We start from the raw sequence: 56,357 nt of genomic DNA on the forward strand, positions 1-56,357 counted from the left end.
TGTCGGCCTGTCGCTGGTGGGTCTGAACTTCGGCCTGTTGATCGGTCTGTTCGCCGGCATGATCAGCTTCATCCCCTATGTCGGTTCGCTCGTCGGTCTCTTCCTGGCGCTGAGCGTCGCCCTGGTGCAGTTCTGGCCGGATTATCTCTGGGTCGGCCTCACGCTGGCCGTCTTTTTCACTGGCCAGTTCCTGGAAGGCAACGTGCTGCAGCCGAAGCTGGTCGGCGAAAGCGTCGGCCTGCATCCGGTCTGGCTGATGTTCGCCCTTTTTGCCTTCGGCGCGCTCTTTGGTTTCGTCGGTCTGCTGGTCGCCGTTCCGGCCGCGGCCGCGTGTGGCGTCCTTGTCCGTTTCGCCCTTTCGCGCTACCTTCAAAGCGACCTCTATTATGGACGCTCGGAAGCCGGCAAGACGCGCAAAACCAAGGCCGGCAGTTCTGAGAACAAATAGCATGACCGACGCGAAGAACGCTGATTTGAGGCGCAAGCCCGCCGAACAGCTACCCCTGGCTTTTACGCACGACGCAGCGACCGGCCGCGATGATCTGCTGGTCGCCGATCCCTTGAGCGCGGCAGTAAAGATAGTCGATTCATGGCCGCACTGGCCGTCGCCGGTCGTCATTCTCGCCGGGCCGGTCGGTTCGGGAAAATCGCATCTTGCCAGTATCTGGCGCGAGAGGAGTGGCGCAATCGCCATTCATCCGAAAGCCGGCTCCGGAGCGGCAGTAGCGGCCGCGAACAGTCCGGTCATCTTCGAGGACGTCGATCGCCTGGGCTTCGACGACACCGAGCTTTTCCACGTCATCAACAGCGTTAGGGAAAACGGCACGGGCTTACTGATGACCAGCAGGCTCTGGCCGATGTCCTGGCCGGTAACGCTGCCCGATCTGCGCTCGCGACTGAAGGCGGCAACGGTGGTCGAGATCGGCGAACCGGATGAGGAATTGTTGTCGCAGGTGATCGTAAAGCTCTTCGCCGACCGCCAGCTTTATATCGATGACAAACTTGTGCTCTATATCGTCAATCGCATGGAGCGTTCGCTGAATGCCGCCCAGTTGATCGTCGACCGGCTGGACCGCCTCGCGCTCGGCCGTGGCACCAGGATAACACGCATTTTGGCCGCTGAAGTATTGAACGAATTGGGTAATTCCGCCCCGGCCGATTGACCGATCGGGAAACTGTCACAGTTCCGTCGTCAAACTGCTATACGTGGCGCAAGGTTCTAAGATAGGGCAGGTGGAACATGGACTCGGCATTAACGGAACATCAGGACGCCAATCAGCAAGCCCCGGAGGCCGCGCCGCCGATCAACGAGTTGCTGACCAGCCCCGAGCGCTTCATCAATCGCGAATTCTCCTGGCTGCAGTTCAATCGCCGCGTTCTTGAGGAAACCCTGAACACGGCGCATCCGCTTCTGGAGCGCATCCGTTTCCTTTCCATTTCCGCCGCCAACCTCGATGAGTTCTTCATGGTGCGCGTCGCCGGCCTCGAAGGCCAGGTCCGCCAGAAGATTCTGATGCGCACTCCGGACGGTAAGACACCGGCCGAACAGCTCGACGACATCCTGCGCGAAATCGACAATTTGCAGATGGAGCAGCAGGCGTCGCTTGCCGTGCTGCAGCAGTATCTTGCCAAGGAAGACATTCTGATCGTCCGCCCGCCGGCGCTTTCCGAGGTCGACAAGCAGTGGCTTGCCAACGAATTCGATCAGGCGATCTTTCCGGTTCTGACGCCGCTATCCATCGACCCGGCGCATCCGTTCCCGTTCATTCCGAACCTCGGCTTCTCGATCGCGCTGCAACTGAACAGCATGAACGGCCGCGAGCCGATGACGGCGCTGCTGCGTCTGCCGCCGGCGCTCGACCGCTTCGTCCGTTTGCCGGACGCCAGCAACGTTATTCGCTACATCACGCTTGAAGATGTCGTGAATATCTTCATTCACCGGCTCTATCCAGGCTATGAGGTGAAGGGTTCGGGTACCTTCCGCATCATCCGAGACAGCGATATCGAAGTCGAAGAAGAAGCCGAAGATCTGGTGCGTTTCTTCGAAACAGCGCTGAAGCGCCGCCGCCGCGGCTCGGTGATCCGCATCGAGACCGACTCGGAAATGCCGCTGGAGCTGCGCCAGTTCGTCGTGGAATCGCTGAACGTACCGGAAAACCGCATCGCCGTTCTGCCGGGCCTGCTGGCTCTCAACACATTGTCCGAAATCGCCAAGGCGCCGCGCGACGATCTACGCTTCGAGCCTTACAATGCCCGATTTCCTGAGCGCGTCCGCGAACATGCCGGCGATTGTTTCGCCGCGATCCGCGAAAAGGACATGGTGGTCCACCATCCTTATGAATCCTTCGACGTTGTGGTCCAGTTCCTTCTCCAGGCTGCGCGCGATCCTGACGTTCTGGCGATAAAGCAGACGCTTTATCGCACCTCCAACGACAGCCCGATCGTGCGGGCGCTGATCGATGCTGCCGATATGGGCAAATCGGTCACGGCGCTGGTCGAGCTCAAGGCTCGCTTTGATGAAGAGGCGAACATTCGCTGGGCACGCGATTTGGAACGCGCCGGCGTGCAGGTCGTCTTCGGCTTCATCGAGCTCAAGACGCATGCGAAGATGTCGATGGTCGTGCGTCGTGAAGACGGCAAGCTGCGCACCTATTGCCACCTCGGCACCGGCAACTACCACCCGATCACCGCCAAGATCTACACGGACCTTTCCTATTTCACCTGCGATCCAAAGATCGCCCACGACATGGCGAACATCTTCAACTTCATCACCGGTTACGGTGAGCCGGAAGAGGGCATGAAGATCGCAGTTTCGCCCTATACGCTCCGCTCGCGCATCCTCCAGCACATCGAGGAGGAGATCGAGCACGCCAGAAACGGCCAGCCGGCGGCGATCTGGATGAAGATGAATTCGCTGGTGGATCCCGATATCATCGATGCGCTCTATCGCGCCAGCAACGCCGGCGTCGAGATTGATCTCGTCATTCGCGGCATCTGCTGCCTGCGTCCGCAGGTGCCGGGGCTTTCGGAGAATATCCGCGTCAAGTCCATCGTCGGCCGCTTCCTCGAACACAGCCGCATCTTCTGCTTCGGCAATGGCCAAGGCCTGCCGTCGGAGAAGGCGCTGGTCTATATCGGCTCGGCCGACATGATGCCGAGAAACCTTGACCGCCGCGTCGAAACCCTCGTTCCGCTGACCAATAAGACCGTGCATGAGCAAGTGCTTTCGCAGATCATGCTGGGCAATATCATTGACAATCAGCAGAGCTACGAGATATTGCCGGACGGTACTTCGCGGCGCATGGAGGTGCGCAAGGGTGAGGAGCCATTCAACGCGCAGCAGTATTTCATGACCAATCCCAGCCTGTCGGGCCGTGGTGAAGCTCTGAAATCCAGTGCGCCGAAACTGATCGCCGGGCTGTTGTCGGGCCGCAAAATATAACTGGACCTGCATGGTTGAATCAGAAGCCCAGGGGCGCCTTCCCGGTATAGCCCCTGTCTCCGTTGTCGATATCGGATCGAACTCGGTCCGTCTTGTCGTCTATGAAGGCCACTCGCGGTCGCCGACCATTCTTTTCAACGAGAAAGTGCTTTGCGGCCTTGGCAAAGGCATAGCACTGACCGGTAGGATGGACGAGGAGAGCGTCGCGCGCGCGCTTTCAGCCCTGCATCGCTTCAAGGCGCTGTCCGATCAGGCGCGCGCATCGACCATCTATGTTCTGGCGACGGCCGCTGCCCGTGAGGCAAGCAACGGTCCGGAATTCATCCATCAGGCGGAATCGATCCTGCAGCGCAAGGTGCGGGTGCTTTCGGGCGAGGAAGAAGCGCGTTTTTCTGCGCTTGGCATCATCAGCGGCTTTTTCAGCCCGGACGGCATTGCCGGCGACCTTGGTGGCGGTTCGCTCGAACTCATCGACATCAAGGGCAAGGAGATCGGCAAGGGCATCACCCTGCCGCTCGGCGGCCTCAGGCTTTCGGAATATGCCAACGGCTCACTCGCCAGGGCGCGCAGCTTTGCCCGCAAGCATGTCAAAACGGCGAAATTGCTGAGCAATGGCGAGGGACGCACCTTTTACGCAGTCGGCGGCACGTGGCGAAACATCGCCAAGCTGCACATGGAAATGCGTAAATATGCACTGCACATGATGCAGGGCTACGAGGTGCCGCTGGACGAGATGATGCGTTTCCTCGATCAGATCAGCGAAGCCAAGGAATCGAAAGAGCCCGCATTGCTGGCCATCTCCAAGCATCGCCGCTTGCTGCTGCCCTTCGGCGCCGTGGCCATGCGTGAGGTGCTGGCGGAAATGAGGCCCTCCATCATCTCCTTCTCGGCCCAGGGCGTGCGAGAGGGCTACCTCTATTCGCTGCTGACCGAGGCCGAGCGCCATAGTGACCCGTTGCTGGTCGCCGCCGGCGAACTTGCCATCCTGCGTGCCCGCTCGCCGGAGCATGCTCGCGAGCTTGCCGAGTGGACCGGTCGCATGATGCCGTTCTTCGGCGTGACCGAGACGGAGGAGGAGAGCCGCTATCGCCAGGCCGCTTGCTTGCTTGCCGATATCAGTTGGCGTGCCCACCCCGATTATCGCGGCCTGCAGGCATTGAACATCATTGCCCACACGTCCTTCGTCGGCATCACCCATGCCGGCCGCGCCTTTATCGCGCTCGCCAACTACTATCGTTTCGAGGGCCTTCACGATGACGGCGCCACAGAACCGCTGGCGGCAATCGCCACACCGCAACTCGTCGAGCGCGCCAAACTGCTCGGGGGCCTGCTGCGCGTCGTCTATCTCTTCTCGGCTTCCATGCCGGGCGTCGTTCGCGCCCTGACATTTCGACGTTCGCCGAGCCCGGACCTGGATCTCGAATTTGTCGTCCCCGCCGAATACCACGACTTCGCCGGCGAACGGCTGGAAGGCCGGCTGCAGCAACTGGGCCGGCTGACGAATAGACGGCTAGCTTTCCGGTTCGAGTAGGAAAACCTTCTCCCCGTGGGGAGAAGGTCCAACATTTCTGTTATTTCGCGTTCAGGAAATCACCGACTTCAAGAATGCTGAACTCGTTGTCGTCTGCCTTGTCGACAGCGCGGCCGGCCGAGAAGGGCAGGTTATTGTCGTTGCCGATGATGATATGGGTGGCATCGACTCGGTCGACGTTTTCGATGGTAACGAAGGGCATGTCGTAAAAGCCTTCACCGCCGCCCTGGCGACGCTTGTGGTCCGGATCTTCGATGTGCAGTAGATCGATATAGCCGATCTTGCGGACAGCCTTGCCGGCATTGGCGTCGTTGAATTCGATCTTGTAGACGCGCTTCAGCTCGGCCGGAGCCTCGAAGCAATCCGGCTTCGGCTGCTTCGGATCGGCGCAGGCCTTGTCCTTCGTGCCGGCGCCGTTGTCGCGCTCGATCACCAGGGCCGTGGTTTCGTCGAGCATGTTGAAATCGCCGATCGAGGTGCCCTTGTCGGCAAACGGATAAAGCCAGCTATGGCCGGTCCAGCTCTTCGAGGCGACGTCGAATTCGATAACGCGGATTGCCGTATGACCGTCGACGCTCTCCATCTGACCGTCATCCTGATAGATCGCGCCTTCCAGCAGGCCGTAAAGCTTGGTGCCATCCTTGGACATGGCAAGACCTTCGAAGCCACCGGAGCGCCTCAAGTTGAAGGCCGGCATTTTCTGCGTCGGATTGCCGGGCAGTTGCAGCAGGGCATTGTCGGGAGACATGACCGGCTTGCCATTGAGTGTGGTCGGGAAAACGTCGGTCAGGTGGCCATTCGTGTCGAATTTCAGGAGGTAGGGACCGAATTCATCACCGATCCAGAAGCCCTCGGCGACCGGTTGGATCGACTCGATGTCGAAGTCGGCGCCGGTAAGATAGCGGGTATCCGTGCCTTCGAGGACGATCGGGAAGGGGGCCTTCTTGTTCGGGTCGGACAGGAACAGGTTCTTGACGACGTCGACTTTGCCATTGTTCCAGTCGAATTTGAGCTGGTGCAGGAAGAGCATGGCGTCGCTCGAATTCTGCTTGGAGCCGAAGCCGTTGTCGGTCAGCGTCCAGAAGCTACCGTCCGGCATCGCCTTGATCCCGGAAAAGCCCTGGATCGCCTGGCCGTTGAAAGGCAGCTTCAGATCGGTCACGCGGGCGCCGTCCTTGCCCGGAACCGTGCCGAGCGCCTCGGTGCGCTTGCGATCCGGCGTCGTGAACTTGCCGGAGGTCTTCAGGAAATCCGGTGCATCGGCCGGCGCAGCGATAATGGTGTTGGCCGGCAGAATGGCCTGCGAGGTCAGCTTGGCGGGAAACTGTGTTTCATCGGCATGGGCCGCGGCGGCAATCAGAACAAAAAGTGCCGTGGAAGCGAAAAGAATTCGGGTCATCGTGTCACGTTGTTGGCGGGGATTGGCAAACAACCCTCGCTTAACAGGCGAGCTATGGCGGTGAATTAACGTCCACGTGAAGCTTTGGTGACTGTGGACAACCGATAGAATGTAGGTTTTGGGCAATAGGCAACGGACGATGATGACTCCGTGCCTTACTGCCCGTTGGCTATCGCCTTCCGCGTCTGCTGTCTCGCCATATGCAGGGCAATCACCCCAAGCGTCTGGTCGCGGCCGCGAACGGCATGGTCGCCGAGGTCTTCCTTTGCGATGTCGTCGGGAAGCTCGATCCGTCTTGCAAGGTCGGCCGAGATCAGCACCTGGCGATCCAGCGTCTTGCATAGAGATTCCAGCCTCGCGGTGGTGTTCACCGTGTCGCCGAAATAGGCGATCTTGTGGTGGTCGATGCCGATTTCGGCAGTGACGATGCCGCCGCCATGCAAGGCTGCCCTCAGACGCGGCACCCTGCCATAGGATTTCAACCATGTTTCCGCATTCGCCTCGATATCGGCGAGGATTTCGAAAACGCAGCGAATGCAGCGCGCATTCTTCACGCCGCGTTGGAGCGGCCAGGTGATGATGGCGGCGTCGCCGATATAGTCATCGATCGCGCCCTTGTGTCGCCGCACCGGCTCAGCGAGCGCACTGAATACCGAGCCCAGGAATTGCTGCGTCCTGAGGTCGCCATGCTCTTCAGCAAAAGCCGTCGAACCGACGAGGTCAATGAAGAGAAATACACGCTCTTCCTGCACCGGATTACGATAGCGGCCGGTCAACAGGCTGAGGAAGACGTCGCGGCCAAGCAGTTCCCGCACGCGCCCGACGAAAATAATGATCGCGGTCACCATGACGGCATAGATGTAGACATTTATCTTCAGCAGCATGACGTCAGCCCAGCTATCCGTAATCAGGTGCAGGGATTTCATCAGGCCGCCGGCCATCGCAAAGCCGATGGCGATCAAGGCGAAATCGACGACCAAGGCCGAGACGATAAAGGCCGGCGTGGGCAGGCGATGCATCCAATGGTTCAAGCGTGGCAGGATCATGCGGCGTTCGAAGGCAAGCGCCGGCATGCCGCAGAACAATGCATAGATTGCACCGATATACAGCGGCGCCTCGTGGAAAAACAGCCTGCCATAGAGGATGCCGCTGACGGCGACAACGGCCGCGGTCAAAATCCAGTTAAGCGCCGAAGGGAATCTTCCCATGCTGCCGATCCGCCAAGAGCCGGCGCATGCCCCCAAACCAGGATTGGTTTGAGAAAAGACCCGTGCGCCATCGAATATGTGATTGCGCTAAGGGCCCATTCTGTCGGATGTGCGGCACAATCGCGTTCGCAACCAGCATCGCTATTTTTGGATGGCACGCAACCGCCAAATCGTCGGCATCGTCGCGTGTCCGCCAAGGTCGTTGGGGCTACAGGCTGACCGTCTCGACCCGCTTGCCGACGAAGCGCAAGGCCACCTGGCCCTGGATAAGCTGCAGCGCCGTATCGCCGAAAAGATCACGTCGCCAGCCGGTCAGGGCGGCCACTTCCGCTTTCTCACCTTCGGCGGCGATCTTGTCCAGATCTTCGCTGTTGGCGATGACCTTCGGGGCGACGCCGTGTTTCTCGGCGATCAACTTCAGCAGAACCTTCAGCAATTCGGCCGCTGCGGCCGTGCCTTCCGGCGCCTGCTGATGACGCGGCACATGCGGCATCTCGGCCTTGGGCAATGCCAGGGCCTGAGTGATTGCCTCCAATACGGCAGCGCCGGAGGCGGATCGCTCCCAACCCTTCGGGATCGTGCGCAGGCGTCCCAGCGCTTCCATGTCCTTTGGCTGCTGCTGGGCGATTTCGTAGATGCCATCGTCTTTCAGCACGCGGGCGCGCGGCACGTTGCGGGCGCGCGCCTCGCGTTCGCGCCAGGCGGCGACGTATTTCAACACGGCCAGTTCCTGCGGCTTGCGCAGCCGCATCTTCAGCCGCTGCCAGGCATCATCCGGATGCAGGTCGTAGGTTTCGCGCGCTTCGAGGATCGCCATTTCCTCAAGCAGCCAGGAAGCGCGGCCTTCGCGCTCGAGCTGCTCCTTCAGCGAAAGATAGACATCGCGCAGATGGGTGACGTCGGCAAGCGCATAATCGAGCTGTTTCTCCGACAGCGGCCGGCGGCTCCAGTCGGTAAAGCGCGAGGACTTGTCGATATGGACGTTCTTGATGCGGCTGACGAGCTGATCGTAGGAGACCGAGTCGCCGAAGCCGCAGACCATGGCGGCGACCTGCGTGTCGAAGATCGGATGCGGGATGAGGTTGCCGCGATTGAAGATGATTTCGATGTCCTGGCGTGCGGCGTGGAACACCTTCATGACGGCGGGATTGGCCATCAGCTCAAAAAAAGGCTTCAGGTCCAGGCCCTTGGCCAGCGGATCGACCAGCACTTCGGTCGTGGGGCTCGCCATCTGGATCAGGCAAAGCTCCGGCCAGAAGGTCGTCTCTCGCAGGAATTCGGTGTCGATGGTAATGAATTCTGACTTGGCCAGCTCTTGGCAGGCCGCCTCCAATTGGGCGGTAGTTTCGATCATCTCAACACATTCATGGTAAAATAGTTCGTTAACCTTCCTTCTCCTTTCAACCGGATATGTCAATACGTCGAAAGGGGAAGCTCCGGGCTGACACCGCTTTTAAGTATAATCGCTGAAAGCATATAGCTTGCATTGCGCGAGCATAGGGCACGTTTGCGACCATGGTTAAGCTACACGCACATAACTGGTCATGCCCGTCTTCTGATGTTCGATGATGTGGCAATGCAACACCCAGTCGCCGGGATTGTCGGCGACGAAGCCGAGCTGCACCTTTTCATTGGGCTGGATCAGGTAGGTGTCGGAGACGAACGGCTGCACCTGGCGCGTCGAAGAGGAGAGCACGGTGAAGCTCATGCCGTGCAGATGAATCGGATGCGTATGCGGCGTCACGTTTTCCATGTCGATGACATAGCTCTTGCCGAGCTTCAATTCGGCGAGCGGCGCAGTCGGATCGGACGAGTCGCCCGGCCATGGCACCTTGTTGATGGCCCAGAAGCTGTAGCCTAGCGAGCCGCAAATGCTGTTGTCGGCGGTGTTCTCCGCGGTAGCGCTGAGGATCAGCGGAATATGCGCCGCCGAGCCGATATCGGCCTTGGCGACTGGATTGTCTTCGAGAGGCGCCAGATCGCGAACATCGCGCTTCAGCGAGCTGCCGACCGAACGTAGCGTCGCGAGCACTTTCGGATCGGTGCCCCTGATATCCTCCAGCTTGACGATCGCGCCTTCGTCATCGGGCATGCGCACGGCCAATTCCAGACGCTGACCAGGCCCGAGCTGCAGCAAGTCGAGCGGGAAGCGCTGCGGCACCGGATTGCCGTCGATGGCGATCACCGTCGCCTCGGCTCCATCCACGCGGAAAGAATAGATGCGCGTGACGTCGGTGATGGCGAGGCGCAGGCGCACCAATCCGCCGGAGGGCGCGTCATATTGCGGCTGCTGCTGCCAGTTGGCCGTCCGCACCGTCCCATAGGTGCCCGACTTGGCGGTATCGCGCGGGCGGAATGGAGCAATGAACTGGCCGTCGCCACCCAGCCGCCAGTCGCGCAGATTGAGAACCAATTCCGAATCGAATGCCGGGTCCTTCGGATTTTCCACGACGATGATGCCCGTCATGCCGTGTCCCATCTGGATCAGTGTATTGCAATGCGGATGATACCAGAATGTACCGGCGTCCGGAGGCGTGAAGGCGTAATCGAAGTGATCGCCGGTATAGACGTAAGGCTGCGTCAGGAAGGGCACGCCATCCATCTTGTTCGGCAGGCGGATGCCGTGCCAGTGGATCGTCGTCGGATCGTCGATGCCGTTAATCAGGCGAGCGGCGAAGGGCTCGCCCTTCTTCATGCGCACGACCGGCGGCATGCCGGCGTCACCATAGGTCAGAACATCCTTGGTCGCTCCGGCATCCATCAAATTGGCTTGGATCTTCGCGGCCTTGAACACCTGCGGTTCCGGCGCCGCTACCGCTGTGCCGCCAAACCTGCTGGCGATGCCAAGCCCCACACCATAGGCACCGGCAACGGCGGAGGCTTTCAAAAGATTGCGGCGGGTAAGGATGGGCATGTGAGGCTCCGAGGGCGCGGGGGTAGGTAAGTCTGTTTAAAGTTGACTGTGGTGTTCAGCAATAGCGCTGGGGTGGCTGAATTGCCGCATCCCTACCTCCGGCTGTCGATGTTGCGAGTTCACGAAAGCAGCTTTAAACCGACTCGCAGGCGTTCGAGCCTTGACAAATCAGGCGCACCATGCGCTTTTCCGCCCGATTTTCTCGTCGGCAGGCGAGGGGCTTTCGTCCGCATTCGCCGCCGTCCGCCAAGTCCAGGATATATACTATGCATCGCTATCGCAGCCACACATGCGCCGCCCTGCGCAAGTCCGACGTCGGTTCGACCGTCCGCATCTCCGGCTGGGTTCATCGCGTCCGAGATCATGGTGGCGTGCTCTTCATCGACCTGCGCGATCACTATGGCATCACCCAGGTCGTCGCCGATCCGGATTCTCCGGCCTTCAAGCTGGCCGAGACCGTGCGCGGCGAGTGGGTCATCCGCATCGATGGCCTCGTGAAGGCCCGTACCGAAGACACGATCAACAAGAACATGCCGACGGGCGAGATCGAGCTTTACGCGCAGGAGATCGAAGTGCTCTCCGCCGCCAAGGAATTGCCGCTGCCGGTGTTCGGCGAGCCGGACTATCCGGAAGACGTGCGCCTGAAGTACCGCTTCCTCGATCTGCGTCGCGAAACGCTGCACCGGAACATCGTCAAGCGCACGCAGGTTATCTCCTCCATGCGCCGCCATATGGGCGAAGTCGGCTTCACCGAATACACCACGCCAATCTTGACGGCATCGTCGCCGGAGGGCGCGCGCGACTTCCTGGTGCCGAGCCGTATCCATCCCGGCACGTTCTATGCCCTACCGCAGGCGCCGCAGCAGTATAAGCAGCTCCTGATGGTCGCTGGCTTCGACCGTTACTTCCAGATCGCGCCGTGCTTCCGTGACGAAGACCCGCGCGCCGACCGTCTGCCGGGCGAATTCTATCAGCTCGACCTTGAAATGAGCTTCGTCACCCAGGAGGACGTCTGGAACACGATGGGCCCACTGATGACCCAGGTGTTCGAAGAGTTTGCCGAAGGCAAGCCGGTCACCAAGGAATGGCCGCGCATTCCTTATGACGAAGCCATCCGCAAGTATGGCTCCGACAAGCCGGACCTGCGCAACCCGATCGTCATGGAAGCCGTCACCGAGCATTTCGCCGGCTCCGGCTTCAAGGTCTTCGCCAACATGATCGCCTCGAACCCGAAGGTGCAGGTCTGGGCGATCCCGGCCAAGACCGGTGGCTCGAGAGCGTTCTGCGACCGCATGAACGCCTGGGCGCAGAGCCAGGGCCAGCCTGGCCTCGGCTATATCTTCTGGCGCAAGGAAGGCGAGAAGCTCGAAGGTGCCGGCCCACTTGCCAAGAACATTGGCGAGGAGCGCACCGACGCGATCCGCACCCAGCTCGGTCTCGGCGATGGCGATGCCTGCTTCTTTGTCGCCGGCGATCCGGACAAGTTCTACAAGTTTGCCGGCGAAGCCCGCACCAGGGCCGGCGAGGAACTGAACCTGGTCGACCGCGATCGTTTCGAGCTTTGCTGGATCGTCGACTTCCCGTTCTTCGAATGGAGCGAAGAAGAAAAGAAGGTCGATTTCGCACACAACCCGTTCTCGATGCCGCAGGGCGGTCTTGAGGCGCTCCAGAACCAAGATCCGCTGACGATCAAGGCCTTCCAATACGACGCCGTCTGCAACGGCTTCGAAATCGCCTCAGGTTCGATCCGTAACCAGTCGCCGGAAACCATGGTCGCCGCCTTTGAAAAGGTCGGGCTCAGCCAGGCTGATGTGGAAGAACGCTTCGGCGGCCTCTACCGCGCCTTCCAGTACGGCGCGCCTCCGCATGGTGGCGCTGCCTTCGGTATCGACCGCATCATCATGCTGCTGGTCGGCGCCAAGAACCTGCGCGAAATCTCGCTGTTCCCGATGAACCAGCAGGCGCAGGACCTCTTGATGGGCGCTCCCTCAGCGGCAACGCCGACGCAATTGCGCGAACTGGCGATCCGCCCGGTGCCGCCGGTGAAGAAGGACTGAGGTCTCTACAGGCTTCGATGGACATACAAAACCCGGCGATTTCGGTCGCTGGGTTTTTTGTTGATCATCAAGTTCAGCCAATGGCGGCCGCATGGGGCACATGAAAAACCCGGCGACCGAAATCGCCGGGTTGCTGATGATCAGGATCGAAGCTTCGATCAATCGTTGGACGAAACCTTGAGGCCGATGACCTGCGGGATCGACTGCGGAGCGCCCATGGCGGCGCCGATGATCATCGGCAGCGGCACCGGCTTGTCCGGCGAAGCCTTGACCGTCAGGCTCTTCGGGTTGTCGAGATAGGCGCTGACGGCGGCGGAAACGGCGTTCTGCAGCTCCGGAATGTTGAGCTGCGCCATCATGATCGGCGTCATTGCCTTCAGCGTGTCGGCCAACTGCTTGCCGGAAACGCCCTGTTGCTTGCCGGCAAAGTCGAGCACGCGGGACGTGATCGAGCTATCGTCGAAGCGGATTTGCGCGCTGTTGAAGGTTAGCTGCTGCATAAGACCGAGCATGGCAAGACCGGCGGATTGCTGAGCATCCTGCTGGTTTGGATTGGAGCGAACGGTCTTGAGCGCGTCCTGAAGCGACTTGGCGAAGGCAGGCGTATAGCCGGAAAGGCTGAGCGCGATGTTCAGCTTGCCCACATCCTTGAAGTCGAAGGAATATTCGGTGATGTCGATCGTACCCGGCGCGATCTCCCAGCTACCCTTCATAGCGATCTTGCCGTTGAGCTGCTGCAGGTTGAGCTGGCTGATCGCTTCTTTGGCCTGCGGATCGTTGACCTTGCTGAGGTCGGCCTTGACGCCGTTCACCTGGGCATCGAAGTCGACACCGGACTTGTCGGCGCGCTTGTTCATCGTGGCGTCGGCGTTGGCGATCGAGAAGACCTGGGTACCGTCCTGGGTGAAGGAGAGGGAGCCGGCATGCGCGCTCTTGTAGAACAGCAGCGAATCGATATCGCCCTTGTTGACGTCGGCCGGGATTTCGATCCCATTTATCTTGAGGTCGGAAGCTGCAATGGTGACGCCGTCCTTGGTCGTGGCAACGTCCGGAAAGGCGATCTGATCGACCGTGTAGCCACCACCCGCTTCTGTGACGCCGGTCATTGTGACGTCACCCAGCTTGACGCCATCGGACGCGCTGGCCGCTTTGACGCTGATGCCTTTCAGCGTCACCGTCGTACCGCTGACATCGATGCTGTCGGCCGCGATGGAACCGCCTTGCTGAGCGTAGACGTCATTGATCTTCTTTAGGAGATCGTTACCGTCGAGCGCAAAGGCGGAGCTGGCGAAAGACAGTAAGGCGGCACTGGACAGCATCAGCCGTGTTGTCCGATAAAAAGTCATGGTGGCTTTTCCTCATTGAGCTGGTGTAGGCGGGTGTACATATTTAGCGTGTACTGCCGCGAGTTATATTCACGTTCGCCTAAAATTCCAATGGCAATGGCGATGGCAAATATATGTATGAGAATTGTGTCTGACGTTACGTCAAATCATGTCTGAACTGAGACGTCATCCACAAGTGCTTTCCACTGATTTCTTGCCGGGAATCGGCTTCTCCGCTAGTCAAGGGCCATGGGACAAAATCTTTTACCGCCCGGTGGCGGCGACGATGACAGCATTCTTCCGGTCGATCTCAAGGCCGCGCTCGAAGAGCGCTACCTGGCCTATGCTTTGTCGACGATCATGCATCGCGCCCTGCCGGATGTTCGCGACGGCCTGAAGCCGGTCCATCGCCGCATTGTTTATGCGATGAGCGAGATGGGACTGCGCCCCACCGCCGCCTTCCGCAAATGCGCCAAGATCGTCGGCGAGGTGATGGGTAACTATCACCCGCATGGCGACCAGTCGATCTACGACGCGCTCGCCCGCCTTGCGCAGGATTTCTCGCAGCGCTACACGCTGGTCAACGGCCAGGGCAATTTCGGCAATATCGACGGCGATAGCCCCGCCGCCATGCGTTACACTGAATCCAAGATGACGGCGGTCTCCGAACTGCTGCTCGAAGGCATCGATCAGGATGCCGTGGATTTCCGCGATACCTACGACGAGTCGAATTCCGAGCCGGTCGTCCTGCCCGGCGCTTTCCCGAACCTGCTCGCCAACGGCTCCTCGGGCATCGCTGTCGGCATGGCGACCTCCATCCCGCCGCACAACGCCCACGAACTTTGTGATGCGGCCCTGCACCTGATCCGCGATCGCGACGCGACCGTCGAAAAGCTGGTGGAGTTCATTCCCGGCCCGGATTTCCCGACCGGCGGCATCATCATCGACGATCGCGACAGCATCATCGAAAGCTACAAGACCGGCCGCGGCGGCTTCCGCGTTCGCGCCAAATGGGAAACGGAAGATCTCGGCCGCGGCGGCTATCAGATCGTCATTACCGAAATTCCATTCCAGGTGCAGAAGTCGCGGCTGATCGAAAAGATCGCCGAGCTGCTGCTGGCGCGCAAACTGCCGCTGCTTGAAGATGTTCGCGATGAATCCGCCGAGGATATCCGCGTCGTTCTCATACCGAAGAGCCGCACCGTCGATCCGATGATCCTGATGGAATCGATGTTCAAGCTGACAGAGCTGGAAAGCCGCTTCCCGCTCAACATGAACGTTCTGTCCATGGGCCGCATCCCGAAGGTCATGGCGCTGAACGACGTGCTGAAGGAGTGGCTGGATCACCGGCGGGAAGTTTTGCTGCGCCGCTCGCGCTTCCGGCTCGCGGCAATCGAAAAACGCCTGGAAATCCTCGGCGGCTTCCTGATTGCCTACCTCAACATCGATGAGGTCATCGCCATCATCCGCGAGGAGGATGAGCCGAAGCCCGTCATGATGGAGCGGTTCGGTCTGACGGACAATCAGGTCGAAGCGATCCTCAACATGCGGCTGCGCTCTCTGCGCAAACTCGAAGAATTCGAGATCCGCAAGGAATTCGACGGCCTGACCAAGGAGAAGGCCGATATCGAGGCTTTGCTCGCTTCCGAAGAAAAGCAGTGGCAGACGGTCGCCTGGGAAATCGGCGAGGTGAAGAAGAAATTTGCCAAGGCGACCGAGATCGGCCGCCGCCGCACGCAGTTCGCCGAAGCGCCCGAAGCCGACGATGCTGCGATCCAGCAGGCGATGATCGAGAAGGAGCCGATCACCGTCGTCGTCTCGGAAAAGGGCTGGATTCGCGCGCTGAAGGGTCACATCTCCGATACGTCGACGCTCACCTTCAAGGAGGGCGACGGGCTGAAGGTGGCATTCCCGGCGCAGACGACCGACAAGATCCTGATCGTCACCACCGGCGGCAAGGCCTATACGCTCGGCGGCGACAAGCTGCCCGGCGGCCGTGGCCACGGCGAGCCGCTGCGCATCATGGTCGACATGGAAAACGATCAGGACGTGCTGACTGCCTTCGTCCACGATCCGCAGCGCAAGCAACTGGTCGTCTCAACCGCCGGCAACGGCTTTATCGTGCCGGAAGTGGAACTGGTCGCCAACACCCGCAAGGGCAAGCAGATCATGAACTTGACGACACCGGATGAGACGAAGCTGCTCGTGCCGGTCTCGGGCGATCACGTCGCCGTCGTCGGCGAGAACCGCAAGATGGTGGTGTTCTCGCTATCGCAGATCCCGGAAATGTCGCGCGGCAAGGGCGTGCGCCTGCAGCGCTACAAGGATGGCGGCGTCGGCGATATCAAGTGCTTCGCCATCGCCGACGGCCTGACATGGGAAGACAGCGCCGGCCGCACCTTCACCAAGACCAAGGACGAGCTGATAGAATGGCTCGGCGATCGCGCCTCGGCCGGCCGTACGGTGCCGAAGGGCTTCCCCAGAAGCGGCAGGTTCTCTGGCTGAGGTCAGTAGGGCAAAATCGAGCAATCGACCCGGTAGGCCGATTGCAGCGAGGAATGCTCTGAGCGAAAGCAAAAGATCTGGAATTGGCTGCCGCAATATGGAGTTCGTTACCCCGCCGCCGCCATTCTTGCCCTGACACGCACCTGCCATAACGAATGCGCTGCCAGCGCTAGAATCAGCACCAGTCCGCCGGCGAGCGTCATGTTGCTTGGCGCTTCGGCGAAGATCAGCCAGACCCAGATCGGAGCCAGGATCGTTTCCAGCAGATAGAACATCGCCACTTCCGGCGCCGAGAGAAAGCGTGTGCCGGTGGCGAGGCACCAGAAGGAGAGGGGCATCAGGATCGCCCCATCGAGCAGGATCCAGCCGGGATGATCGATCACGATGCCCGAAGGCATGACATGGTAAAGTCCCACTGCAGCCGGGATAATGGCGGACAATAGAGACGCGAAGCCCATATCCTTGCGCGAAGCTCTGGCGATCGTGATGGCGCAGGCGATGGAAAAAGAAGCAAGAACCGACAGCGCATCGCCGAGGAAATGACCGCCCTCCATGCCATCCCGCACGATCAGGCCGACGCCAAAGATCATTGCGATCATGGTGACGATGGTGGAAAGAGCGGGGCGCTCCTTCAGGAAAATCCAGGAGAGAAGTGCCGCAAACATCGGATTGAGAGCGATGATGAACACCACATTCGCCGCCGTCGTATAGTAGATGGCGAGGAGAAAGGTGATGGTCGTCAGGCCGTAAAAGAGGCCGACGGGAAGTCCGATCCAGCCCGGCAGCGTGTTGCGCAGCGATCCTGTAACCCGGCGGATGACGACCAGAGCGATAAGCGCCACGACGATCGTCGCAAGGCTGCGCGCCGACAGCACGGACCAGACATCGCCGCTCGAAAGCCGAATCAGCGGGATGTCCATCGACAGCGTGAGCCCGCCGATGGTGGCCAGCAACAAGCCTTTTCTGTGATCCGAGAGATGGGAGACCATTTAGCGAGAGGGATCTTCGCTGACATCGGCGGGATTGAAGCGTTCCCAGCCGCGCGGGGTCAGATGCTCCTGTGGCTGAAACCGTGTCTTGTAGTCCATCTTGCGAGAGCCCTTGACCCAATAGCCGAGATAGACATGCGGCAGCCCGAGCGCCTTGGTCCGCTTGATATGATCGAGGATCATGAAGGTGCCGAGCGAACGTTGGTCGAGATCGGGATTGAAATAGGAATAGACCATTGACAGCCCGTCGCTCATCACGTCGGTCAATGCCGCCGCCAGCAGCTCGCCTTTCGGCCGCTGCTCCAGCCCGGAGCCTTCTTCGCGCCGGCGATATTCGATGATGCGGGTGTTGACGTGGGTGTCCTCGACCATGATCGCATAGTCGAGCACGGTCATGTCGGACATGCCGCCCTGCTGATGGCGATAATCGAGATAGCGGCGGAAGAGGGAATATTGCTCGCTGGACGGCTGCGCCGGAAATTCGGTGGCGATAATATCGCTATTGGACGACAGGACGCGTTTCATCGACCGGCTGGGCTCGAATTCCTGAGCGAGAATGCGAACGGAAATGCAGGCGCGGCAGGATTCGCAAGCGGGGCGATAAGCGATGTTCTGCGAGCGACGAAAGCCGCCCTGGGTCAATATATCGTTCATTTCCGCTGCGCGCGGCCCGACGAGATGGGTGAAGACTTTACGCTCCATCTCACGCGGCAGGTACGGGCAGGCGGCCGGTGCCGTCAGATAAAACTGCGGGGATGGCGTCGACTGCGTGTTCATCTGCCGTTGATCAACCTTCCATTCGGCATTCGACTTCTCACAAGCATGGCCCAAGTTTAGAAAACGTCAACTATGTCCTTCGTCCAAGGTCATAGTTTCCCAGCTTCTTCAGAAACAAGCGGGCTTCGTTAGGGTGATAGGGTGGACAACCAAATCGTTGGTACGACGTTGAGCGGAATAGCCAAGGTTACGCCGTTCGGACGATGACCGTGCCGAGGAGCAGGTCATGCACCAGCCGGCTGCGTTCGATGAACAGGCCTGCAAGCAGGATGAGCGGCGTCAGGACGGAGTTCAGGATCCAGAACAGCGCCAGATGCACGATCGCGGTCAGAAAATCCATCCGCCGGCCGTCTATCCGCACCATGGCGATGCCCATGGCGCGCATGCCGAGCGAGGCCTGATGCGGTCCGCCGAGCGTCCAGCCGAAATAGAGGCCCGCAACGATGAGAAAGAGGGCAGGGTAGAGCACGAAGCCCAACCCAAGCGTCAGGATCGAGACAAAGAACAGCACAACCGCGGCCGGTATGCAGAGCAGGCCGACGATGACATAGTCAAGGATGAAGGCGAAGATGCGCCGGCTCAGCACACCGCTATAGGCGCGCCAGTCGTCCGGTGCTGCATAAAGCGGGGTTGGGTTCAGGCTCATCGTCTTTCTCCTTCGCGCATAACCCCTTCAATCGTTCCGATTTAAGGAAAGGCTGATGCGCAGTTAAAGATTCCCATTGCGACTTTTGTGCATCCAGCAGGATGCGCGGCGCAGTAGGAAACATTTGCCGAACATATGGTGTGAGGTCCGGCAAATGCAATAAGCTTTGTGGCCGGTAATTACCTCTTTGCCAGCAGTCTCGCCACTTCCGGTGCGAAATAGGTGAGAATGCCGTCGCAGCCGGCGCGCTTGAAGGCGAGCAACGTTTCCAGCATCACCCTTTCGCCATCGATCCAGCCATTGGCCGCGGCGGCTTTAATCATCGAATATTCGCCAGAGACCTGATAGGCAAAGGTCGGCAGGCCGAATGCCTCCTTCAGCCGCCAACAGATGTCGAGATAGGGCAGGCCGGGCTTGACCATCAGCATATCGGCGCCTTCTTCGACGTCGAGCGCGGCATCGCGCACCGCCTCGGTGCCGTTGGCCGGGTCGATATAATAGGTTTTCTTGTCGCCCTTCAGCAGGCCGCCGGTCGAGATCGCCTCGCGATAGGGGCCGTAGAAGGCGGAGCTGAACTTGGTGGCATAGCTCATGATGCCGACGCTCTGGTGACCGGCCGCATCGAGCGCGTGACGGATCACGCCGATGCGCCCATCCATCATTTCCGATGGCGCGATGATATCGGCACCGGCATCTGCCTGATAGATCGCAGCCTGCGCCACCTGTTCGACGGTTTCGTCATTGACGATCTCATTGCCGCGCAGAATGCCGTCATGGCCGTGGCTGGTGAAGGGATCGAGGGCGACGTCGGTGATGACGCCGATATTCGGCACGGCCTTCTTGATGGCCGCGGTAGCAAGATTGATGAGGTTGTTCTTTTCCAGGCTGTTCGAGCCGGTCTCGTCCCGCAGCTCCATTTCGATATTGGGGAAGGTGGCGAGCGCTGGAATACCGAGGTCGGCCGCTTCTTTTGCGGCTTCCACGGCCTTGTCCACGGTCATGCGATTGACGCCGGGCATGGCCGGGATCGGCTCGGCGATGCCGCTGCCGGGAATCAGGAAGATCGGCCAGATCAGGTCGTCGACGGTCAGGCGGTTTTCCTGCACCAGGCGGCGTGTCCAATCAGCCTTGCGGTTACGCCGCATGCGCCGGTGCCCGGTGATCTCGTCAACAAGATGCGTCTTGTCCTGCATGGTGCCGCCATCCTTTTTAGTCTATCTATGGCCTTAATGTATCGGCAGCGTACCTATCACGCTGTCCCCAGGAAACAAAACCCGGCGAAAGGCCGCAGCCATTATAGCGCTGGCGAGCCCTTGGCCTTCTACTTATTGTTCGCGCATGGAACCCGATTCTCCGACCATACCCAAGAGCACGCTGACGGATATCCTGTTCGTCTTGTTCCTGCGGCTGATTGCGATCGCCTGTTTCTGGCTTGGCCTGCAGTATTGGTCGATGCTGGTCGGCTATTCGCTGGCCGGCCAGGCACGTTTCGATCTCCTCAATCTGCCCTGGAAGGTGGCAGGCGCAGGCCTTGCCGTGGTCTTCCCCGTCGCGGCCCTCGGCCTGTGGCTGACGGTCTCCTGGGGGCCGGTGATCTGGGTGCTGGCGGCCGGCAGCCAAGCGCTGATGTATGGCCTCTGGCCACAGATTTTCGGCTCCAATCCATTGATCGTAATCCTGCACGCAGGCGTCGCCGTGCTCTACTGTATTTTCCGTATTTTGCTGTGGCTGGAGAAGCGCCGGCGCGAGCAACAGGTAATGGTTGATTTACCCTGAGACACCAAGAGTTCCTGGTAAGGTGCTGTTAAGCCTGCAGTTTAAGTAGAATTTTATGTGTATTCGATAGGGTCTCACTCAAGGCGGGAAGAAAACGACACCGCCAAACAAAACAGTGAGGCCAAGTCATGATGAACACGAAAATCAAGCCGCAGGCAGTTGCGAATGCTCGGGACCAGCAGATCGAAGATATCCGTGGTCTGTATATGGAATCGCTCCACCTGGTGGAGCGCCTCCACCGCCGTCTCCTCGATGTTATCAAGGACGAATTCGACCGCCAAGGCCGCGACGACGTCAACGCCGTCCAGGCACTGCTCCTCTTCAACATCGGCAATTCCGAGCTGACTGCCGGCGAACTGCGCTCTCGCGGTTTCTACCTCGGCTCCAACGTTTCCTATAACGTCAAGAAGCTGGTCGACCTCGGCTTCATCAACCATCAACGCTCGCGCATCGACCGCCGCTCGGTCCGCATCAGCTTGACGGAAACCGGCCAGGACATCGCCGAAACCGTCGCCAAACTCTACGAGCGCCACATCGCCTCCATCGACAAGGTCGGCGGCATCGGCACCGACGAGTTCACCCAGATGAACAAGCTCCTGCAGCGCCTCGACCGTTTCTGGAACGACCAGATTTTGTACCGTCTGTGAATCACCGCGGCGGAGTTGCCGCTTGACCCTCCAGTAAAAGCAAGCCGGACACGTTTCCCTGCGTGTCTGGCTTGAACTTTTTACCGGCTTACAATTGTGCGCTTTTTGCCACGCCCCCGCCGCGACGTTGCGGTGCACACTGTGGATGCTGCATCTGCGCCATTGACGCCGGATCAGCAAACGCTATGAACCACTTTCATTTAGTGGTATTTTAGCAACGCAAAATGGTACTTCTTCCGTTACGGCAGGCCAAAGCAAGTTTCATGCCGGACGACACGAATTGGCCATATTGCTATGACAGCGGAAACGAACGGCAAACGGCGCTTTTCAAGTCTTGATCTTCATGCCTTAGCGCTTTGGGCTCGCAATATTGTGATGGTCCGGAGCGAATTTTTAGTGGTGCGTTAAGGGCAACGGATCGACACAGAGCTGCGTTACTTGGCGCGAGCTGCAGTAATTTACTGCTTTCTCTCTTGGCTGCGGATGAATTTGGTCGCAGCGTCGAACGGTGGGATATGTCGAAGAAAACCGGAATTGAACCCTTCTCGCGCCGCTCCTTCCTGCGGTCTGCGGCAACTTTTGGCGTGGCCGCTTTGGCAGCCCCGGCCTTTGCACAGGACCAGACGCCTCTTGATGCGCTGATCAACAATCGCGCTCGCGGCAACTGGGACGATCAGTTCGATGCGAAGGCCGCCGCGCGTACCGCCGCTGCGGTTGTTTCCAACACGCCGATCCTTGGGCCTAATTCCGTACCGAACATCCAGCAGGCGATCGCCCAGTATCAGAGCATCGCTGCCAATGGCGGCTGGCCGCAGATCAATCCCGGTGAGCAACAGCTCCAGCTTGGCGTCACCGATCCTTCCGTGCAGGCGCTTCGCCAGCGTTTGATGGTCACCGGCGACCTGCCGAAGGAAGCCGGCATGTCCTCGGCATTCGATTCCTACGTCGACGGCGCCGTCAAGCGCTTTCAGGCCCGCCACGGCCTGCCGCCGGATGGCGTTATCGGCGAATTCACGCTGAAGGCAATGAATATCCCCGCCGAAGTCCGCCTGCAGCAATTGAACACCAATCTCGTTCGCCTGCAGACGTTCCCGGCCGATCTCGGCCGCCGTCACGTCATGGTCAATGTTCCGGCGACCTATATCGAAGCCGTTGAGGACGGTCAGGTGGCGCTGCGTCACGAGGCGATTGTCGGCCGCATCTCACGCCCGACTCACCTTATCAATTCGAAGATCTACGAGGTCATTCTCAACCCGTACTGGACGGCGCCGCGCTCGATCATCGTCAAGGACATCGTGCCGCTGATGCGCAAGGATCCGACCTACCTGACGAAGAACAATATCCGCCTGCTCGACGGCAAGGGCCAGGAAGTTGCGCCTGAGACGATCGACTGGAATTCGGACAGGGCGCCGGATTTGATGTTCCGCCAGGACCCGGGCAAGAACAACGCCATGGCGTCCACGAAGATCAACTTCCACAACCCCAACAACGAATATATGCACGACACCCCCGAACAGGGCCTGTTCAACAAGCTGATGCGCTTCGACAGCTCGGGCTGCGTGCGCGTGCAGAACGTGCGCGATCTGACGAACTGGCTGCTTGCCGAAACGCCGGGCTGGCCGCGCCAGCACATCGAGCAGGTGATTTCCACGCGCGTCAACACGCCGATCACATTGGCGACGGAAGTTCCGGTCTATTTCGTCTATATCTCCGCATGGGGCGCCGGCAACGGCATCGTTCAGTTCCGCGACGATATCTATCAGCTCGACGGCAATTCCCAGCTCGCGCTCGATACGACGCAGGGCATGGAGCAGCCGGTTCAATAACCCGGCGCCACAGCGACGATAGCCATAGAAAGCCGCGTCCTCTGATGCGGCTTTTTTCTTTGCTGGGGTCCTCATCGTAGAATGCCCAGCAAATGTCGCTGATTGTATTGCTCTTGTGCGACCCTGACGCTAATACCGTCTCCATTGCCGTTCCGGCCCGTTCAGGAGCTCCTACGATGACCAATGCTTCAACCGAACTTTTCTTCAATCGCTCGCTCGCAGATACCGATGCGGAAATCTTTGGCGCGATCGGCAAGGAATTAGGTCGTCAGCGGCATGAGATCGAACTGATTGCCTCGGAAAACATCGTTTCCCGCGCCGTATTGGAAGCGCAGGGCTCGATCATGACGAACAAATATGCTGAGGGATATCCGGGCAAGCGCTACTATGGCGGCTGCCAGTTCGTCGATATCGCCGAAGAACTCGCCATCGAGCGCGCCAAGAAGCTGTTCGGCGTTAATTTCGCCAACGTCCAGCCGAATTCCGGTTCGCAGATGAACCAGGCGGTCTTCCTGGCACTGCTGCAGCCGGGCGACACCTTCATGGGCCTCGACCTCAACTCGGGTGGTCACCTGACGCACGGCTCGCCGGTCAACATGTCCGGCAAGTGGTTCAACGTCGTTTCCTACGGCGTGCGCGAAGGCGACAACCTGCTCGACATGGACGAAGTGCAGCGCAAGGCCGAGCAGCACAAGCCGAAGCTGATCATCGCCGGCGGCACCGCCTATTCCCGCATCTGGGATTGGAAGCGCTTCCGCGAGATTGCCGACAGCGTCGGTGCTTACCTGATGGTGGACATGGCTCACATCGCTGGCCTCGTTGCCGGCGGCCAGCATCCGTCGCCGTTCCCGCATTGCCATGTTGCCACGACCACGACCCACAAGTCGCTGCGCGGCCCGCGCGGCGGCATGATCCTCACCAATGACGAGGATCTGGCGAAAAAGCTCAATTCCGCAGTCTTCCCGGGCCTGCAGGGCGGCCCGCTGATGCATGTCATCGCTGCAAAGGCCGTGGCATTCGGCGAAGCACTGAAGCCGGAGTTCAAGGACTACGCGGCGCAGATCGTCAAGAACGCCAAGGCGCTCGCCGAAACCCTGATCGCGGGTGGCGTCGACGTCGTCTCCGGCGGCACGGACAACCACCTGATGCTGGTCGACCTGCGCAAGAAGAACGCGACCGGCAAGCGCGCCGAAGCAGCTCTCGGTCGCGCCTATGTGACCTGCAACAAGAACGGCATCCCCTTCGATCCGGAAAAGCCTTTCGTCACCTCCGGCGTCCGTCTCGGCACCCCGGCCGGCACGACGCGCGGCTTTAAGGAAGCCGAATTCCGCGAGATCGGCAATCTGATCATCGAAGTGCTTGACGGTCTGAAGGTCGCCAATTCCGACGAAGGCAATGCCGCCGTCGAGGCTGCAGTGCGCGAAAAGGTGGTCAACCTCACTGGCCGCTTCCCCATGTATGGTTACATGGGCTAAGGAGAGCGCATGCGCTGCCCTTATTGCGGTTCGGAAGATACCCAGGTCAAGGATTCACGCCCGGCGGAGGACAACACGTCCATCCGCCGTCGGCGTATTTGTCCGGATTGCGGCGGCCGCTTCACGACCTTCGAGCGCGTGCAACTGCGCGAGCTGATGGTCATCAAGAAGACCGGCCGCAAAGTGCCGTTCGACCGGGACAAGTTGGTGCGCTCCTTCGAGATCGCGCTGCGCAAACGCCCCGTCGACCGTGATCGCATCGAACGTGCCGTCTCCGGCATCGTCCGCCGCCTGGAAAGCTCCGGCGAGACGGAAATCAGCTCGGAACAGATCGGCCTGCAGGTGCTCGAAGCCTTGAAGAGCCTCGATGATGTCGCCTTCGTGCGCTATGCTTCCGTCTATCGCGATTTCTCGCATGCGGAGGATTTCGAGCAGGTGATTACCGAGATCAACGCCAAGATCGCCCGCGATCCGCTGGACCCCTGACCATGGCGCTCCGGCCTGAAGACGAGCGTTTCATGGCCGCGGCGATCCGTCTGTCGCGCACGCATCTGGGGCTTACCTCAACCAACCCATCCGTCGGGTGCCTGATCGTCAAGGATGGTGCCGTCATCGGCCGCGCCGTGACCGCGCTTAGCGGCAGGCCGCATGCCGAGCCGCAGGCTTTGGCCGAGGCCGGCGAGGCGGCGAGGGGAGCCACGGCTTACGTCACGCTCGAACCCTGTTCCCACCACGGCAAGACGCCGCCCTGCGCCGAGGCGCTTATCGCCTACGGCGTCGCCCGCGTCGTCATCAGCGTCACCGATCCCGATCAACGCGTTTCCGGCCGCGGCATCGCGCTGCTGCGAGATGCGGGGATCGAGGTTGATGCCGGTATTCTCGAGGAGGAAGGCAAGCGCGCGCTTGCCGGCTACCTCACGCGTCAGACGAGAAACCGGCCGTATGTGACTCTCAAGCTTGCTGTTTCGGCAGATGGGATGATTGGCAAGACAGGCGAAGGACAGGTGCGCATCACCGGCGATATCGCCCGCGCTCAGGTACAGGTGCTCAGAGCCGAAAGTGACGCCATTCTCGTCGGCATCGGCACGGCGATGGCAGACGATCCGGAATTGACCTGTCGTCTCCCGGGGCTGGAAAGCCGTAGCCCATTGCGCATCGTCATCGACGACCAGCTTCAGCTTCCGCTCGGCAGCAAGCTTGTAAAGACGGCGTCTCAGTATGGTCTCATGGTCGTCGCCGGTGATCCGCCGCCCTTTGATGAGAATACCGACAAGGCCTTCCTGGGCCGCCGCGCCGCGCTGGATGCCGCAGGCGCCGAAGTGCTGCAATCCAATTCCGGCGAACCGGGGGAACTGCTTGAAGCGCTGGGAACGCGCGGCATCTCCTCTCTGCTGGTCGAGGGCGGCGCAAGGACGGCGCAGCGCTTTCTTGCCGCCGATCTCGTCGACCGCATCCTTCTGTACCAGGGGCCGGCGACGATCGGCGAGGGCGGTATTGAATCGCCGATCACGAAGACCAATATCCCACCCAGTTTCAGGCATATCCGCGCGAGCCAGTTTGGCGATGATCGCTGCGACGAATTTGAAAGAGGTTTTTGATGTTTACCGGAATTGTCACCGATATCGGCAAGGTCGAATCCGTTTCCCCTCTCAAAGAAGGCATCAAGCTGCGCGTCGCCACCAATTACGATCCGGCAACGATCGATATGGGTGCCTCGATCTCCCATTCCGGAATCTGCTTGACGGTGACCGGCCTGCCCGAAGCCGGCAGCAACGGCCGCTGGTTCGAAGTGGAGGCCTGGGAAGAAGCCTTGCGGCTGACCACCATCGGCACCTGGGAGGCCGGCAGCAGTATCAATCTAGAGCGCTCGCTGAAGATCGGCGATGAACTCGGCGGCCACATCGTCTCCGGCCATGTCGACGGCAAGGCGGAGATCCTGTCTGTGACGACGGAAGGCGACGCCACCCGCTTTCGCCTGCGTGCTCCCTCCCATCTCGCCAAATTCGTCGCTCCCAAGGGCTCGATCGCGCTCGACGGCACGTCACTGACGGTCAACGCCGTCGACGGCACCGATTTCGACGTACTCCTGATCCGCCACACGCTGGAGGTCACGACCTGGGGCGAACGCAAGGCCGGCGACTTCGTCAATTTCGAAGTCGACACCATGGCCCGCTACGCCGCCCGGCTGGCGGAATTCCCGGTCGCGCGCGAAAGCTGATCCAAGACGCCCTCAATCGCGCGCATTATCCGCCGCCATCAGTTCGATGGCGGCTTTTTTGTCGGAGTTATCCTGCAAAGCTACTGACTACCACGCAAGACTACGAGCGGCTGGATTGCGCTCTGAACTGTCATTGCGGCAATGGCAAAATTCCCTATTCTGCGGTCGCCAATACAGGATGCAAAATCGCTTGATCAGCAATAGTCGCGAGTTGCTTTAAGACGACCTATGAATTTCCAAGGGAATAGAGATGAGCAGCTTTCAAATGGGCGAAGGTTCCGGGCATTTTGTGTTCTCCGATCAAGCCGCAGGCTCGCGACGCTCAATGAGGATCTTCTATTTCCGGCCAAAGACATCGGTTCCAAATCCCCGCTTTGTCATTGCCCTTCATGGGCTTGATCGCGCGGCATCGGACTTTAGGGATGTGCTGGCAAAGCAAGCGGATCAGCATGGGATGATCGTCTTGGTGCCGGAATTTGACAGCGATGCGTTCCCCGACTTCTATGCCTACAACTACGGCAATGTCAGGCTCGCGCCGCCACGCAAAATCGTCTTGGCACGGGAGCACTGGACGTTCGGCATTATCGATCGGTTATTCCAATATGTTCGAAGCGGATTGAACTCCAGCCGCAGCACATTTGGAATGTTCGGCAATTCCGCGGGCTCGCAGTTCGTATTGCGATATCTCGCTCTCAACCAAGCCACCGCAGTCGATCAAGCAATCGCTTCCAACTGCGGCATCTACATGTTGCCGGACCTGAAGCGCGATTACCCCAGTGGCATGGGTGGCCTTGATCTGGATGAAAGCTTTCTGAGACGATATTTCGGACGGCGGCTGACGATCTTGCTCGGCGAAGCGGACGCGGACAGCACCGCATTCGATCTTCCCCGCACTGAAGAGGCTATGGCGCAAGGCCCTCATCGCCTTGCTCGCGGATTGTGGCACTACGAGCTCTGCAAACAAATCTCCAGCGAGCTCGATCAGGCCCTTGCCTGGAAGCTGGAAATCGTTCCGGGGGCGGGACACGTCGATCAGAAAATCTTCGACCGTGCCGTCGATATCCTTGCAGATACCGACCTTTCCGCCATTACCGCTCGAACATGACGTTGGGCTTGTCCTTGTAGAACACTTCGCCGATCCGGCGGAAGCCGACCTTTTCGGCGACGCGCTGTGATGGCGCGTTTTCCGGGTCGATGATGCAGGTCATGCGTCGGCCTGGGAATGTCTCTTCGGCCCAGGCGATTGCCGCGCTGACGGCTTCCGTCGCATAGCCTTTGCCCTGCAGCGCCGGTGTGATCCCCCAACCAGCTTCCAAAGTGCCTTCCGTAGTGGTCGGGTACATGTCGCGATGCAGGTCGAGGAAGCCGACTTCACCGATGAAGCGGCCGCTATGACGCTCTTCGACAGCAAAGAAACCGAAACCCAGATGATGCCACATGCCGGCATAACGCAACATTCGCGACCAGGCCTGTTCGCGCGTCGAGGTCTCGCCGCCGATATAACGGACAAGGTCCTCCTGCGACCAGAAGGCGGTATATTCTTCGAAATCCTCCAATCGATGAGAGCGGAGGATGAGGCGTTCGGTCATCAATGTCGGAATTATGGTCATGGCGGGAGCGGCTTCCTTCTTGTCTGCCATTTCTGCATTCATGCGCATCCGTTTATGCTCCCGGTTCACCGTCCCAATAATCCACCGCACCGCCTTCGCGTCCGATGAAGCTGAAGCGCCGCGGCGCCTCGCCGGCCCGATTGGTTTTCGCCATGAACTTGCCGGAGTCCGGATATTCGACGATCTCTGTTGGGGCCTTGGTCGAGATGACGAGATAGATCAGCACGCCCGGGCCGATATTGATGAGCTGATGGGCGGTGTCATGCCCACCGGCGGGTGCCCCCAATACATCGCCCTTCGCGACCAGGATACGCTCGCTCCCAATGCGATATTCGCCTTCGCCGTCGAGGATGACGAAGAGCTCTTCTTCGACGTGATGATTGTGAAATGGACAGCCGGATTTGCCAGGCGGCACTTCATTGTAGCTGATGCCGAGATCCTTCAGCCCGAGCAGAGCCCCGAAGGAGACATCACTGCCCGCAAAAAAATCTCCCTGCTGCCAATGATCGAGCTGTAGCTCGCCAAGGTTGACAGCGTGTCTTGTTTTCTCTGCCATCGGGTTTCTCCCTGCCAGGACCAAATTATTAGCGAAGCGAGTGAGCTGGCGGAAGATACAATTTCTGGCACAGATCAATGTTCCTCAAATCGGAGTTAGAATCAGCGCAGGCATCCGAAAAACACTTGCCAAGTGCGGCCCGCCGTGGTTTGACCCGGCCTAACAAGGTGCCGCGCCCTCTCAAATCGCAGGTGATGTATGACCAGCTCTTCCAATGCTCATATCCTTATCGTCGAAGCTCGCTTCTATGACGATATGGCCGATGCTCTGCTCGACGGCGCCAAGACCGCTCTCGACGAGGCGGGCGCGAGCTATGACATCGTCACCGTGCCCGGCGCCCTGGAGATTCCTGCTGCGATTGCCATGGCGCTCGATGGCGGCGACAATGGTAACGTTGTTTATGACGGCTATGTCGCTCTCGGAATGGTTATCCGCGGCGAGACCTATCATTTCGATATCGTCGCCAATGAATCCTCGCGTGCGCTGATGGATCTGGCTGTCAGCGAATCCCTCGCGATCGGCAATGGTATCCTCACCGTCGAGAATGACGAGCAGGCTTGGGCGCGTGCGCGCCGTTCGGACAAGGACAAGGGCGGCTTCGCTGCCCGTGCGGCGCTGACCATGATCGCGCTGAAAGAGAAGTTGGGTGCATAATACATGAGCAATCAGGATAACGAGCGACCGGCAAAGACCGCGAACCAGCGGGGCGCAGCACGCCTTGCCGCCGTTCAGGCGCTCTATCAGATGGATATCGGCGGTACTGGCGTGTTGGAGGTGGTGGCCGAATATGAGGCGCACCGTCTCGGACAGGAGCTGGACGGCGAGACCTATCTGAAGGCCGACGCATCCTGGTTCCGCTCCATCGTCTCCGGCGTCGTGCGCGAGCAGACCCGGCTCGATCCGCTGATCGGCTCCGCCCTGCAGGATGATTGGGCATTGTCGCGCCTCGACAGCACCGTGCGCGCCATCCTGCGTGCCGGCACTTTCGAGCTTCTCGACCGAAAGGACGTGCCGGTCCCGGTCATCGTCACCGAATATGTCGAGATCGCTCACGCCTTTTTTGAAGAGGATGAGCCGAAGCTCGTCAATGCCGTGCTCGATCGAATCGCCAAGCAGGTCCGCGGCGAAGCCAAGAAATAAGGTCCGATGACAGGCCGGTTCTTGATCCCGGCCATTTTCGTTTCCTTCGCTCGCGCCTCATTTCACCAAGCGACATTCTTTTGAACCTCCTTCGGGTGTTTTACCCGCGGGCGGTCTTGACGCGACGTTTTCCCAAACGCAATCTCGCCTTGCACATTTGCCGACCCCCTTTGGAGGAGGGGGCGGCCGTTGTCGCGGGCGGCCGGAGGGGGAGTGAACCGCCGGCTTTTTTGGAGGGAAAAAGCGAAATGTCGATTCTTTTAGGAGTGATCGCGTGCGGACTGCTCTCGGTGATCTACGCCGTCTGGGCAACCCGGTCGGTGCTTGCCGCCGATCAGGGTAACGCACGCATGCAGGAAATTGCAGGCTATATCCGAGAAGGCGCGCAAGCCTATCTGGCGCGTCAATACAGAACCATTGCCATTGTCGGCGTCATCGTTTTCATCCTGGCCTGGCTGCTCCTGTCGGGCGAAGCCGCCATCGGTTTCCTGATCGGCGCCATTCTATCTGGTGCCGCCGGTTTTATCGGCATGCATGTCTCCGTGCGCGCCAATGTCCGCACCGCGCAGGCCTCCTCGCATAGCCTGTCGGCCGGTCTCGACATCGCTTTCAAGTCCGGCGCCATCACCGGCATGCTGGTCGCCGGCCTCGCTCTGCTCGGCGTCTCCATCTATTTCTATGTGCTGACCGGCATTCTCGGCCATGAGCCGGGCTCGCGCGACGTCATCGATGCGTTGGTGGCGCTCGGTTTCGGCGCTTCGCTGATTTCGATCTTCGCTCGTCTCGGCGGCGGTATCTTCACCAAGGGTGCGGATGTCGGCGGCGACCTCGTCGGCAAGGTGGAAGCAGGCATTCCCGAAGACGATCCGCGCAATCCCGCAACCATCGCCGATAACGTCGGCGACAATGTCGGCGACTGCGCCGGCATGGCTGCCGACCTCTTCGAAACCTATGCGGTCTCCGTCGTGGCCACCATGGTTCTGGCTGCAATCTTCTTTGCCGGCACGCCGGCTCTCGCCTCGGCCATGATCTATCCGCTGGCCGTCTGCGGCACCTGCATCATCACCTCGATCATCGGCACCTTCTTCGTCAAGCTCGGCGCAAACGGCTCGATCATGGGCGCGCTTTACAAGGGCCTGATTGCCACGGGCCTCCTGTCGATCATCGGTCTCGGGGTCGCCACGTCGCTGACCGTCGGCTGGGGTTCGGTTGGCGCCGCCGCAGGCTACGAAGTCACCGGCGCGAAGCTGTTCGCCTGCGGTATCGTCGGTCTGATCGTCACGGCGCTGATCGTCGTCATCACTGAATATTACACCGGCACCAACAAGCGCCCGGTCAATTCCATCGCCCAGGCCTCGGTCACCGGCCATGGCACCAACGTCATCCAGGGCCTCGCCGTTTCACTCGAATCGACGGCGCTGCCAGCAATAGTCATCGTCGGCGGCATTCTGGCCACCTATCAGCTCGGCGGCCTATTCGGCATCGGCATTGCGGTCACCGCCATGCTCGGCCTTGCTGGCATGATCGTTGCGCTCGACGCCTTCGGTCCGGTCACCGACAACGCCGGCGGCATCGCCGAAATGTCGCATCTTCCGCCAGAAGTGCGCAAATCGACCGATGCGCTGGATGCGGTTGGCAATACCACCAAAGCGGTGACGAAAGGCTATGCCATCGGCTCGGCCGGCCTCGGAGCGCTGGTGCTCTTCGCGGCCTATTCGAACGACTTGAAATATTTCGCGGCCCATGGCGACCTATTCCCTTATTTCAAAGATGTGGGCACGATTTCCTTCGATCTCTCCAACCCCTACGTCGTCGCCGGCCTGTTGTTCGGTGGTCTGATTCCCTATCTTTTCGGCGGCATCGCCATGACGGCCGTCGGCCGCGCGGCCGGTGCGATCGTCGAAGAGGTGCGCAAGCAGTTCCGCGAAAAGCCGGGTATCATGAAGGGCACTGAGCGTCCCGATTACGGCCGCGCGGTCGACCTTCTGACCAAGGCCGCCATTCGTGAGATGATCGTTCCGTCGCTGCTGCCGGTACTGGCACCGATCGTCGTCTATTTCGGCGTGCTGCTGATCTCCGGCTCGAAAGCGTCGGCCTTTGCTGCGCTCGGCGCTTCCTTGCTGGGCGTCATCATCAACGGCCTGTTCGTCGCCATTTCCATGACGTCGGGCGGCGGTGCCTGGGACAATGCCAAGAAGAGCTTCGAAGACGGTTTTGTCGACAAGGACGGCGTGCGTCACCTGAAGGGTTCGGAGGCGCACAAGGCTTCCGTCACGGGTGATACCGTCGGCGATCCCTACAAGGACACGGCCGGCCCCGCCGTCAATCCGGCGATCAAGATCACCAATATCGTCGCGCTGCTGCTGCTGGCCATTCTCGCCGGATAAGGGCGAGGGCGTCATACAAATGAAAAACCCGCGAAGCCTGCGCTTCGCGGGTTTTTTGATGTGATCTCGCCGGTTTACTGGCCGGCGTTGAGGTTGTTGAGGAAGTTCTTCGCGCCGTTGATGCCGTTGCCGCCGCCCTGCAGGATCTGTTGTAGGAAGGTCATGTCGCGGCCGCCGGTTGGCGTCGTGCGGCTGATCATGTCGAAGACCTTGCCGTCCTTCAGCGTGTAGTTGGCTTCCTGCTTCACAATGCCGTCCTTGTCGAAATAAATCGCCAGGATGTTCTGGTCGACCAGCTTCGGCTTCATGAAGGCCACAGCGCGCGTGCGCTTCTGGGAGATGTAATAGAAGACTTCGCCATCGAAGGTCGCCGTCGTCGACGGCGTGCCGAGCGAAAGCAGCACCTGCTCGCGGCTCGAGCCGACAGGCACGAGATTGAGCGATTGCTGGTCGAAGATGTAGCCGTTGTTCATGACCTCGCTGGTCTGGCAGCCCGCGAGCCCCGCGGTGGCAATCACCAGAGCGATAGCGGCACTGCTGATGAAAGTCCTGTCAGACTTGAAATACCGTCTCGTCAACGACATCTCATCTCCCCTAATGAATCAAACCGATGGCCGAACGGCCGATGTGACCTTGCTGTGCACATCATTGTGGCCATTCCGCGATTGCGGAAGACACAGCGATGTTGTTCGGCACTCTTCATAACCAATCATGCACGGGAGTGACGACGGCTTGGGGCGGGACCTTTGAAGCGGGCACAAACGGCATTGCAATTCGCGCCTGCTTCGGTAAACCAGCTTTCAAGTGGATGCAACAAGGCCAAGCGCAACGGGGCGCTCTGAATGAGCCAATTCCGGGAATTTTCATGATTTTTGGGCTCTTCCGCAAAAGAAATCACAACCAGATCATCGTCGTCAGGCAATATGACACCCTGACCTCGATGGCGCGCCAGCCGGTTTTCTATACGGACTACGATGTGCCGGATTCGGTCATGGGGCGTTTCGAGCTGCTGTCGGCGGTGATGATCCTGTTTTTCCGCCGTACACGTTCTTCGGAAACCAGCGGTCAGGAGCTTGCGCAGGAAATCGTCGATGCCTTTTTTGAGGATATCGATTATTCGATCCGCGAACTCGGAATTGGCGATAACAGCGTACCGAAGCGGATGAAGAAACTGGCCGGCATGTTTTACGGACGGCTGGAAAGCTACGCTGCCGCGATGGACGGGAACGACCGTGACGCACTGGCCGCTGCCCTCCGGCGCAATATCTATCCCAAGGCAGGCGAGGAAGCTCCCTCGATGATCGGCCTGGCGGATTGGATGATGACCGCCGAGGCGCATCTGTCGGGGATCGCGGAAACCGAGATCGCCACCGGCTCCGCAACGCTCCCGCAGCCACCCGAGATCGGCAAGGCCGCATCCGATATCGGCAAAGACGTACTTTAGGAGACAAAAATGAAAAGACCCAACTCCGACGAAACACCCTTTTCCTATCCCGTGAAGGTCGGCCACATCTCCGCCAACCCGGTGGACGTGCATCTCGAGGCCGACAAGAGAGAGCTTGTCGGCTTGGCCGCGCTTTGGGACGTACTTTCCGTCGAGAAACTCACAGCGGAATTGAAGATCTCCCGCTGGAAGCGCGACGGTGTCCGCATCAAGGGCAATGTCCACGCGAAGATCGTTCAGGCTTGCGTGGTCACGCTGGAGCCGGTCGAATCGGAGATCGACGAGGATTTCGAACACATTTTCATCCCCGAGGATTCGAAGCTGGCCCGGGCGCCGGCCTTGGATGCCGGCGAAATGGTGCTCGATCCCGACGGTCCGGATCTTCCGGAAACCTTCACCGGTGATACGATCGATGCCGGCGCCGTCGTCGCAGAATTTGCAGCGCTTGCCATCGATCCCTATCCGCGCAAGCCCGGGATCGAGTTCGAAGGCCACATCGAGGACAGTGGCGAAGATGACAAGAAACCGTCGCCTTTCGCTGTCCTGAAAGACTGGAAAAAGGAATAGACCCCTCTGGCAATTGAACACAATTCAGTTGTAACGCGAGGAGAAACCGGTATTTTGACGCCAAATTCGCCGGGTCCGGCGGACAAAAAGGACTAGGGACGCGTGATCAGAATTTCTCTTGACCTAATGGGTGGCGACTTCGGCCCTGAGGTTGTCATTCCTGGCGCGGCCAAGGCGCTGGATAGGCATCCCGATATTACGTTCGTCATGTACGGCCAGAAGGATCGTTGCGAAGCGATCCTCGGCAAATATCCGAAACTTCGGGAAAAATCCGTCTTTCACGAATGCGATGTCGCCATCAGCATGGATGAAAAGCCGAGCCAGGCCCTGCGCCGCGGCCGCTATATCTCCAGCATGTGGCGCTCGATCGAGGCGGTGAAGGTCGGCGATGCAGATGTCGTCGTTTCCGCCGGCAATACCGGTGCGCTGATGGCCATGGCGAAGTTCTGTTTGCGCACCATGGCCAACATCGAACGTCCCGCGATCGCCGCGATCTGGCCGACGCTGCGCGGCGAAAGCATCGTGCTCGATGTCGGCGCGACCATCGGCGCCGATTCACAGCAATTGCTGGATTTCGCCCTGATGGGTGGTGCCATGGCGCGCGCACTCTTCGAAATCGAACGGCCGACCATTGGTCTCCTGAATGTCGGCGTCGAAGAAATCAAGGGCCAGGAAGACGTCAAGGAAGCCGGCCGCCTGATCCGCGAAGCCAACCTCGAATCGCTCGAATATTTCGGCTTCGTCGAGGGCGACGATATCGGCAAGGGTACGGTCGATGTGGTCGTGACGGAGGGTTTTTCCGGCAATATCGCATTGAAGGCGGCCGAGGGTACGGCAAAGCAGATCGGCGCTTATCTACGCGCGGCCATGAGCCGGACGCTGCTGGCCCGCATAGGCTATATCTTCGCCAAGGGCGCCTTCGATCTGCTGCGCGAGAAGCTTGATCCGAGCAAGGTCAACGGCGGCGTCTTCCTCGGCCTCAACGGCATCGTCATCAAGAGCCACGGTGGCGCCAACGCCGAGGCCTTCGCGGCCGCCATCGATGTCGGCTATGACATGGCCAAGAATGGCCTCACCCAAAAAATCGACAACGATCTGAAAAAATATCATGCCAAACGGCAGCCGCCGATCGGACCGGAAGCGGCATGAGCGACGGGGTATAACAAGAATGATCCGTTCAGTTGTTCGCGGATTTGGATCGGCGCTTCCCAAGCGCGTCATGACCAATCGCGATTTGGAGCAAGTCGTCGACACGAGCGACGACTGGATTGTCCAGCGCACCGGCATCCGCCAGCGTTACATTGCCGGCGAAGGTGAGACCACTGCCTCGCTCGGTGAGCAGGCGGCGCGGTCAGCCCTTGCCAATGCCGGCCTCACGACTGACGATATCGACCTGATCATCGTCGCCACCTCGACGCCGGACAATACCTTTCCCGCCACCGCGGTGAACATCCAGAACCGTCTGGGCATGCATCATGGCTTCGCCTTCGATCTCCAGGCCGTGTGTTCGGGCTTCGTCTATGCGGTGACGACAGCCGACGCTTACATTCGTGGCGGCGTCGCCAAGCGCGTGCTTGTCATCGGCGCCGAAACATTCTCCCGCATTCTCGACTGGACGGACCGCACGACCTGCGTCCTCTTCGGCGACGGCGCCGGTGCGCTCATCCTCGAAGCGGGCGAGGGGACCGGCGCCAGCAGCGATCGCGGCGTGCTGACGGCCAGCCTGCGCTCCGACGGTGCACACAAGGACAAGCTTTACGTCGACGGCGGCCCTTCCTCGACAGGAACGGTCGGCGTGTTGCATATGGCGGGCCGGGAAGTGTTCAAACATGCCGTCGGCATGATCACCGATGTCATCCAGGCCACCTTCGAAGCGGCAAAAGTGACGGCCGATGATCTCGACTGGCTGGTGCCGCATCAGGCGAACCGCCGCATCATCGACGGGTCGGCTAAAAAGCTCGGAATTGCTCCCGAGAAGGTTGTGGTTACCGTGGATCTCCATGGCAATACTTCAGCAGCCTCGATCCCGCTCGCGCTTGCCGTAGCGGCAGGCGACGGCCGGATCAAGAAGGGCGATCTGGTGATGCTGGAAGCCATGGGCGGCGGTTTTACCTGGGGCGCCGTCCTGGTGCGCTGGTAGGCCTCGTCTCTAAAATCCGATTCCTAACAAGAGCTTGACCGTTTGGTGCAAGGGCAATAGTCTCTTGCAGCTTGAATATAATTACGTAGCAATATGGGCGGGGAACTATGACCGGCAAGACAGTGACGCGCGCGGACTTGGCAGAGTCGGTATTCCGGAAAGTCGGTCTGTCCCGGACTGAATCGGCGGAACTGGTCGAAACGGTGATCGACGAAATTTGCAACGCCATCGTGCGTGGCGAAACTGTAAAACTCTCCTCCTTCGCGACGTTTCAGGTGCGCGACAAGAACGAACGCATCGGTCGAAATCCGAAGACCGGCGAAGAAGTGCCGATCTCTCCGCGCCGTGTCATGACGTTCAAGGCGTCCAACGTCCTCAAGACGCGCATCCTGAAAGCCCATGCCAGCCGCAAGGCGAAAGCCCGGCCGGTAAATCCCGTTTCCTGATCCAGCAAAACAGACATTGGCGGAGCCGGTGCCGTGCGCATCGGCGCGCTGTTTTCCAGGTTATTCGCGGTTATTTTTCGGCTTGCTTGCGAAAGAGCTGAAGAGACGACTTGAATTTCTCCCCGCAAACCGTTGAAATATGATGAGTCGTATCGCGATGAGCTGCGGTGCGGATATGCGGTTTCGCATGATTTGGCCTGATAGCGCCGCGGTCATGGTGTGGGAGTATGACGATGGACAAGAGCCCGGATGCATTTCGCACGATCAGCGAAGTCGCGGAAGACCTTGATCTGCCCCAGCATGTCCTGCGTTTCTGGGAAACCCGTTTCCCGCAGATCAAGCCGATGAAGCGCGGCGGCGGCCGGCGCTACTATCGCCCTGAGGACGTCGACCTCCTGAACGGCATCCGCCATTTGCTTTATGACCATGGCTATACGATCAAAGGCGTTCAGAAGCTTCTGAAGACCAACGGCAACAAATTCGTCATCGCCGTCGGTCATGGCGATCTCGCAAGCGTCGAGGCGCTAGCTACCACGCAAGAGCCGGCCGTAGCCGAGCCGCGCGTCGGCTCGCCAGACGACGACCAAATCGTCGGCCGTCCCAAAGCGCCGATCAGTCGCCGCTTCTTCAACTTCGTCGCCGGTGAAGACGAGGCTCCCGACGTTTCCATCGGCAAGTCGAGCGTCGGCAAGGAAGATCGGGCGCTGCTGCAGGAAACGCTTTACGACCTGCTGGAATGCAAGCGCCTACTCGATCAGGTGCGGTGAGATAAAAGCCACCCGAAGACACTGATCGGCTGCCCACCGGCTCAGTTGCACTTGCGCGGGACGGTGGGGTTCGCCTCGCTCGGCGCAACGATCGATTTGCCATCAGCGGAGCGCGGTAGCGTCCAGCACGCATTGGGGTCTTTTTCCACTGCGCTGCTCGTGTTGCGATCACCGACAATGGTGTTGCGATAGTTGCCGGGGTCGTCTGCGCCCGGGCTGTCGCCCCAGCCGCCGCGATCACCGCCATGACCGCTTGACGCCGCCATTGCCGTCGTGACCATGCCGACGGTGAGGAGAGATATGCTTATCATTTTGAAAAACATAGGCTTTTCCCGCTGATCTAGCCGTCTGCGCCACTGCGGTTGCCACAGACGATTGTAATCCCCGACCGGCGGATTGTATTTATTTATTGCTGGCATTCAATACAGCTAAAATACCCCGCGAGATGAAGCGGCGCAGCTTCTACGCCTTTGCCGAGCAATTGCCCAAAACTCTCCGTCGCTAGAACGGCCGGGTCATCGTTTCCCTGCTGACGAGCTTCAGGCTGCGATCGGGCTGGATGATGTAAGTTTCGTAGACATCCTGGCCCCACTGATTGACGAAATGGTGCGGCAAACGGGTGCCTGGAGGCGATAGCGTCAGCTTCAATTGCGGCTGGCCGCGATAGGTGATGCTGCCGGGAATTGGCTGCAGAGATTGTTCGGTTGTGGTGCACGCGGCAAGCAGCGGCGCACATAGCAGAAAGGCAATCAGGGACTTCATCGCCGTAACTTTCTAATCACTTCTTATTCAAAGAAAATCCGTTGGAGAAGAAAGGCAGAAAGGCATCTGTGAGCGCGGCTCGAAGCCATTATATAGAAGTAATGCCGGAGTGGCCTGCGGCAAGATTTTTCACGCAGATTTGCTTGATCTGCCGCCGTTGGAATTCGAAGGAGTCACAGATGCGAACGATCACAAGATCGATGGCTGTCGTGGGTTTTAGTGCATTGCTGGCAGCAAGCGCCGCTATGCCGGCTGACGCCATCACCATGCCGGCGCTCTCGGTGCCGGAGCAATCCGACATCATCCAGGTCCACGACCATGGACACCACAGCCATAACCAATGGCACGAAGGCCATAAATTCCATGGTTTCGACGGTTACTATGACGACAATTCCGACAGCGGTGTGCTGTTCAAGTCTTTCGTGACCGGCACGCTCTTCAACAGGCAGCGCACGGAAGGCTATTACGACAGCCATGCGCAAGCCTGTGCCGACCGCTACCCGTCATACCGCGCCTCGGACAATACATATCAGCCAAGCCACGGGCCGCGGCGGGCATGCAGGTGATCAGCAGAGCGAGGGCTTTTCGCGTTCGCGATACCATTTTTATCCGGACCTGCGATTTTACCTCTTGCGCTGCCATGCCCGAAAGTCTAACAGGATCAGGCCTTTTAGGCAGGTCGGGGCGTAGCGCAGCCCGGTAGCGCACTTGACTGGGGGTCAAGGGGTCGCTGGTTCGAGTCCAGTCGCCCCGACCATTAAAATCAATCACTTAGCCCCAGATAAGTGATTTGGCTGAAGTCTTTACAGCCGGAAATATAGTCAAGCCGCGACGTTCGGAAACGTCCTCACCTGTGACAACTATCCCTGCTTAGATCTTTCTGAAGCACTGAGGACGGCGGCCCTTCGACCGTCCTACTCCGATTTACCTATTGCACAATCCCGCAGAAGCGCCATACTTCGCTCATGAACCAGTTCTGATTGCTGACCGCGGATGTACCGGCAGCATCGAAATGGAGCAAGGAAGGCCGGCGAGGACATCGTTCGGCCTTTCTGCTGTTAGTGGTCCAGCTCGCCAGGACCATTCATCTCCTTGAAATCCTAGCCAAATCTTATTGACTTAGCTGCACCACGACGTTGCTTGCCCCGTCCAGCGGCGGGCCAGTCCTTCCGCAACCAACTGATCGCCGATGGATCGGCCGGCGCGCATGGCGATGCGGAATTTGCCGCCGTGCTGATCGTCGCCGCGTCCGCTGCCGGAGAGCACGAAGGTGTCGTTGTTGAGAAGGGCCTGCAGCCGCAGCTTCGCGGCGGTGGCCTTTTGCCGTTCGCCGGCGCAATGCGATGGCTCGAGGTCAGGCACATCGATGTCCGCCAGGCGGATCTTGATACCATTCTGCCAGAAGGTGTTGCCGTCGACGACGCAGTTGATGCCGGTTTCGCCGCCGCAAAGGCCGAACCGTCCACCGGTTTCGGGTGCGGCTGCGGCCAGCATCCGATTCGCCGGCATGGCAACGGGGATTACGTTTGGAGGGACCGGCAGCGTCGAAGCCGGACGTTCGGGAATGACGGCAGCCGTTTTGACCTTCGGTTTGGTAGTCGGCACCGGCGCCTCCTGCGGCACATGCCGAACGCCGGCGGCGCCGGCATAGGCCTGCAATGAAGGGGCCTGCAGTGAAGGCATATCCCGGCGATGCTCATAGGCGTACATGCCGGCCACTGTCGCTAGACCGACCATGCCCCATAGCCACATCGAATTGCCCGATTTAGGCTGTGGCTTGCGCCGCGTGCGTCGTTTCGCTTTTGCCATGGCTTCATTCCTCTATTGCGAGGAAATTATCGCCAAGATTTCTTACCGATCCGTTGGCTTCCCGTTGCCGAGTGGCCACACGGAACCCTTATTCACTTCCCTGCGCCGGCGGCAGGCTTCAGCTTGATCGCCATGGTGATTTGACCACGCACCATCAGCTTCTGCCCGCGGCCGTCGATATTGGTGGCATCGGTGTTGCTGGAAAGGCCGGTAATCTGGCAATCGTCGGCAATGGTGTCCAGCAGTACGGCGCAGTTGCTGGCAGCAATGCGATAGAAGGATTTGATTGCATCCTGCTGCTGCTTTTCATCGTTGCCATCAGCGATCGGGATGGAAAGCGATATCCCAGATTGCACGGAGATATAGCCATCGGGAATCTGGTGCTGACCACGCAGCGGCAATCCCGAAAAGGATTGTGAAAGGGCCGGGCCTGCAGCGCCGAGCAGAAGCATGCAAAGTGTCGCCGAGATCAGGCGCTTGTTCATCGGTAGGCCTCCGTTTCCAACCCTTATCTCAGGCATCGGTGAAGGCTTAGTGATGGGGTAACTTAAAATTGTAATCTTGTGAGAATTGCGGAGCATATTTCTCCGAATCGGCAGCGCTTCAAGATAAAGAGCCGTTCCCATAAAACCTCGCTTGCCAAGCCTCTGGGCAGGGCGCATAGTCACTTTCTGTATCGTCGGTTTAACAAACGGGCACCGGCGAGTTTATCTGCGTGCTGCCCGACGGACGAGGCGGCGCCATGTTAGAAACCTCCATCCATCCACAGGATTTACCCTTGTTTTCCGACGATTTGGATCGTTTGGAAAAGGTATTGGGTGCCGTCTGTGTGGATCGCGGCATCAGTCTCCGCAGCCAGGAAGCCGAACGCCTGGGTGCCCTGATGATACAGCTCTATCGTCAGGGCGTGAAAGAGGATGCAAAGCTCCTCGCGCTTGCGAAAGCCTATCTCTGACGCCTTTTCCACCAGGCATCTAATCGATTTAAGCCGATTTCACATAGCAGCAATGACGCTTTGTGCCTGCTCGAATGCGTGTCGCCGCCTTATATTTGCTGCATCGCACAAGGAGAGTCGATTGCTCGATCTCGTTGCCCCGCGGGGTCGATGTGCGGCCCGCCCGCCAAATAAAGTCAATTACGGTGGGCGCGGATAATTTGAAAGGTCTATGATGAATTTCAAAGTTCCGAGCCGGCTTCGCCGTTTGCTCGTTGATTCCGTTGAGCTGCCACAGCTTAAATTCCCCGTGACGCGGCCGCGATCGCAGCCGGCACGCCGGCGCGTCCCCACGCAGCTCGCGCCGCAGCGTCTGACGGAGGTTCTGTGGTTCGGGCGCAACCCTGGCGATCTACGTATGCTGGAATATGTGCCGACGGGCGTCAAAGGTCCGATGCCGCTCGTCGTTGTCTTGCATGGCTGTCATCAGAATGCCGAGGATTTCGATCGCGCCAGCGGCTGGACGGCCTTGGCGCGCCAGCACGGTTTCGCCGTGCTCTATGCCGAGCAGAAGCAGTCCAACAATGCCAATCTCTGTTTCAATTGGTTCCGCCCGAGCCTGGTGACCCGCGATCGCGGCGAGCTGGGTTCGATCCGCGAGATGATTGATTTCAGCCGCCGGCTGCATGCTATCGACGACAGCAAGATCTTCGTCATGGGCCTATCGGCCGGCGGCGCCATGGCTTCGGCGTTGCTTGCCACCTATCCGGAGCTGTTTGCTGCCGGCGCCGTCATCGGCGGTCTGCCCTTCGGCGCTGCCCGCGATGCCATGTCCGCGCTGGATGTGATGAAGAGAGCCGCCGCACGCCCGGCTGAAAAATGGGCCGAACTCGTTCGTGAAGTTTCGCCGGATGCTGATCGTTTTCCAGCGGTCTCCATCTGGCATGGCACCGATGATGACGTCGTTTCGTTCGGCAATGCCGAAGCGTCGGTGGCGCAGTGGCTGGCCGTGCATGAGCGTCCACAGACCAAGGGTCGGTTGCGCCTGTTCGAAGGCGGCGAGCGGCGCGAATGGCGCAATGACTATGGCGATGTGGTGCTGGAGCTGGTGACCTTGAACGACTTCGGCCATGGCCTGCCGATCTGTCCCGTCGCCGAGGGCAGGGAGCCAGCCAACGATACCGAACGCTTCATCTTGCCCGCGGCTCTCTCCGCGCCGGAGCAACTGGTTCGGAATTGGGGGCTGGCCTAGACCGGTTCAGAGCTTCGCGGAATCGCTCTAGCCTATTGTTTTTACGCAATTCCAGGACGGAAAACCGCTGCGCAGTTTTCCTGGAATTGCTCCAAGCCTCAGTCGTCGTTGGTGGCGTTCAGGTTTTCCGGCCGGATGCCGCCATCTTCCGCCCAATGCTTGAAGCGAATGCCGGCGCCGCCGGCTTCGTCGCTCCCGCTGGCGAGGAACGATATGCCATGGGCTTCGAGGGCGCCACGCAGGGCGACAAGCGCCTTAGCATCCGCCAGGCTGACGTCGCTTTCCAGCGTTTCAATCGTCGTTACAGAGAGGTGGCTCTCGGCGGCAAGCGTCTCAGTCGTCAGTCCGAGCATGGCGCGTGCGCCGCGTAGTTGCGCTGATGTGATCATCTCTGAAATTTAGCGCATAAACCTGAAAATCGGAACCGATTTTCAGGTTGGAATCACGCGCGAACTTAAAATGAGGTCGCGGTCTTCACGACGCGCTGCGCAGCGCGATTTTTTCCGGCGTTCTTAGGAAGTTAGGAACGCGATAGCCGAGCAATTCGAAGTAGATTGCCTCTGTCGCATCGGCCATGCCGGCGAGCGTATAGCCATCCTTGCGCCGCCGGGCCTCGGCGGTGAAGCTTCGCAGCAATTTCGGATCGGCAAAGCGCGTCATCGCCGCGGCCAGCTCCGCGGGATCGTCGCTGTTGGGAACGATATAGCCGTTCTTGCCGGGCTCGATCACCGTGCGCGCGCCGCCGACATCGGTCAACAGCAATGGCTTGCCGCCGGCCGCAGCCTCGAGCATGACATAGGACATGGCCTCATAGCGGCTCGGCATGACGACGACATCGAAGGCGTCGACGGCGGTGGCGCCGGGGATAGAGCTATCGAGATGGGCGCGGTCTTCCAAGCCGGCGGCCTTGATCATATCGCCGACAGTGCCGGCCAACTCGCCGATCCCGATCATCAGCAGACGCGCTTGCGGCAAGTCCGCGGCAATGAGGGCAAAGGCTTCGACCAGTCGCTGCGGCGCCTTCTGCGGCGTCAGCCGGCCGACGAAACCAAAGAGCAGGGCGTCCTGCGGTATCCCATAACGCGCGCGGATAGCGGCGCGTTGGCCTGATGGAGGCGCGCTGACGCCGTTGACGACGATACGCAGCCGCTCCTCCGGAATGCCGATCGACAGCGCGTGATTGTATTCATCGCGAGACACGCAGATCAGCCGGTCGGACAGCCAGTTGCCGAGCAGCCTCTCGATGCCGCCATAGATCATCCGGCCTTTGGACCCGAGCGTCGGATCCATGGTGCGAAAGGCATGCGGCGTGTAGAGCACCGGGATATGCGGGCCCGGCAATCTCAGCCGCGTCAGCGCTCCGGCTTTGGAGCTGTGGCCATGGATCAGATGAAACGGCCCGTGCTGGGCGACGATCTTGCGAATTTGCCACCAAGCGGTGATATCCCATGGGCCCGGCGCGCGCCGCATGGCGAGCGAGATGACGCTGTCGAGACCCATGCCCTCCAGTTCAGCCACGAAAGCCGCTTCGGCGCGCAAAGGCGAATAGATCGCCGTCACCGAATGGCCGCGACGCTGCATGGCGCGGCAGAGATCGAGGAAATGCCGCCCGGAACCGCCGCCGCTTGGCTCGAGAACTTGCAGCAGCGACAGGCGTTTGATGCCGACATTGATAGTCACGGTGCTGCTTCCCTTCGGGCCAAGCTGCGCTGATAATGTTGTTCAAGCGCCCCGCAGCCCCAGACGATGCCGATCAGCATGTAGAGATGGCGCCAATGATCGGTGTCGATGACGTTGCCGATGCCGACATGGCCGAGAATGACGATCCAGGCGATCATCAAGTAGGGCTGCCAGGGGCGTTCCTTCAAAAAGTTGCGGAAGCCGATATAGACGGTCCAGCAGATCATGCTGACCCAGCAGAAAAAGCCGAGCCAGCCATAGGTGGTCAGTGTTTTCAGCCAGATATTGTGCTCGTCCTCGCGAAACAGGGTGGAAAAGACGAGTGGTCCAATACCGAGCGGCCGTTCCATCGACAGCATGAAGCCGATGCGATGACGCTCGAAACGGCCGAGATGGCCGCCATCGTAGTCCTGCACGAGCTGTGTGCGCGTCGAGAACAGGTCGCTCACCTGATGGAACTGCAGCGCGATGATCAGGAGGAGGACCATCAGAAGGATTGCCGTCAGCGACATCACCAGAATGCGCAGCCGGAAGGCATTGCTGCGGTGTTTCAGCAGCATGCAGAAGATCAGCATCGCCGACGCGAAGGAGAACAATCCCCAGGCAGCGCGCGAGAAGGAGAGGAAGATGCCGAAGGCCAGCACGGCCAAGCACAGCCCCTTGATCGGCGCCTTCTTCAGGTCACCGATCAGGATGCCGTGCATGAGATAGATGGTTGGTGTCACCAGATAGGGACCAAAGACGTTCGGGTCCTGGAACACGCCCATGGCGCGGTCATAGCGGGTGAAGATTTCAGCGCCCGGAAAGGCGTGGAAGTAGCCGAGAATGCCGAGGCTCGCGGTGATCAGCGCAGCGATGACCCAAGTATTGAAGATCAGCTTCAACCGCTTTTCGCTGTCTTCGATGATCGCAGCATAGAAGACCGAGCTCAGCGCCAGGAAGGTCGAGACAGCGATATAGATCGGTCCGTCGAGATGGGAGTTCGCGCCGAGGTCGCGCATCTGCGTCAGCGACAGCATGCCGCCGACGTTGAACGTCAGGAACAGCGCCAGAAGCGGTGCGACATTGCGCGAGATCTTCAGCCCAAGGATGAACCATGTGCCGATGAGGAATGCGACCCAAAGCTCATAGGGCGCCGGCTCGGCGATGACGAAACCTGACAGAAAGACCCCGAAAGCGACGCAAGCCGTGCCGATCAGGCGCAATGTTGCGAGCTGAGGCCGGTCGACGCGCCGATAGGAGAGATCGATCGCGGTCAATAGGCGTTTTCCGTGTTGAGGAGACGGAAGGGCGTCAGGAACAGGATCTTCAGATCGAAGTACAGCGACCAGTTCTCGATGTAGTAGAGATCGTAAGCCGTGCGGAACTTGATTTTGTCGTCGCTGTCGATCTCGCCGCGCCAGCCGTTGATCTGCGCCCAGCCCGTAACGCCGGGCTTCACGCGATGGCGGGCGAAATAGCCTTCGACCACGTCGGCATAAACGCGATTGTGACTTGCCGCCAATACGGCATGCGGACGCGGGCCGACAAGCGACAGACCGCCTAGCAACACGTTGAAGAGCTGGGGCAGTTCGTCGATCGAGGTCTTGCGGATGAAGCGTCCAACCGGCGTGACGCGCGGATCGTTCTTCGTGACGGCATTGCGGGCCGTCGGGTCGCTCATATTGGTGTACATCGAGCGGAACTTGAAGACCTTGATGATCTCGTTGTTGAAGCCATGGCGCTTCTGCATGAAGAAGACCGGTCCCTTCGACGTGGTCTTCACGGCGATTGCGGCGCCAAGCATGATCGGCCAGAGCAGGCAGAGCGCCAGCAGACTGAAGAAGACATCGAAGATGCGCTTGGCAACGCCATCCCAATCACGGATCGGCTTGTTGAAGATGTCGAGCATGGGCACCGCGCCGACATGCGAATAGGAACGCGGGCGGAAGCGCAACTTGTTGGCATGCGCCGCCAGTCGGATGTCGACGGGCAGTACCCAAAGCTTTCTGAGGAGCTGCAGAATACGCTCCTCTGCACTGATCGGCAGAGCGATGATCAGCATGTCGACGCGAGTCAGCCGGGCGAATTCGACCAGTTCGGCGACGGTGCCGAGTTTCGGGTAGCCGGCGACCATCACGGGCGAGCGCTTCTCGCCGCGATCGTCGAAGATGCCGCAGATGCGGATATCGTTGTCGGATTGATGCTCCAGCGCGCGGATCAGTTCCTTGGCCGGCTCGCCACCGCCGACGATGACGGCGCGTCTTTCCATGAGGCCATTGCGGGCCCAGTTGCGGATGCCATAGGCGAACACCGCGCGCGCGGCGACGAGGAAGGCCGTGCCGGCAACAAGCCAGATCCCGAGAGCGTGGATCGAATAGACATGGTTGATATCGAAGGGCAGGAGAGCAAGAACCATAACCGCAAACGCGGCCACCCATGACGCCAGGATGCGCTGCGGGAAACGGTGCGGCGCGCGCAGGACCGGGATTTGATAGGCGTCAGCGACTTGCAGGAAGACGATGGCGAGACCGCAAAGCGCTATTGTCACCGCCGCCTGCGACAGGAAGGGGTGGATGCCGGGTGTGGTCTGGAAGAAGAGAACCGCAAGCCCTACCGCAAGCAATGACAGGAATTCGAAGAGCCGATATTGCCCGATGATGATTGCCGGCGTCTGATTGCTCTCACGAAATTGCTCGGCGATCTGGCGGGCATAGGCATTGATGTCGCTGGCCTGATCGCCGCTCTGTTCCTCAGTGCCGCGAGTGCGAATTTCCGAGACCTGCTTGCGAATATTGTCCAAGTTAAATTGCTCGGACTCTTCAATATGGTTCATGGCAATTCATCCGGTCGTTACCGGAGATGGCCTAGCAGATATGAGCTAATAAACGTTTACAACACTTGCTTGTATTCTAATGTTTGCCGTCTAATTCAAGTATATCATAATATAAGTCGACAGTATCTCGCGCCATGACCGATGCCGAAAATGCTGACCGGATTCTGTCGAGATTCGGCATGGTCTGCTGACGCCATTGCGGCTCGCTGATCGCCGCCGCCATGACGCGCGCAAGGTCGTCGGCATTGCCTGCCTCGGCGAGCGCAGGGCTTTGCTCACCAAGCGCTTCGGCAATGCCGCCGACGCGCGAGGCGATCACCGTCTTCTCGGCAGCCAGGGCTTCCAGCACGATATAGGGCATGGCTTCGGCGCGGGAGGGGACGACGACATTCTGCGACATGGCGAAGGCTTCATGCACGCGCATGGCCGGCAACATGCCGATGCGATGACCAAGGCCGCGCTGGATCATCATGGTACGGTATTTGTCCTTGTCCGGTCCGTCGCCGATCATCAGAGCGGAGAGAGGCCGGCCGATCCGCCGTTCGGTCTTGGCAAAGGCATCCACAAACAGATCGGGACCCTTCAGGTCCCGGAGCATGCCGATGTAGACGAAGTGCACCGAGTCCGATCGGGTGGGTATGTTCCGAAAATCGCGCCCGCTGATGCCGTTGTAGATCATCACGGTGCGCGTCCGCGGTTTGCCGATTTTGCTTTCGTAACTTCGGCGCTCGAATTCGCAGATGAAGATCAATCCGTCGGTCAGAAATTCCAGCAGCCGCTCCAAGCTGTGCACCAGCAGGCCTTGTGGCGAGAGGCGCGAGAAATGCAGGCTGCCGCCATGCGCGGTATAAAGGCGGGCAACGCGATACCTGTTCACCCGCAAGGCTGAGCCGAGGATGCGTGCAAGCAGGCCGCCCTTGGCGCCGTGCCCATGCAGCACATCCGGCCGCAAACTTTTGACTTTGTTGTAGCTGTCCCAGAGCGTCGTAGCGTCCGACAGGCTGATCTGACGTCGGATCGGCAGGCGCGTCACGCCGAGCGCGAGGAACGGTCTGACATCGTCGAACAGCCGGTCCTCATGCGCCCCGCCGGTGAGGCTGTCGCAGAGAATGCCGACCGCATGTCCGGCCTTGCTCTGTTCCTCCGCCAGATCGCGGACATGGCGGAATATCCCGCCGACCGGAGACCTGAAGCAATGAAGGATGCGGAGCGGTCTTGCCATGATCGGAAACGGTCAGAATAGCCGTTCGCGGACATAGATCGTGTCGCCCGCGAGCACAGGATCGGAGATGCCCACCCGCCCGGTCATGACATGGCCATTGATCTTGCGGGTAACGTCGGCATTGGACTGGTTCGCGCGGCTGCTGAAGCCGCCGGCAACCGCGATGGCGTTCTGAATGGTCATGCCGGGCACGTAGGAATACTGACCAGGCTGGCCGACTTCGCCCATGATATAGACGGAGCGGTAGCGGTCGACGTCGATGGTGACGTCGGGATCGCGGATATAGCCTTGACGAAGTTTTTGCGCGATCTGGCCGGAGAGTTGCTGCAGCGTGCGGCCGCGGGCAGGGACCTGGCCGATCAGCGGGAAGGCGATGTAGCCGGCCTGGTCGACCGTATAGGTATTCGTCAAGCCTTGCTGGTCGAAGACGGTGACGCGCAGACGGTCGCCGCTGTCCAGCGTATAGGGCTGGATCGTTGCTTCACTGAAGGCTTTCGGTGCCGGCTGATAGGTGTTGCAGCCACTGAGCGCAGCGCTCACGGCAGCAATGCCGAGTGCCAGGACAATCTTTGGCGTTGCGAAGGGCATTTCGCGCTCACAGGAGAGGAAAATCACTGTCGTCGTTATCGATCCGTTAGGGTTAACGGTCGGTAAAGAGGAAGAAAAATTCCACGTTCTTTATTAGTAATTACGAAAATAATACACAGGAAATACTATTAACGGTTGGGTTACCATAGTCGTTTACGCTTAATTCGGCTTTATATTACGGAGTTCTTGTATATGCCCGGCGTCAACAGCAGCCAGCAGGATGTCGATATTGACCTCGCGCAGCTTTTTCGCGCCGTTTGGCAGCGCCGTGTGCGCGTTATCGCCATCACGTTGGTCGGCGCTTGCCTGGCCTTTGCGGTTGCCAAGATCGTCTCGCCGGAATACCGCAGCGAAACGCGCATTTTGATCGAACAGCGCGCCCCGGCTTTTGCAACCACGACACAGAATAATGATGCCAGCTCCGCTCCGCTGCTCGATGAACTCAACATTGCGAGCCAGGTACAGATCCTGCAATCGGCCGATCTCATCAAGCAGGTGATTACCAACCTGAAGCTCTACGAGCGCCCCGAGTTCGATGCCGCCACCAAGAGCTCGGCCTTTTCCGACATTCTTGTCATGCTGCACCTGAAAAAGAGCCCGCTCGACAAGGCGCCGGAAGAGCGGATGCTCGACGCCTTCACCAATAAGCTTCAGGTCTATCAGATCAACAGCTCGCGCGTCATCGGCATCAGCTTCACCTCCCGCGATCCGGATCTGGCGGCCAGCGTTCCGAACGCCATGGCGCAGGTCTACCTATCGATGCAGAGCGGCGCCAAGCTTGATTCCAACAGCGAGGCGACGCGCTGGCTGGAGCCCGAGATCGCCAACCTGCGCAACAAGGTCAACGAAGCCGAGAAGAAGGTCGCCGACTATCGCTCTGCCAACGGCCTGCTGCAGACCAGCGACAACAATACTTTCGCGACGCAGCAGCTTGCCGATATTTCCGGCCAATTGGCGCAGGTGCGCGGCGAAAGGGCCAATGCCGAGGCGCGGGCTCAGGCCGTGCGCAACGCGCTCGCCACCGGCCGTTCCACCGATACGCTCGCCGATGTTTCAAGCTCGCAGACTATCCAGCGACTGAAGGCGACGGAGTCCAGCCTGGAATCGCAGATCTCGGATCTCTCGACGACGTTGATGGAGGGCCACCCGCGGCTGAAGAGCCTGCGCGCCCAGCTTGCCGACATCCGTCAGCAGATCGACCGTGAAACAAAGAAGATCCTTGCCAGCATCGAGAATGAAGCCAAGGTGGCACAACTGCGCGAGCAGCAGCTCCTCGGCCAGTCGAACACGTTGAAGGCCGACAGCGCCAGGGCAGGGGAAGACGCAGTCGGCCTCAATGCGCTGGAGCGCGAGGCGGCCGCGGAGCGTCAATTGCTGGAAACCTATCTCGCGCGCTACCGTGAGGCCGCTTCCCGCGTCGATAAGAATTCGAGCCCGGCGGATGCCCGCGTGGTCTCCCAGGCCGTCGAACCGGTTGATCCCTATTTCCCGAAGATCGGTCCGATCGTCGTCGTCGCCACGCTTGCAACCTTTATTCTGACCTCCATTGTCATCATGCTGGCCGAACTCTTCAGCGGCCGCGCGTTGCGTCCGGTCGGCCCGGTCGAGCGTGAAGCCCCGGCCCGCAAGGAAACCGCTCGTTCGGAAACCGCAATCGAAGCCGCTCCCGCCAAACTTGTCCCCGCAGCGCGTCAAGGCGACGTGCCGGCAAGCTTGCTCTCCGTTGCTGCCGATGAGGCGTTGGCGCAGGAGATGGAAAAAGCGGTCGATCTTGGCCATCCACCGGAAGAGGCGGAAGACGAAGAGGATTTTTCCATCCAGTCGGTCGCCGATTATCTGATCGAACGCGACTCCCGCCTCGCTATCGCCATATCGCCGACTGGTGACAATGGGTCCACGGCAACCGTGATGCTGGCTCGCACCATCGCCGATGCCGGACGCCGCATCGTCCTGGTCGATATGACCGGAACGGGCTGCCCCTCGCGCCTGATGGCCGAAAGTGCAGGTCTTTCCGGAGTAACCGATCTGCTTTGCGGTGAGGCTGCCTTTGCCGATACCATTCATCCCGACCGCCTTTCCGATGCCCATCTCGTGCCGCAGGGCACCAGCGACCTTGGCCGGGCCATGCGCGGCGCTGACCGCCTGTCCCTGATCCTCGACGCACTCGGCTCGGCCTATGATATCGTCCTGGTCGAATGCGGCGCCGCCGACGTCTCGGGGGTTGCGAGACTGACGCGCAGCAAGGATACGGAAATCATTCTCTCCATGCCCGAACCGGACGAGAACCAGTTCATGACGGCAATGACGGAATTCCAGAAGGCTGGCTATGAGCACATCATCCTGATGTCCGGCTGGCGTGAGGAACATGGCCCCGACGCGCGTCAGCACGCGGCCTGATCAATCCTTCTCGGCCTCTGCGGCTGAGGTCTCTTTGCCGCTTTGCCGCGCTCGCAGCCGCTGGATCAATCCATAGAGCTGCGGATTGGTCTTGATGGCCGCCTTGGCGCGCGTCATCCCCCGTTGCGCGAAAGCCGCCGCATGGCCGATCCCGGAAACCGGCAGGATCAGGTCATGCTGCGTCGTTTCCATCGGGCACCAGGAGCGTTTGTAGTTCTGGTCGCCGATGCCGAAATCGAAGACGGCGGCACCCTCGCGATGAAGCCGTTCGATCATCAGCCAGAACAGCAGTTCACCAGGGCTCGCTTCGGGAACCAGCGCCTCGTCGATCGAGGCAAACTGGCAGATGACATGATCGCCCTTGCGCGAGAGAGCAGCTACGGCGGGGATGTGTCCTTCGTGCTCGCCCTTCAGCCGTAGGGCATGCATCTCCAGCGCAGCATAGGATCGCTCCTTGTTGCCCAGCTCCAGCAGCCTGTGCAGCACAGCTTGGGTCGGCGCATCCTGGAACACGTCCGGCAGGCCAGCCGCTTCGAAGCGGACCGCTTTTTGCCGGAAGAAAAGGTCAAGAAGATCATCCCGCTGATCGGGAGCCGCGATCACATATTCGTAACCGCCTTTCTCGTTGAGAAGACGGGACTGGTGGTTGAATTTCTTGCGTCGCCGTTTCGCATTCACCTGCTTCAGGGTCGCTTCGAAGGCGCCCAGGAAAGGCAATTGAAAGGCATGGTTCTGGTTCTCGACGGCGGGCATCGAGGCGAGGGGGCTTTTGCGGCCGCGCCAGTCCAAAGGCACGTTGCGCAGGAGCATCAGGTCGGCCTTGCCCTGCAGCGCCCGTGCAATCTCTGCCTGCTGCGATGCCGAAAAGCCATTCTCCGCTGTTTCGAGAAATTCGCTGGAGAACAGGCCGGTATTGATGTTGCTATGACGGGCGCCGATGAATTCGGCGCGGCGGATGCCGTGACTGCGGATGATTTCGAGAGGCAGGATAAAGGCGGTGCGGCCATTGAAAGAGCCGCGGACGATGGCCAGCGGATACCGAAAGGTCTCGACCCAGGCGGCGCACCAGTCGTAGCTCTGATGAAACGAGGCGAGATCGTCTTGCTCCAGCGCCCGCCACTCGGCCTCCAACGGCGCCATGCTGTCGAAGATGTCGACGCGCATGCCGTCGCCTGCCGCACCCGCAACGGGAATGGCTGCGATATCGAGCTTCTGCGTTTGCACCTTCTGCGCCTGCATTTCGGCGTCTCCAATCGGACAGCATTTGCACGCAGTCTTCAGGGCAGGCGGCTTATTTTTGGTTTAAGGCGAGAAGATCAGGCGGATTTCCCATTGATCACGGTTATCTCCACGTAAATTCGAAATCGCTTGGATAGGTCGACACCTATTGCGGGCGAGGCCCGGCCATCCATTTGATGATGCCCATGGCTGGCAGTATCCAGATGAGGCCGCTGGCGGCGAAATAGAGGAACTGCACCCAGCCTGGCTGATCGCCAAGCGTACGCACCGCCACGATCATCGCCACGATCGCATAGATGACGACCAGCAGGACGAGCAGAATCATCCCGATGAATTTGCGCAGGCGAAGGGGCAAGGGCAGTCTCTCCTCTCTCAACGGCGTGCCGCGACGGCATGCCGCAAAGTCTCGGGACTTGTTTTGCACGCCCCTATCAGGCAAATCAACAGCCGGATTGAAGGGAGATCCCATGGTTGTCGCTAATTTCACGTCGGAACAGGCCGTTTTGAACGAAGTGGCCCGCCAGGACCGCAATCGCCGCGCCATCCGCATCTGGCTTGCCTGTGTGCTTCTGGCGCTTTTTGCTCTGGTGCTCGTCGGGGGCGCGACGCGCCTGACCAATTCCGGCCTGTCGATCACCGAATGGCAGCCGATCCATGGTGTCATCCCGCCGCTCAATGCGCAGGAATGGCAGGAGGAATTCGACCTCTACAAACGCATCCCGCAGTTCCAGCAGTTGAACAAGGACATGACGGTCGATGAGTTCAAAGGCATCTTCTGGTGGGAATGGGCGCATCGGCTGCTTGCCCGCGGCATGGGCGTCATCTTCGGCGTGCCGTTGCTGTTCTTCGTTTTGACCGGCCGCGTCGAGCGCAAGCTATGGCTGCCGCTCGGCGGCATTTTCGTACTCGGCGGCCTGCAGGGCGCGATCGGCTGGTGGATGGTATCATCCGGCCTGGAAGCGCGCACCGATGTCAGCCAATATCGTCTCGCCACCCACCTCGTTACGGCCTGCCTGATCTTTGCCGCCTGCATGTGGTTCATGCGGGCGCTGTCGCCGCACTCGAACGATCCGACGCCGACGCGCTATTCGGCAAAGCTTGCCGGCCTCATCACTTTCATGGCGCTGTTCCAGATCTATCTCGGCGCGCTGGTGGCCGGCCTCGACGCCGGCCTCTCCTATAATACCTGGCCGCTGATGGATGGCGCGGTGGTGCCGGGAGGGCTGTTTGCGCAATCGCCGGGTTGGATCAATTTCTTCGAGAACCCGAAGATGGTGCAATATGTCCACCGCCTCGGCGCCTATGCGCTTTTCACTGTGGTTGCCATCAACATGATCATCTCGCTGCGCGCTGCCGCACAGACGACGCATGCCCGCCGTTCGGTCGTGTTGTTCGTGCTGGTGCTGATCCAGGCGATCCTCGGCATTTCGACGCTGCTCATGGAGGTGCCGCTGCATCTGGCATTGGCCCATCAGGCCGGCGCTCTCATCGTCTTCGGCTTCGCCATTGCCAATTGGCGCGGTTTCTATGGCGAATATCCGCACCAGACCGTCATCACCGTGGGGAACTGAGGCGAATGATCGCCTCGCCCTTGTGTTTCGCTAAACTCAGCGCGACGCAACATTGCTGGGCGCCGACGACAGACGCGCTACCACCTGGATACGCTTGATCTCACCGCGCTTGAAGGCTGCCAGGAAGCGGCTGTAATCCTTAAAGACCACGCAGCCATTCGATTCTCCGCGGCCGCTTCTGAGCATATACGTGTGAGCCAGCAAGCCGACGCGACCATAGACGCGGGCGCCGTTTGCGGGTGTCAGGCGCAGTGCCTGCACGCCATGGAACAGGCTTTCCCGATATGTCAGGTTATAAGTTTCAGGCGGCGTCGGGCCGGTGTTCTTGCGGTCGACATATTGGGGATTGTCACGCATGTGACCGAGGCCGGAATGGGCCTCGAGGCGTTCGCCGCCCGGCAGGTAGACGGTTCCGGCCGAGATATCGTAGATGGCGGTTCCGCCGCGCGGGGTAACGGCGGCGAACGGGTTGAGGAACGGCCGTGACCGCTTGACCTCTTCCTCCGGCTTGGCATAGGCCAGCGCGCGGGTGGGCGAGGTGTCAGCTTCGTCAGCAGCGTCCTGCGTGCTTGCGTCCGAGGCGGTGACCCTTGCAACGACATGGGCCGGACGCGGCAGCGGCACTACACTGGGTAGTTCCTCGACAACAGACGCGTCTTCCGCTTCTGCGAGGTCGATGGTTCCGGCGTCCGTCTGATCCGGACGTGGCATTGGGATGATGTCGAAAGGCTGCGAAGCCGAATCGCTGGAAGCAGTCGTCGCGAGGCTTTCCGCAACCGCACGGTCGATCGCTCCAGCCGACGGAGCGGCCGATGCCATCTCCGTGGGCGCCGCATCGCTTGCGGACGCTGCGATCGGCAGACTGTCCTTGGCCGGATGATCCAGGGCAGCCAAATTTGGCCCTGCGGCTTGGATTGCGGGTTTGCCCAGTGCAACTTCTGCCGACCGCGGCATGGAACCGCCGAGGGCCGTGATCGAGACGGCCGCTCCTGCGATCTCGCTCTGCATGACAGATTTCCCGGCATTCGTCAGGGCGAGGGCGGTGGCGTCGCGCAGATGCGCAACCGTTTCCGGCGACACCGGTGCGTCGTTCTTGGCAACGGCCGAAGCCGTCTGAGTCCGTGCGAGATCCGAGGCCTGCTGCGATAGCGCGCTTGCCAATTGCTGCTTGACCAGCCCGCGCGCCAGGATCGCTTTGGAACGTGCTATGGCCTCCTGCCTCTCCGCATCGGCGGACATACCGCTTACCCGTGCTCTTCCGCCCATGGGCGCGGTCTGACTGGCAAGGCGCGCCGCATGCGGGATGTACCCCTGCGGCACGATGAAGGCGGATGCTCTCGGGGTCAGCGAATCCTGCAGCGTAGTATCCGCACCGGGGAGGGACAGGACTATCGATTGGGTGGTGATCAGCGTCGCGGCCACCCAAGCAAAAACCACCACTGCGACGCCAGTGATGGCGGTACCGGGACTGATCCCTGGAGATTTCTTCCGGCGGGAAGCATGGCCGGAACGGGAATTGATATTACCGAACGTCTCGGTCGCAAACGCCATGATACTCGTTATCCAAACTACATACGCACCACGCCGGCTCACAAATGTGCTTACGCCGGGACGCGAAATCTGCGTCCGGCCGTCACTTTGCCGACTGTCGGAAAGCATGCCGAATTATGGTAACCAATTCCTTTACGCCGACCCGATCTTGGAATTGTCTTTTTGCCAAAGCCCGCGATTGTTGCGGCGGCGAAAGCCGAAAAGCAGGCGATAAGGGCTGATTTGTGACCAAAAATTAATAATTGCTAATTAAGTATTATAAAATGCGCGAAAGGGGCGGATCGGACGGATCAACGCCTGCGTCGCATGTCAAATCGTTATCGCGAATGGTCCAGGATGCCCTAAGGGCAGGTGCCTGGAGCTGATTTCAGCCCGCAATAAATCGAGCCCAGCCGATCGACCTCGATAAGGCGATCGGCTGGGCTTCTTTGGTTTTTGACTATTGATCAGGCTGAAACGTCAGGCGCTCAGCATCAGGTCCATGTTCTGGACCGCAGCGCCCGAAGCACCCTTGCCGAGATTGTCGAGCAGAGCGACGAGATTGACCTGGGTGCTACCCGGCGTGCCGAATACGAACAGCTTCATCGTATCCTTGCCGGCCAGTTCGACGGCGTCGACGCGCGGCAAAGCGCGGCTCTCCGCCAGCGGGACGACCTGCACGATGTCCTGACCGGCATAGTGGGCCACAAGCGCAGCATGGATGCTCTCCAGCGTCGCGCCTTCGGCAAGATTGTCAAGGTGCAAC

General features: G+C 59.9%; 54 protein-coding genes and 1 tRNA gene (2 of these 55 cut by a window edge). 29 read left to right on the plus strand and 26 right to left on the minus strand.

The features are described 5' to 3' along the window. The 4 genes from C9E91_RS07095 to ppx all read left to right on the plus strand — a co-directional run. On the plus strand, positions 1-448 hold the 3' portion of the coding sequence (locus C9E91_RS07095) for an AI-2E family transporter (RefSeq protein ID WP_107107656.1). Its footprint begins 683 nt before the window's first position; the window shows 448 of its 1,131 coding nt (coding positions 684-1,131); its start codon lies beyond the left edge, outside the window; the stop codon is at positions 446-448. Between the two features lies 1 nt (position 449). Then, positions 450-1,163, plus strand: coding sequence for a DnaA regulatory inactivator HdaA (gene hdaA / locus C9E91_RS07100; RefSeq protein WP_107107657.1), 714 nt, complete (start codon positions 450-452; stop codon positions 1,161-1,163). A gap of 77 nt (positions 1,164-1,240) precedes the next feature. Then, positions 1,241-3,442 (plus strand): RNA degradosome polyphosphate kinase, encoded by a 2,202-nt coding sequence (locus tag C9E91_RS07105; protein WP_107107658.1) that lies wholly within the window; start codon positions 1,241-1,243, stop codon positions 3,440-3,442. 10 nt (positions 3,443-3,452) lie between these two features. Further along, positions 3,453-4,973 (plus strand): exopolyphosphatase, encoded by a 1,521-nt coding sequence (ppx, locus tag C9E91_RS07110; protein ID WP_107107659.1) that lies wholly within the window; start codon positions 3,453-3,455, stop codon positions 4,971-4,973. Positions 4,974-5,013: 40 nt separating this feature from the next. Here ppx and C9E91_RS07115 read toward each other — a convergent pair whose 3' ends face one another. From C9E91_RS07115 to C9E91_RS07130, 4 genes are all read right to left on the minus strand, one after another. Further along, the gene (locus C9E91_RS07115) at positions 5,014-6,372 is read right to left on the minus strand and encodes an esterase-like activity of phytase family protein (protein ID WP_107107660.1); all 1,359 of its coding nucleotides are present in this window, start codon (positions 6,370-6,372) and stop codon (positions 5,014-5,016) included. Between the two features lie 155 nt (positions 6,373-6,527). After that, on the minus strand, positions 6,528-7,580 hold the full coding sequence (locus C9E91_RS07120) for an adenylate/guanylate cyclase domain-containing protein (protein WP_107107661.1): 1,053 nt from the start codon (positions 7,578-7,580) through the stop codon (positions 6,528-6,530). 208 nt (positions 7,581-7,788) lie between these two features. Next, positions 7,789-8,934, minus strand: coding sequence for a ribonuclease D (gene rnd / locus C9E91_RS07125; protein ID WP_107107662.1), 1,146 nt, complete (start codon positions 8,932-8,934; stop codon positions 7,789-7,791). Positions 8,935-9,099: 165 nt separating this feature from the next. After that, positions 9,100-10,494, minus strand: coding sequence for a multicopper oxidase family protein (locus tag C9E91_RS07130; RefSeq protein WP_107107663.1), 1,395 nt, complete (start codon positions 10,492-10,494; stop codon positions 9,100-9,102). 266 nt (positions 10,495-10,760) lie between these two features. Here C9E91_RS07130 and aspS point away from each other — a divergent pair, with 266 nt between their 5' ends. Then, entirely contained in the window at positions 10,761-12,551 is a 1,791-nt protein-coding gene (aspS, locus tag C9E91_RS07135; RefSeq protein WP_107107664.1) for an aspartate--tRNA ligase, read from the plus strand. 158 nt (positions 12,552-12,709) lie between these two features. Here the strand turns inward: aspS and C9E91_RS07140 are convergent, their stop codons facing one another. Then, positions 12,710-13,897 (minus strand): aq_1923 C-terminal domain, encoded by a 1,188-nt coding sequence (locus C9E91_RS07140; protein ID WP_107107665.1) that lies wholly within the window; start codon positions 13,895-13,897, stop codon positions 12,710-12,712. A gap of 228 nt (positions 13,898-14,125) precedes the next feature. Between C9E91_RS07140 and parC the strand changes: the two genes are divergently transcribed. Beyond that, positions 14,126-16,381: a DNA topoisomerase IV subunit A gene (gene parC, locus C9E91_RS07145; RefSeq protein WP_107107666.1), complete on the plus strand. Its 2,256-nt coding sequence runs from the start codon at positions 14,126-14,128 to the stop codon at positions 16,379-16,381. A gap of 107 nt (positions 16,382-16,488) precedes the next feature. Here parC and C9E91_RS07150 read toward each other — a convergent pair whose 3' ends face one another. From C9E91_RS07150 to hemB, 4 genes are all read right to left on the minus strand, one after another. After that, positions 16,489-17,370, minus strand: coding sequence for a DMT family transporter (locus C9E91_RS07150; protein ID WP_107107667.1), 882 nt, complete (start codon positions 17,368-17,370; stop codon positions 16,489-16,491). Next, positions 17,371-18,147: an arginyltransferase gene (locus C9E91_RS07155; protein ID WP_107107668.1), complete on the minus strand. Its 777-nt coding sequence runs from the start codon at positions 18,145-18,147 to the stop codon at positions 17,371-17,373. Positions 18,148-18,334: 187 nt separating this feature from the next. Then, positions 18,335-18,793 carry an RDD family protein gene (locus C9E91_RS07160; protein WP_107107669.1) on the minus strand — a complete coding sequence of 153 codons (459 nt, stop codon included), beginning with the start codon at positions 18,791-18,793 and terminating at the stop codon, positions 18,335-18,337. A gap of 179 nt (positions 18,794-18,972) precedes the next feature. After that, positions 18,973-19,986: a porphobilinogen synthase gene (gene hemB / locus C9E91_RS07165; RefSeq protein ID WP_107107670.1), complete on the minus strand. Its 1,014-nt coding sequence runs from the start codon at positions 19,984-19,986 to the stop codon at positions 18,973-18,975. A gap of 145 nt (positions 19,987-20,131) precedes the next feature. Here hemB and C9E91_RS07170 point away from each other — a divergent pair, with 145 nt between their 5' ends. The 8 genes from C9E91_RS07170 (at position 20,132) to C9E91_RS07205 (ending at position 27,840) form a co-directional block, all read left to right on the plus strand. After that, entirely contained in the window at positions 20,132-20,569 is a 438-nt protein-coding gene (locus tag C9E91_RS07170) for a DUF6163 family protein (protein ID WP_107107671.1), read from the plus strand. 131 nt (positions 20,570-20,700) lie between these two features. Then, a complete protein-coding gene (gene ldtR, locus C9E91_RS07175) occupies positions 20,701-21,216 on the plus strand; it encodes a transcriptional regulator LdtR (protein ID WP_028753315.1) in 516 nt (171 codons plus the stop codon). A gap of 515 nt (positions 21,217-21,731) precedes the next feature. Next, a complete protein-coding gene (locus C9E91_RS07180) occupies positions 21,732-23,042 on the plus strand; it encodes a L,D-transpeptidase family protein (protein WP_107107672.1) in 1,311 nt (436 codons plus the stop codon). Positions 23,043-23,218: 176 nt separating this feature from the next. Further along, positions 23,219-24,517, plus strand: a complete 1,299-nt coding sequence (gene glyA, locus C9E91_RS07185; RefSeq protein ID WP_107107673.1) for a serine hydroxymethyltransferase — start codon at positions 23,219-23,221, stop codon at positions 24,515-24,517. A gap of 9 nt (positions 24,518-24,526) precedes the next feature. After that, positions 24,527-25,003, plus strand: coding sequence for a transcriptional regulator NrdR (gene nrdR, locus C9E91_RS07190; protein ID WP_028753312.1), 477 nt, complete (start codon positions 24,527-24,529; stop codon positions 25,001-25,003). A 2-nt stretch (positions 25,004-25,005) separates the two neighbouring features. Continuing rightward, positions 25,006-26,115: a bifunctional diaminohydroxyphosphoribosylaminopyrimidine deaminase/5-amino-6-(5-phosphoribosylamino)uracil reductase RibD gene (gene ribD, locus C9E91_RS07195; protein WP_107107674.1), complete on the plus strand. Its 1,110-nt coding sequence runs from the start codon at positions 25,006-25,008 to the stop codon at positions 26,113-26,115. Continuing rightward, positions 26,115-26,735, plus strand: coding sequence for a riboflavin synthase (locus tag C9E91_RS07200; protein ID WP_107107675.1), 621 nt, complete (start codon positions 26,115-26,117; stop codon positions 26,733-26,735). The genes ribD and C9E91_RS07200 overlap by 1 nt, the downstream gene beginning before the upstream one ends. A gap of 265 nt (positions 26,736-27,000) precedes the next feature. Then, complete coding sequence (locus C9E91_RS07205; RefSeq protein WP_146143985.1) at positions 27,001-27,840, plus strand: alpha/beta hydrolase family protein; 840 nt, start codon at positions 27,001-27,003, stop codon at positions 27,838-27,840. Here the strand turns inward: C9E91_RS07205 and C9E91_RS07210 are convergent. Beyond that, positions 27,824-28,393, minus strand: coding sequence for a GNAT family N-acetyltransferase (locus C9E91_RS07210; protein WP_107107677.1), 570 nt, complete (start codon positions 28,391-28,393; stop codon positions 27,824-27,826). The two genes, C9E91_RS07205 and C9E91_RS07210, sit on opposite strands and share 17 nt — an antisense overlap. Before the next feature lie 4 nt (positions 28,394-28,397). After that, positions 28,398-28,901 carry a cupin domain-containing protein gene (locus tag C9E91_RS07215; protein ID WP_107107678.1) on the minus strand — a complete coding sequence of 168 codons (504 nt, stop codon included), beginning with the start codon at positions 28,899-28,901 and terminating at the stop codon, positions 28,398-28,400. A gap of 198 nt (positions 28,902-29,099) precedes the next feature. Here C9E91_RS07215 and ribH point away from each other — a divergent pair, with 198 nt between their 5' ends. From ribH to C9E91_RS07230, 3 genes are all read left to right on the plus strand, one after another. Then, positions 29,100-29,555, plus strand: coding sequence for a 6,7-dimethyl-8-ribityllumazine synthase (gene ribH, locus C9E91_RS07220; protein ID WP_107107679.1), 456 nt, complete (start codon positions 29,100-29,102; stop codon positions 29,553-29,555). A 3-nt stretch (positions 29,556-29,558) separates the two neighbouring features. Continuing rightward, positions 29,559-30,041 carry a transcription antitermination factor NusB gene (gene nusB / locus C9E91_RS07225; RefSeq protein WP_107107680.1) on the plus strand — a complete coding sequence of 161 codons (483 nt, stop codon included), beginning with the start codon at positions 29,559-29,561 and terminating at the stop codon, positions 30,039-30,041. Positions 30,042-30,289: 248 nt separating this feature from the next. Continuing rightward, complete coding sequence (locus tag C9E91_RS07230; protein ID WP_107107681.1) at positions 30,290-32,428, plus strand: sodium-translocating pyrophosphatase; 2,139 nt, start codon at positions 30,290-30,292, stop codon at positions 32,426-32,428. Positions 32,429-32,502: 74 nt separating this feature from the next. Here C9E91_RS07230 and C9E91_RS07235 read toward each other — a convergent pair whose 3' ends face one another. Further along, complete coding sequence (locus C9E91_RS07235) at positions 32,503-33,012, minus strand: outer membrane protein assembly factor BamE (protein WP_107107682.1); 510 nt, start codon at positions 33,010-33,012, stop codon at positions 32,503-32,505. Positions 33,013-33,236: 224 nt separating this feature from the next. Here C9E91_RS07235 and C9E91_RS07240 point away from each other — a divergent pair, with 224 nt between their 5' ends. The 6 genes from C9E91_RS07240 (at position 33,237) to C9E91_RS07265 (ending at position 37,792) form a co-directional block, all read left to right on the plus strand. Beyond that, entirely contained in the window at positions 33,237-33,872 is a 636-nt protein-coding gene (locus C9E91_RS07240) for a ubiquinol-cytochrome C chaperone family protein (protein WP_181316029.1), read from the plus strand. Positions 33,873-33,881: 9 nt separating this feature from the next. Then, the gene (locus tag C9E91_RS07245; RefSeq protein ID WP_107107684.1) at positions 33,882-34,439 is read left to right on the plus strand and encodes a YceD family protein; all 558 of its coding nucleotides are present in this window, start codon (positions 33,882-33,884) and stop codon (positions 34,437-34,439) included. 102 nt (positions 34,440-34,541) lie between these two features. After that, entirely contained in the window at positions 34,542-35,588 is a 1,047-nt protein-coding gene (plsX, locus tag C9E91_RS07250) for a phosphate acyltransferase PlsX (RefSeq protein ID WP_107107685.1), read from the plus strand. Between the two features lie 19 nt (positions 35,589-35,607). Further along, positions 35,608-36,579: a beta-ketoacyl-ACP synthase III gene (locus C9E91_RS07255; protein ID WP_107107686.1), complete on the plus strand. Its 972-nt coding sequence runs from the start codon at positions 35,608-35,610 to the stop codon at positions 36,577-36,579. Between the two features lie 107 nt (positions 36,580-36,686). Further along, on the plus strand, positions 36,687-37,025 hold the full coding sequence (locus C9E91_RS07260) for an integration host factor subunit alpha (protein WP_107107687.1): 339 nt from the start codon (positions 36,687-36,689) through the stop codon (positions 37,023-37,025). 227 nt (positions 37,026-37,252) lie between these two features. Continuing rightward, positions 37,253-37,792, plus strand: a complete 540-nt coding sequence (locus C9E91_RS07265; RefSeq protein ID WP_107107688.1) for a MerR family transcriptional regulator — start codon at positions 37,253-37,255, stop codon at positions 37,790-37,792. A 41-nt stretch (positions 37,793-37,833) separates the two neighbouring features. Here the strand turns inward: C9E91_RS07265 and C9E91_RS07270 are convergent, their stop codons facing one another. Together C9E91_RS07270 and C9E91_RS07275 are read right to left on the minus strand one after the other, a co-directional pair. Beyond that, entirely contained in the window at positions 37,834-38,115 is a 282-nt protein-coding gene (locus C9E91_RS07270) for a hypothetical protein (protein WP_107107689.1), read from the minus strand. 178 nt (positions 38,116-38,293) lie between these two features. Then, positions 38,294-38,554: a hypothetical protein gene (locus C9E91_RS07275; protein ID WP_107107690.1), complete on the minus strand. Its 261-nt coding sequence runs from the start codon at positions 38,552-38,554 to the stop codon at positions 38,294-38,296. Positions 38,555-38,733: 179 nt separating this feature from the next. Here C9E91_RS07275 and C9E91_RS07280 point away from each other — a divergent pair, with 179 nt between their 5' ends. Further along, complete coding sequence (locus tag C9E91_RS07280; RefSeq protein WP_107107691.1) at positions 38,734-39,120, plus strand: BA14K family protein; 387 nt, start codon at positions 38,734-38,736, stop codon at positions 39,118-39,120. Positions 39,121-39,234: 114 nt separating this feature from the next. Beyond that, positions 39,235-39,311: transfer RNA gene (locus C9E91_RS07285), tRNA-Pro, on the plus strand. 362 nt (positions 39,312-39,673) lie between these two features. Here the strand turns inward: C9E91_RS07285 and C9E91_RS07290 are convergent. Together C9E91_RS07290 and C9E91_RS07295 are read right to left on the minus strand one after the other, a co-directional pair. Further along, positions 39,674-40,363 carry a thermonuclease family protein gene (locus C9E91_RS07290; protein WP_107107692.1) on the minus strand — a complete coding sequence of 230 codons (690 nt, stop codon included), beginning with the start codon at positions 40,361-40,363 and terminating at the stop codon, positions 39,674-39,676. A gap of 92 nt (positions 40,364-40,455) precedes the next feature. Next, positions 40,456-40,848, minus strand: coding sequence for a hypothetical protein (locus C9E91_RS07295; RefSeq protein WP_107107693.1), 393 nt, complete (start codon positions 40,846-40,848; stop codon positions 40,456-40,458). A gap of 257 nt (positions 40,849-41,105) precedes the next feature. On the opposite strand from C9E91_RS07295, the gene C9E91_RS07300 reads away from it, so the two are divergent. Both C9E91_RS07300 and C9E91_RS07305 read left to right on the plus strand, forming a co-directional pair. Further along, positions 41,106-41,318, plus strand: coding sequence for a hypothetical protein (locus C9E91_RS07300; RefSeq protein ID WP_107107694.1), 213 nt, complete (start codon positions 41,106-41,108; stop codon positions 41,316-41,318). Positions 41,319-41,532: 214 nt separating this feature from the next. Continuing rightward, positions 41,533-42,549, plus strand: coding sequence for an extracellular catalytic domain type 1 short-chain-length polyhydroxyalkanoate depolymerase (locus C9E91_RS07305; protein ID WP_107108109.1), 1,017 nt, complete (start codon positions 41,533-41,535; stop codon positions 42,547-42,549). A 98-nt stretch (positions 42,550-42,647) separates the two neighbouring features. On the opposite strand, the gene C9E91_RS07310 is transcribed toward C9E91_RS07305, so the two are convergent. The 6 genes from C9E91_RS07310 to C9E91_RS07335 form a co-directional block, all read right to left on the minus strand. Next, positions 42,648-42,938 (minus strand): helix-turn-helix domain-containing protein, encoded by a 291-nt coding sequence (locus tag C9E91_RS07310; protein WP_107107695.1) that lies wholly within the window; start codon positions 42,936-42,938, stop codon positions 42,648-42,650. A gap of 85 nt (positions 42,939-43,023) precedes the next feature. Continuing rightward, complete coding sequence (locus tag C9E91_RS07315) at positions 43,024-44,229, minus strand: glycosyltransferase family 4 protein (protein ID WP_107107696.1); 1,206 nt, start codon at positions 44,227-44,229, stop codon at positions 43,024-43,026. Continuing rightward, positions 44,226-45,488 (minus strand): O-antigen ligase family protein, encoded by a 1,263-nt coding sequence (locus tag C9E91_RS07320; RefSeq protein WP_107107697.1) that lies wholly within the window; start codon positions 45,486-45,488, stop codon positions 44,226-44,228. The genes C9E91_RS07315 and C9E91_RS07320 overlap by 4 nt, the downstream gene beginning before the upstream one ends. Beyond that, positions 45,485-47,044, minus strand: coding sequence for an undecaprenyl-phosphate glucose phosphotransferase (locus C9E91_RS07325; protein WP_107107698.1), 1,560 nt, complete (start codon positions 47,042-47,044; stop codon positions 45,485-45,487). The genes C9E91_RS07320 and C9E91_RS07325 overlap by 4 nt, the downstream gene beginning before the upstream one ends. Before the next feature lie 76 nt (positions 47,045-47,120). Then, positions 47,121-48,266 carry a glycosyltransferase family 4 protein gene (locus C9E91_RS07330; RefSeq protein WP_107107699.1) on the minus strand — a complete coding sequence of 382 codons (1,146 nt, stop codon included), beginning with the start codon at positions 48,264-48,266 and terminating at the stop codon, positions 47,121-47,123. Positions 48,267-48,278: 12 nt separating this feature from the next. Further along, on the minus strand, positions 48,279-48,854 hold the full coding sequence (locus tag C9E91_RS07335; protein WP_107107700.1) for a polysaccharide biosynthesis/export family protein: 576 nt from the start codon (positions 48,852-48,854) through the stop codon (positions 48,279-48,281). 192 nt (positions 48,855-49,046) lie between these two features. Here C9E91_RS07335 and C9E91_RS07340 point away from each other — a divergent pair, with 192 nt between their 5' ends. Continuing rightward, entirely contained in the window at positions 49,047-51,251 is a 2,205-nt protein-coding gene (locus C9E91_RS07340; protein ID WP_107107701.1) for a GumC family protein, read from the plus strand. Here C9E91_RS07340 and C9E91_RS07345 read toward each other — a convergent pair whose 3' ends face one another. Then, a complete protein-coding gene (locus tag C9E91_RS07345; RefSeq protein WP_414124662.1) occupies positions 51,252-52,475 on the minus strand; it encodes a GNAT family N-acetyltransferase in 1,224 nt (407 codons plus the stop codon). It abuts the gene before it with no gap. Between the two features lie 160 nt (positions 52,476-52,635). Then, positions 52,636-52,845, minus strand: coding sequence for a DUF2842 domain-containing protein (locus C9E91_RS07350; RefSeq protein ID WP_107107703.1), 210 nt, complete (start codon positions 52,843-52,845; stop codon positions 52,636-52,638). Positions 52,846-52,957: 112 nt separating this feature from the next. Between C9E91_RS07350 and C9E91_RS07355 the strand changes: the two genes are divergently transcribed. After that, complete coding sequence (locus C9E91_RS07355) at positions 52,958-54,061, plus strand: COX15/CtaA family protein (RefSeq protein ID WP_107107704.1); 1,104 nt, start codon at positions 52,958-52,960, stop codon at positions 54,059-54,061. 36 nt (positions 54,062-54,097) lie between these two features. On the opposite strand, the gene C9E91_RS07360 is transcribed toward C9E91_RS07355, so the two are convergent. Both C9E91_RS07360 and argC read right to left on the minus strand, forming a co-directional pair. Beyond that, positions 54,098-55,612 (minus strand): DUF2778 domain-containing protein, encoded by a 1,515-nt coding sequence (locus C9E91_RS07360; protein WP_107107705.1) that lies wholly within the window; start codon positions 55,610-55,612, stop codon positions 54,098-54,100. A 459-nt stretch (positions 55,613-56,071) separates the two neighbouring features. Further along, a protein-coding gene (argC, locus tag C9E91_RS07365; RefSeq protein ID WP_107107706.1) for an N-acetyl-gamma-glutamyl-phosphate reductase crosses the window boundary here: on the minus strand, positions 56,072-56,357 show its final stretch. 647 nt of this gene lie beyond the right edge of the window; 286 of the gene's 933 nt are visible here — the last part of the coding sequence; its start codon lies beyond the right edge, outside the window — the gene reads right to left on this strand; the stop codon is at positions 56,072-56,074.

This window comes from Rhizobium sp. SEMIA4064 (genome assembly GCF_003025035.1).
In the GTDB taxonomy this organism is placed as follows: domain Bacteria; phylum Pseudomonadota; class Alphaproteobacteria; order Rhizobiales; family Rhizobiaceae; genus Rhizobium; species Rhizobium paranaense.

Excerpts from the sequence above, each read along its gene's own strand:
- hdaA (WP_107107657.1), top strand. The coding sequence starts at position 450 with ATGACCGACGCGAAGAACGCTGATTTGAGGCGCAAGCCCGCCGAACAG.
- C9E91_RS07105 (WP_107107658.1), top strand. The coding sequence starts at position 1,241 with ATGGACTCGGCATTAACGGAACATCAGGACGCCAATCAGCAAGCCCCG.
- ppx (WP_107107659.1), top strand. The coding sequence starts at position 3,453 with ATGGTTGAATCAGAAGCCCAGGGGCGCCTTCCCGGTATAGCCCCTGTC.
- C9E91_RS07115 (WP_107107660.1), bottom strand. The coding sequence starts at position 6,372 with ATGACCCGAATTCTTTTCGCTTCCACGGCACTTTTTGTTCTGATTGCC.
- C9E91_RS07120 (WP_107107661.1), bottom strand. The coding sequence starts at position 7,580 with ATGGGAAGATTCCCTTCGGCGCTTAACTGGATTTTGACCGCGGCCGTT.
- rnd (WP_107107662.1), bottom strand. The coding sequence starts at position 8,934 with ATGATCGAAACTACCGCCCAATTGGAGGCGGCCTGCCAAGAGCTGGCC.
- C9E91_RS07130 (WP_107107663.1), bottom strand. The coding sequence starts at position 10,494 with ATGCCCATCCTTACCCGCCGCAATCTTTTGAAAGCCTCCGCCGTTGCC.
- aspS (WP_107107664.1), top strand. The coding sequence starts at position 10,761 with ATGCATCGCTATCGCAGCCACACATGCGCCGCCCTGCGCAAGTCCGAC.
- C9E91_RS07140 (WP_107107665.1), bottom strand. The coding sequence starts at position 13,897 with ATGACTTTTTATCGGACAACACGGCTGATGCTGTCCAGTGCCGCCTTA.
- parC (WP_107107666.1), top strand. The coding sequence starts at position 14,126 with ATGGGACAAAATCTTTTACCGCCCGGTGGCGGCGACGATGACAGCATT.
- C9E91_RS07150 (WP_107107667.1), bottom strand. The coding sequence starts at position 17,370 with ATGGTCTCCCATCTCTCGGATCACAGAAAAGGCTTGTTGCTGGCCACC.
- C9E91_RS07155 (WP_107107668.1), bottom strand. The coding sequence starts at position 18,147 with ATGAACACGCAGTCGACGCCATCCCCGCAGTTTTATCTGACGGCACCG.
- C9E91_RS07160 (WP_107107669.1), bottom strand. The coding sequence starts at position 18,793 with ATGAGCCTGAACCCAACCCCGCTTTATGCAGCACCGGACGACTGGCGC.
- hemB (WP_107107670.1), bottom strand. The coding sequence starts at position 19,986 with ATGCAGGACAAGACGCATCTTGTTGACGAGATCACCGGGCACCGGCGC.
- C9E91_RS07170 (WP_107107671.1), top strand. The coding sequence starts at position 20,132 with ATGGAACCCGATTCTCCGACCATACCCAAGAGCACGCTGACGGATATC.
- ldtR (WP_028753315.1), top strand. The coding sequence starts at position 20,701 with ATGAACACGAAAATCAAGCCGCAGGCAGTTGCGAATGCTCGGGACCAG.
- C9E91_RS07180 (WP_107107672.1), top strand. The coding sequence starts at position 21,732 with ATGTCGAAGAAAACCGGAATTGAACCCTTCTCGCGCCGCTCCTTCCTG.
- glyA (WP_107107673.1), top strand. The coding sequence starts at position 23,219 with ATGACCAATGCTTCAACCGAACTTTTCTTCAATCGCTCGCTCGCAGAT.
- nrdR (WP_028753312.1), top strand. The coding sequence starts at position 24,527 with ATGCGCTGCCCTTATTGCGGTTCGGAAGATACCCAGGTCAAGGATTCA.
- ribD (WP_107107674.1), top strand. The coding sequence starts at position 25,006 with ATGGCGCTCCGGCCTGAAGACGAGCGTTTCATGGCCGCGGCGATCCGT.
- C9E91_RS07200 (WP_107107675.1), top strand. The coding sequence starts at position 26,115 with ATGTTTACCGGAATTGTCACCGATATCGGCAAGGTCGAATCCGTTTCC.
- C9E91_RS07205 (WP_146143985.1), top strand. The coding sequence starts at position 27,001 with ATGGGCGAAGGTTCCGGGCATTTTGTGTTCTCCGATCAAGCCGCAGGC.
- C9E91_RS07210 (WP_107107677.1), bottom strand. The coding sequence starts at position 28,393 with ATGCGCATGAATGCAGAAATGGCAGACAAGAAGGAAGCCGCTCCCGCC.
- C9E91_RS07215 (WP_107107678.1), bottom strand. The coding sequence starts at position 28,901 with ATGGCAGAGAAAACAAGACACGCTGTCAACCTTGGCGAGCTACAGCTC.
- ribH (WP_107107679.1), top strand. The coding sequence starts at position 29,100 with ATGACCAGCTCTTCCAATGCTCATATCCTTATCGTCGAAGCTCGCTTC.
- nusB (WP_107107680.1), top strand. The coding sequence starts at position 29,559 with ATGAGCAATCAGGATAACGAGCGACCGGCAAAGACCGCGAACCAGCGG.
- C9E91_RS07230 (WP_107107681.1), top strand. The coding sequence starts at position 30,290 with ATGTCGATTCTTTTAGGAGTGATCGCGTGCGGACTGCTCTCGGTGATC.
- C9E91_RS07235 (WP_107107682.1), bottom strand. The coding sequence starts at position 33,012 with ATGTCGTTGACGAGACGGTATTTCAAGTCTGACAGGACTTTCATCAGC.
- C9E91_RS07240 (WP_181316029.1), top strand. The coding sequence starts at position 33,237 with ATGCAACAAGGCCAAGCGCAACGGGGCGCTCTGAATGAGCCAATTCCG.
- C9E91_RS07245 (WP_107107684.1), top strand. The coding sequence starts at position 33,882 with ATGAAAAGACCCAACTCCGACGAAACACCCTTTTCCTATCCCGTGAAG.
- C9E91_RS07255 (WP_107107686.1), top strand. The coding sequence starts at position 35,608 with ATGATCCGTTCAGTTGTTCGCGGATTTGGATCGGCGCTTCCCAAGCGC.
- C9E91_RS07260 (WP_107107687.1), top strand. The coding sequence starts at position 36,687 with ATGACCGGCAAGACAGTGACGCGCGCGGACTTGGCAGAGTCGGTATTC.
- C9E91_RS07265 (WP_107107688.1), top strand. The coding sequence starts at position 37,253 with ATGACGATGGACAAGAGCCCGGATGCATTTCGCACGATCAGCGAAGTC.
- C9E91_RS07270 (WP_107107689.1), bottom strand. The coding sequence starts at position 38,115 with ATGTTTTTCAAAATGATAAGCATATCTCTCCTCACCGTCGGCATGGTC.
- C9E91_RS07275 (WP_107107690.1), bottom strand. The coding sequence starts at position 38,554 with ATGAAGTCCCTGATTGCCTTTCTGCTATGTGCGCCGCTGCTTGCCGCG.
- C9E91_RS07280 (WP_107107691.1), top strand. The coding sequence starts at position 38,734 with ATGCGAACGATCACAAGATCGATGGCTGTCGTGGGTTTTAGTGCATTG.
- C9E91_RS07290 (WP_107107692.1), bottom strand. The coding sequence starts at position 40,363 with ATGGCAAAAGCGAAACGACGCACGCGGCGCAAGCCACAGCCTAAATCG.
- C9E91_RS07295 (WP_107107693.1), bottom strand. The coding sequence starts at position 40,848 with ATGAACAAGCGCCTGATCTCGGCGACACTTTGCATGCTTCTGCTCGGC.
- C9E91_RS07300 (WP_107107694.1), top strand. The coding sequence starts at position 41,106 with ATGTTAGAAACCTCCATCCATCCACAGGATTTACCCTTGTTTTCCGAC.
- C9E91_RS07305 (WP_107108109.1), top strand. The coding sequence starts at position 41,533 with ATGAATTTCAAAGTTCCGAGCCGGCTTCGCCGTTTGCTCGTTGATTCC.
- C9E91_RS07310 (WP_107107695.1), bottom strand. The coding sequence starts at position 42,938 with ATGATCACATCAGCGCAACTACGCGGCGCACGCGCCATGCTCGGACTG.
- C9E91_RS07325 (WP_107107698.1), bottom strand. The coding sequence starts at position 47,044 with ATGAACCATATTGAAGAGTCCGAGCAATTTAACTTGGACAATATTCGC.
- C9E91_RS07330 (WP_107107699.1), bottom strand. The coding sequence starts at position 48,266 with ATGGCAAGACCGCTCCGCATCCTTCATTGCTTCAGGTCTCCGGTCGGC.
- C9E91_RS07335 (WP_107107700.1), bottom strand. The coding sequence starts at position 48,854 with ATGCCCTTCGCAACGCCAAAGATTGTCCTGGCACTCGGCATTGCTGCC.
- C9E91_RS07340 (WP_107107701.1), top strand. The coding sequence starts at position 49,047 with ATGCCCGGCGTCAACAGCAGCCAGCAGGATGTCGATATTGACCTCGCG.
- C9E91_RS07355 (WP_107107704.1), top strand. The coding sequence starts at position 52,958 with ATGGTTGTCGCTAATTTCACGTCGGAACAGGCCGTTTTGAACGAAGTG.
- C9E91_RS07360 (WP_107107705.1), bottom strand. The coding sequence starts at position 55,612 with ATGGCGTTTGCGACCGAGACGTTCGGTAATATCAATTCCCGTTCCGGC.